The following is a 57671-nucleotide window of genomic DNA, read 5'->3' as shown; positions in this document are numbered from 1 at the left end:
TCGTCAGCCAGAGAGGTAAACTTCAGCACTTGTCTTGCTGCCGCTTTGGTTAATTCATCTCTAAGCGGTGTGTAAGGATTGATGAAAGAGCTGCCGGGTAAATGCAAACCCATAATCTCGACCATCATCTGGTTACTGTTGGCGGTACCATAAAATGTGCAGGTGCCTGGGCTATGATATGACTGGGATTCAGACTCCAGTAATTCTTTGCGGCCAACTTTGCCTTCGGCATAAAGCTGGCGAATCCGCACTTTTTCTTTATTGGCCAGGCCGGTAGGCATTGGGCCGGCAGGTACAAAAACGGCGGGCAGGTGTCCGAAACTGAGAGCCCCTATTAATAGTCCTGGTACAATTTTATCGCATACGCCTAAATATAATGCGCCATCAAACATATTGTGACTGAGGCCGATGGCCGTGGCCATGGCGATGACATCGCGGCTGAACAAGGACAATTCCATGCCGGGTTGACCTTGAGTGACCCCGTCACACATGGCCGGTACGCCTCCGGCGAATTGAGCGACTCCACCGGATTCATGAATGGCTTGTTTGATTAATGCCGGGTAGTCTTTGTAGGGTTCATGGGCCGATAACATGTCGTTATAAGCCGAAATGATGGCGATATTGGCTTTTTGAGCATGTGCCAAGTCGTCTTTTTCACTACTGGCACAGGCGGCAAAGCCGTGGGCCAGATTACCGCAAGCCAGTTTGGCGCGATAAGGACCGGATTCAATGCTGGCGGCTACTCTATCTAAATAGGCTGTGCGGCTTTCCCTGCTGCGTGCTATTACATCGGCGGTGATTGATTCTAAAATAGGATGCATAAGACTCCAGGGCAATGAAGAGATGTGATGGCTACTTGCAATGACTTGATACCCGAAGCTGCAAATAGTTAGTTAAATTTGCGCAATGATCTGTGCCGGTGACAGAATATAAGACTTAACATACAAATCTGGTAAGCTTATCGTTCCGGTTTGGAATCATCGCAGCAAATATCGACTTAAGGTGCCCAATACATTTCTACCGGGACTTTTTCCTGATTAAGCAGGGCGCGAATCGGCATGTCTTCCACTGCTCCCGGTTTCATGGCTTGATCGAAAACTTCCAGTTTGTCTTCACCGGTAATTAAAATAATCAAACGTTCACATTTCAGTAAGCCGGCCACTGTCAACGACATGCGTTCTGTATTAGGGCCTGTGACTGGACTGGCTTTGGCGTTAATGGCAGCGGTAAGTTGATCGCTTTCGGCATTTAAAGCATTACGCAAACCTGTGGCATGCGGGAACAACGATGCAGTATGTCCGTCATTGCCCATGCCGACAATAGCCACCGTAAACGGTTGAGGCAAGCTGCGATATCGGCCTTCTGTTTCACTTTGGCCCTTGCTTGCGCGTTGATCAGCAGTTTTCATGCCCACGAATGTTGCCGCCTTGGCATTATTAATCAGCAAGCTACGCTTAATTAAGGCTTCATTGCTGGCTATGTGTTGCGCGTCTACCCAGCGTTCGTCTACAAGGGCAACTTTTATTTTTTTCCAGGCCAGCTCTGTTTTCGATAGAGCTTCGTAAAGTGGAGCCGGGGTACTGCCGCCAGAAACGAGTAAGGTTGCGCTGCCGTGTTTGCTGATGGATTCCGATAGAATATCTTGACATTCAGCAGTCAAAGCGGTCAACAAATGACTACGATTCTCGAAGTGAAATTCTCTAAGCATGGTAGTTTTCTCAAATATCAAAACTGAATTTATTCTTCCCAACCACGGCCATCTCTGGCCAGCAAGGCTACTGAAGCGAGTGGTCCCCAGCTTCCAGCCGGGTAAGGTTTTGGTGCAGTGTGATTATTAGCCCAAGCCGACAGGATTGAATCAACCCAAATCCAGGCCTGTTCAATTTCTTCGCGGCTTAAAAATAAAGTTGGGTTACCGCGTAAGGCTTCCAAAATCAGTTTTTCATAGCCGCCAAAGATGCGGTTGTTTTTAAATGTCTCCGAAAAGCTTAAGTCCAATTTTGTATTTTGCAATTTAATATTGCCGTCTATGCCGGGGACTTTGTTAAGCATCATCACTTCTACGCCTTCATTCGGCTGTAAGTGAATCACCAGTTTGTTGGCTGGTAGATTGCGGAAGCTATCTTTAAAAATATTGTGCGGCAACTGTTTAAAGTTGACAACAATTTCAGTGCGTTTATTAGGTGTACGTTTGCCTGTGCGCATGTAAAAAGGTACGCCGGCCCAACGCCAGTTGTCGATGTCTACCCGGATGGCGACAAATGTTTCGGTGGTACTGGAAACATTGGCGCCGACCTCTTCCAGATAACCAGGAACTTCTTTACCGTTGACATAGCCGCTGGTGTATTGGCCTCTGACGGTTTTTTCTTCTACATTACGTGCAGTAATGGGTCTGAGCGCTTTCAATACCTTGATTTTTTCACTATGTATGCTTTCAGCAGATAAATCGGCAGGTGGTTCCATAGCAACGAAGGTTAAGATTTGCAGCAAGTGATTTTGCAGCATATCGCGTAATTGCCCGGTTTTATCAAAATATTCCCAGCGACCTTCTATGCCGATATCTTCACCAACAGTAATTTGGATATGATCTATGGTGTTGTGATTCCAGTTAGTGGTGAATATGGAATTCGCGAAGCGCAGTGCTAATAAGTTCAGCACGGTCTCTTTACCTAGATAGTGGTCTATTCGGTAAACCTGCTCCTCTTTAAAAACCTCGGTGACCACGTCATTGATTTCTTTTGACGATTTAAGGTCGTGGCCGATGGGTTTTTCCATGACCAGACGGGTTTCGGAATTAATCACGCCACTACTGTGCAGGCCTTGGCAAATACTTTTGAACAGAAAGGGCGCTACCGCCAGATAATTGACCATTACCCGGCTTTCAGGTTCAAGTACTGAATGCAGTTGCTGGTATTCTGCGGCCTGAGTAAGATCGATTTTCAAATAGGATAGGCGTTGGGAAAATTGTGCCCAAATCTTATCGTCAATTTCATTGTTTAAAAAAGATTGTAAGCTTTTATAAGCAATATCAATAAAACCCTGGCTGGTTTCCGCAAGTCTATCTACCCCGATAATACGGGTGTCGGCTTCGATAAGATTATGCTTTTCCAGGCGATATAGTGAAATCAATAGCTTGCGTTTGGATAAGTCGCCTAATGCGCCATATATGACAAAATCGCAGGGTTTATAGGTATTGTTACTCATTGTGTTCTTAAATGTGGCTACGCAGCATAGACCGGCAATGTTGAAACACGCCGTGGATTGAGGAAGCGCTCAGGCAGAAGCCGCCAGATTTCCCAGTGTATTATAATGTTTCAGAGCAGGTATGAACAAGCTCAGCATTGAAAATAAGCTGGATATTTGCAATATTTAACCCCGGATAGCCGGACTTAAGTGGCTTTCCGCTGTTTATTTTTCCAGATGCGGTGTTTGGTCATGATATTTACCACTTCATCAACATCATCGGTAATGGTAATCAGATCCATTTCAGCGGCCGAAATAGTGCCGTCCGCCACCATTCTGGTCTTCATCCACTCAATCAGGCCAGTCCAAAAAGCGCTACCAAACAAGACCAGCGGAATAGGGTAGACCTTATGGGTTTGCATTAGAGTTAATGCCTCAAAAAATTCATCCAGAGTGCCAAACCCGCCAGGCATGCAGACGTAGCCCATTGAATAACGCACGAACATGACTTTACGGACAAAAAAATAGCGAAAATTTAGGGAAATACTTTGGTAAGGATTGGCCTTTTGCTCTGTCGGTAATTCAATGTTCAAACCAACTGAAGTCTGATTTTGCAGATGTGCGCCTTTATTGGCTGCTTCCATAATGCCTGGACCGCCGCCGCTGATAATGGCGAAATCGTGTTTGCTGAGCGCCTCAGCCAATTCCACTGTTTGCAGATAGTAAGGATGCTCTCTGTTAAGTCGCGCTGAGCCAAAAATAGAAATAGCATCGGGTAAGCCGCTGAGTTCATCAAAGCCTTCGGTAAATTCGCTGATAATCCGAAAAATTCGCCAGGATTGATCGCCTTTTAAATCTTCAATAATGCTATGGTTTTTAGAACGTTCGCGCCGGCTTTTTAAATTTGACATACTTTACTCGTCTGCAATCTCACTATGTTCTAGCACGTAATCACTGATAAGTACTAGATTGTTCCCGGTAATATTGGGAAATGACGGCATGAATGCTGAGCCGTGTAGGACTTTTTCCGATATATAATTTGCATTGGTGTTTTTGGCGTGCAACTGAAAAATACTGGCATTTGCAGCGGTTCGATGACATTGGCTGCAGGCTTCCAGATAGATTTGTTCGCCGTTGGCGTGATCGGCGGGTTGGTAGTCACGGGAACATGCGCTGATAAAAAACGGCAAAACCAATAGCCTGACGGCTTTAATCATAAGTCGTTCAGGCAGTAAATCAACCGTCCAGCCTGCAGAGTATGAGTTACTCGGCCTGTTAGGTTTTGTCCCCAATAAGGGGTGTTTCGGCCAGCGCTACGCCAATTCTGTACATCAACCCGCCAGATTTGGTGCGGATCAAAGATACAAATATCAGCTGGGGCGCCGGGTGTCAATACTCCGGTGGGTAAGCCCAGGATGGCAGCAGGGTTTTGAGTTAACAAAGCAATTGCCTGAGTCAGGCTAAGCCGATTTTGTCTTTGCAGTTCCAGCATTAGCGGTAACAAGGTTTCCAATGCAGCCACGCCCGGTTCGGTTTCTGGAAATGCCCCAAGCTTGGCGTCTAAGTCATGAGGTTGATGATCGGAGCTCACAGCATCCAAAACACCATTGATTAAGCTACTTAGCAATGCGCTCCGATCATTTTTGCTGCGCAAGGGCGGTATCACATGATAAGCACTGTCAAAGGGAATCATATCGTCTTCGGTCAGATGTAATTGATGAATGGCGACATCTGCACTGATTTGCAAACCATATTTTTTAGCCTGCTGAATTTTAATAATGGATTGTCGGCAACTGATTTGGCTGAAATGAACCCGGCAGCCGGTCAATTCTGCCAACTCCAGGCACTGAGCAATGGCGATGGATTCCGCCGCTTCTGGAATACCCGGTAATCCGTAACGGCTGGCTACTTCCCCTTCGTGAGCGCAGCCTTTGCCGCTTAAAGAGGCTTCGTTAGCGTGGTATATCAATAAAAGATTATGACTGCTGGCATATTCCATAGCCCGGCGCAAGATCAGCAGATTTGCCAAGGGTTCGCGGGCATTACTGACGGCAATGCAACCTGATTGTTTCAGGGCGAACATGGTACTAAGTTCGGTGCCGGCCAAACGTTGGGTCAAAGCTGCAATCGGGTACAGATTAGCATAACCGGCAATTTCGGCTTTATCCTTGATGTATTCAACTACTGCCGGGGTGTCGATGCAGGGTTTGGTGTCAGGAGGTAGGCACAAGCTTGTGATGCCTGCACTGGCAGCGGCCCGGCTTTCACTGGCTATATTGCCTTTCTGAGTATGGCCGGGTTCGCGCAAACGAACGCTCAAGTCAATGAAGCCTGGGCAAACTATGCGGTCATGGGCATCAATATGCTGTTCAGCCTGGAAATCGTTCGGAATGCTTAAGACAGACAAGATTTCGCCGTTGGCAATGCAGACTGGTCCTATCGCATCCACCTGATTCGCCGGATCAATGATCCGGCCATTACTGATTAAAATCCTGTTCATGCCGTTGTGGTTCCGTGGGCCGGGAAGGTCATGGACATCACAGCCATCCGTACTGCTATGCCGTTGCTGACTTGTTGCAAAATGACCGAGTGAGGGCCGTCTGCCACGCTGGACGCAATTTCCACGCCACGGTTGATTGGGCCGGGATGCATGACTACCACATCTGGTTTAGCGTACTTGAGCTTAGCTTCAGTAAGTCCGAAGCAGCGGAAATATTCACTTTCACTAGGTAGAAAAGCTGAATTCATACGTTCCTTCTGTAGTCGCAGCATAATAATGACATCGACATCCTGTAAACCTTCCGCCATATCCTGTAGATCAATTACTCCCATGCTGCGTACTTGAGTGGGCAGCAAGGTTTTGGGCGCAATCACTCTGACTTCCGCAACGCCTAGTGTATTCAAGGCCAGAATCTGGGAGCGGGCTACTCTAGAATGCAGGATGTCTCCGACAATGGCTATTTTCAGTCCGGCAAACTGTTTTTTATGCTGGCGTATGGTAAACATATCCAGCATTGCTTGGGTGGGGTGGGAGTGCTGACCATCACCGGCATTGATCACGCTGATATGAGGAGCCACATGTTGGGCAATAAAATGAGCCGCGCCGCTTAGCGCGTGCCGCACCACAAACATGTCGACATGCATGGCTTCCAGATTGCGGATGGTATCCAGCAAGCTTTCACCCTTAGATGTTGATGAAGTGGCGATATTCATGGTCAGCACATCAGCAGATAAACGGGTGGCGGCCAGCTCAAAGGTGGTACGGGTGCGGGTGCTGTTTTCAAAAAACAGATTGATGATGGTCTTGCCTCTGAGTAAAGGCACTTTTTTCACCTGCTTGCCGGACATATCAGCAAAAGATTCGGCGGTATCCAGTATTTCTGTCAGTAATTCCCGACTTAAGCCGTCGATAGTTAAAAAATGCTTGAGTTTGCCTTGTTCAGTTAATTGTAGATGCCTATGCATATTCAGGCGGCGCAGGTCAGAGTTTCAATGTGTATGCCTAGCGGTGTTGGGCCAGTAAGCTTAATTCTTTGGTTTTCAGGTAAAGACATGCGAATGCCGTAGCAATCAGGTTGTAAAGGAATTTGTCTGCCGTTACGTTCTATTAAAACCGCCAACAACACCTGATTGGGTCTGCCATAATCAAAGATTTCGTTTAGTGCGGCGCGTATGGTGCGGCCGGTGTAAAACACATCGTCGATTAGAATAATATCCCTGCCTTCCAGATGGGGTGGCAATTGGCTGGGTTTGACTTTGGGGTGCATGCCTATTTGGGTGAAGTCGTCACGATAAAAAGTAATGTCCAGCAAGCCTAGCGGTTCAAGACTGCCAATACGTTGATGAATTTGTTCAGCTACCCAGGCTCCACCGCTATGAATACCAATAAAGATTGGGTTTTTCAATTGGCGGTCATTGATTTGCAGGCGAATGGCAGCTTCAAGTTCATCAAGTAAGCTGTTGATATTCAGGTTTTGTGTCGGCATAGTGTTTAAGAAGGCTTATTAAACCAGCTTTGCAGGATCAACTGGGCGGCTACTTGGTCTTGTTTAGCCCATAGTTTATCAGCTCTTACCTGTAGGTCATCAAATAACAATTGTTTGGCGGCAAAGGTGGTCAGGGATTCATCAATTTGAAATACTGGCAAATTATAGCGGCCATTTAATTGACGACAGAATTTTTCCATTCTGGGGGTGATTATGTTGTCGCTGCCGTCTTGCTGCCGGGAAATGCCGACGACCAGTCCGATAGGTTGCCATTCATTGATGACTTTACTGATGATCTGCCAGTCCGGAGTCAGGCCTATGGAACGTATGGTTTGCAAAGGACTGGCAATTGCCGTGGCGGCATAACCAACGGCAACGCCGATTTTTTTACTGCCAAAATCAAAACCAAGATAAGCATCATTGCTTAGTTTCGTGCGTAAGGGATCTATTTTAGCCATGACCAGCCGGCGCGGTTAAACGATTAATGTCTATGCCCAGTTGGCCGGCAGCTGCATTCCAGCGTTGGCTGATTGGGGTATCAAAAATAATGGCTTCGCCGCTAGGTGTGTTTAGCCAGGCATTTTCTACCATTTCCTTCTCAAGTTGGCCGCTGCCCCAGCCTGCATAGCCTAGTGCGATCAAATATTGGCTAGGGCCCTTGCCTTCTGCAATGGCTTCCAATACATCGCGAGAACTGGTCAAGGTAATATTGTCGGCGGTGGAAATACTAGAATCCCAGTGTTGTTCGCAGGGGCGATGTATTACAAAGCCGCGTTCCTGTTGCACAGGGCCACCGGCAAAAACGGGCGCATTTAGAACGGAGGCTAATTCGCTTTTAATGCCCATTTGCCGAAAAATATCGCTGAGTTTCATATTAGTCGGTCGATTGATGACAATGCCCAGGGCGCCGTCATCATTATGCTGGCAAACATAGGTAACGGTATGAAAAAAATGCGGATCGTTCAAGCCCGGCATCGCAATCAGGAATTGATTATTTAAATACGTGGTTTGGATCATAGTTGATACCAGTTGGTTTTAGCGGGCAGTCATGCCGGTTTCATCTGAAAACTTCCAGACTCGGGTCATTACCAAAACATCTACTTCGCGTTGTAATTCAGCAGGTAGTTCCGCAAATGGAGCGCTCATTCTAACAATACGTTTCGCCGCCTCATCAAGGGCAGTATTTCCGGATGACTTGACTATCCGTAAGCTGTAGATGCTGCCATCGGCATTGATGCCTACATCCATCGTCAGCATTTGTGTTTCCCCCTGATGGCGCGCAGCTTCAGGATAATTCAGATTGCCCGTACGCTCAACTTTATCCTCCCAGTCTTTGACATATTGTTCGGCCAGAAATTTGTGTTTGGTGACCGTGTGCACAAATTTAATTTTGCTGGTTTGCGAGTTTTGCTGGATAGTGCGATTGCGTTCCTGAACACCAATATCAGCAATTTGCTGCATCAAATTGTCAACAGACAGTTTGGGTTTTTCGGCAGTCACTGTTTCAGGCGGTGGCAAAGGTGGTGTAGATTGGATGTTTGTTGGAGGCGTACTAATGGATTTTACGGCATGAGGTTCCGGTTTAAGTGTATGGCTGGCTACCGCTGGCTTCGTCATATGCTGAACAGGGTGTGCCGGGGTTGGCGAATTGTCTTTAGGTCGCTCTGTTGGCATGCTGACGGGTTGTTCATTAATAAGTTTAGCTGGTTGCTGGGTTGGTTTTGCCTGGCTGCGCGGGGCAAAACTGATTTCAATCGTCCGTCTAGGGCTAATTTTGGGTAGTTGCGGAAAGTTCACGCCAACTAAGAGTAAAATATGTACTAATAAAGCAATGAACACCGCCGGCAACAGAGCGCTAGAACTGGAAAAGCTAAAATCATGCAAATGCCGGGGTGTGGAAATGCTCATGCTGATAAGTGGGCTTGAATATGATCCATTAATTGAGCGCTGATATTGAGATCGAAAAGTTTATCCAATTCCTGAACACAGGTAGGGCTGGTGACATTAATTTCGGTCAGATAATCGCCTATCACGTCTATGCCTACAAACACCAAGCCTTTTTCGCGTAATACCGGTCCTACCTGTTCAGCAATCCAGCGATCACGGGCACTTAATTCGCGGCCTTCACCACGGCCGCCGGCAGCTAGATTGCCGCGACTTTCACCGCCGGCCGGAATACGTGCCAGGCAATAGGGTATCGGTTTTCCATTTACCATTAATATCCGTTTGTCACCATCGCTGATTTTCGGTAGATATTTTTGCGCCATAATGAAGCGTTGCTTATGTTCCGTCATGGTTTCCAGAATCACACTCAGGTTTGGATCGTTTTCTCGCACATAAAATATCGAAGCGCCACCCATGCCGTCCAGGGGTTTTAGGATAATTTCCTTATGTATTTGCAAGAATCTGCGGATTTTTTGGGGATCGCGGGCCACCAGCGTATCGGTACAACATTGCGGAAACCATGCAGTAAACATTTTTTCGTTGGCATCGCGTAACGATTGCGGTTTATTGACAACGTAAGCGCCTTGACGTTCAGCTTGTTCAAGAATGTAAGTGGCGTAAATATATTCCTGATCAAAAGGGGGATCCTTGCGCATCAAAATTACATCGAGTTCAGCCAGTTTGAGGTCTTGCTCCTCTACAAAGCTATACCAGTCATGCTCGTTACGCTGTACTTTAAGGGTGCGAGTGAAGGCACGAGCTTCGCCATTGATCAGGGATAAATCAGCCAACTCCATATAATACAGGGTCCAGCCGCGTGCCTGTGCTTCCAGCAGCATAGCGAAGCTGGTATCTTTTTTGATGTTGATCCGGCTGATAGGATCCATGATCATGCCAAGTTTAACGGTCATTGCAATCCTGATAAATATTAAAGTTTGATATATCGGCAAGTGCCGGAGGATAAAAACATCTTGTAGTCAATAGTATGCTATAACTTGAACATAGGCGTTTCGGGCCGGTTCCTCACAAAAGCAGTTAATTGATATCAATAGGGATTGTTCAGGCTTGTTGCAAGGTACTGTCAAATTCTATCAAATTTATTTTTCATTAGGTCTGTTTACCTGAAAAAGTTTTTTTGGTATAAAGTCTGGCTAATTTAAAATAAAAGCTCTCACTGAGGTAGTCATGTCCAGAGTATGTCAAGTAACAGGTAAACGTCCCATTTCCGGGAACAATGTATCGCACGCGCAAAACAAAACCAAACGCCGTTTTACGCCTAATCTGCATCACCACAGATTTTGGGTGGAGAGCGAAAATCGGTGGGTTCGGTTAAGAGTATCATCCAAAGGCATGCGCATTATCGACAAAAAAGGCATTGATGCTGTATTGGTCGAAATCCGCACCCGTGGCGACCAAATTTAAGAGGACTAAACATGCGTGATAAAATCAAACTGGTTTCAAGTGAAGGCACTGGCCATTTTTACACCACCACCAAAAACAAAAAAACTATGCCTGAAAAAATGGAGATCAAAAAATTTGATCCCGTTGTTCGCAGACATGTGATTTATAAAGAAGCCAAAATTAAATAATTGGGCCTGTATGCTGGCCGGGTGTCACTCGGCTGGCGTTGTGGCTTGACCTTGTGTTGCCGCTTTAGTCGGGCATGTTGGGCCATCCTGTCATCAGGGTATATCTTTTCAAAAAACTCCTATCCCCCCTTGAATTGCTTTATAGCTGCCCATACCCAAAGTATGGCTGGCAGATTATGATCGGGCAATTTTCATAAAACCAGCCGACAGTAAATTTGATGTTGGAACAAATCAATCGATTTAACTAGTTTTGGCTTGTCATGAATTCAGGCAATCAAGAACTTTTCCGCTCAAATTGCGTCTAATCAAGTTGTCTGTGCATTAATATCTTAGGAATAATTTAACCCCGGTTGCGCCGGTATTTACATTGTAGGAAGATAACAATGGCTAAAAAAAACCAATTACTGCTGATTTTTTTGCTTTCTCTTAGCGCTGTTTCCGCTGAGGCTACCTTGCCATTACAAGCTGATGGGACTCCACTACCTTCATTAGCCCCCATGCTGGAAACCAGCACACCTGCTGTGGTAAACATCTCAACATCAACTAATGTGAGGATGCAGGAAAATCCATTGATGAATGACCCGGTTTTCCGGCGTTTTTTTAATGTACCCAATAACCAGCGCCAGCAACAAAAAAACAGTCTGGGCTCTGGGGTTATCATCAATAAGGATGAAGGATATGTTTTAACCAATAACCATGTAATTGACAAAGCGGACAAAATTACCGTAACCCTCAGCGATGGCCGCCAATTAAATGCCAAATTACTGGGCACCGACCCGGAAGCTGATGTGGCGGTGATACAGATACCCGCAGATAACTTGACTGCTTTAAAAGTGGCTGATTCCAGCCAGTTAAAAGTCGGTGATTTTGTGGTGGCCATCGGTAATCCCTTCGGGCTGGGTCAGACGGTTACTTCCGGCATTGTTAGTGCATTGGGACGCTCCGGTTTAGGTATAGAAGGTTATGAAGATTTTATTCAGACTGATGCTTCAATTAATCCAGGTAATTCCGGTGGTGCTTTAGTGAATTTACGCGGCGAATTTGTCGGGATGAATACTGCCATACTTGCACCCAGTGGTGGTAATGTCGGAATTGGTTTCGCGATTCCCTCGAATATGGCGCTACGCTTGATGGAGTCCCTAGTGCAACACGGCGAGGTTCGGCGCGGGTTGCTGGGTATCACCACTCAGGATTTAACACCAGAACTTATCAAGGCTTTCGCGTTGAAAAGCCAGCATGGTGCGGTAGTCAGTCGAGTGGAGTCCGGTTCACCTGCTGAAAAAGCCGGCCTGGAGCCTGGTGATATTATTCAGGCGATCAATGGCGAAGAAATTAAAAGTGGCAGCAGTCAAATCCGCACTGCGATCGGCATGTTACAAATTGGTGATACAGCAACCCTGGATATTTTGCGGGGTGAAGAACATAAAAGCCTGCAAGCTACCATAGGCAAACCCAAACGACCGGAAGTCGCCGGTGAAAAAATTCACCCTACTTTAAGTGGTGCAGTATTAGCGCCCACCACCAAAGATCAGGTTGAAGGCGTATTGATCGAAAAAATCGAGCCTAAATCAAATGCCTGGCAGACCGGTTTACGTCCAGGTGATATTGTGGTTTCGGCCAACCGCTATCGAGTCAGAAATCTGGATGAATTTAAACAGGTTGCCAACCCGCGCTCGCCTTTGCTGGTGAATTTGCAACGTGGTGGTGAAGGCTTTTTTGTGGTTTTAAAATAGTCGATATACTGCTGGGGTCGGACTACCGCACTCCAGCAGGCTGAGTTCTAGGTGCGCCGGATATTACCTAACCAGGCATAGAGCACCGGTAATACCACCAGAGTTAACAGCGTCGAACTGATTAAACCGCCGATCACTACAATAGCCAATGGCTTTTGCACTTCAGAGCCTGGCTCAGTTGAGAACAGAAACGGCACCAGACCCAGTAAAGCAACAGTTGCCGTCATCATTACTGGTCGGAAACGCTGTTCACAGCCCTGCCTGATGGCCTGCATCTGCGGCAAACCATTATCCTGGATGCTGCGAATGTAGGAAATTAGCACCACACCATTCAATACCGCTACCCCCCATAAGGCAATAAAGCCCACTGAGGCAGGCACCGAAAGATATTCACCGCTCAGAAATAGGGTAATCACCCCGCCAATCGAAGCAAACGGCAGGACCAGAATAATCAAGGCTGCAAAACTCAAGGATTTGAACAGCATGAATAACAGGAAAAAAATGGCAGTAATAGTGATCGGGATGATTAACTGTAAATGTTCCATGGCACGTTCCATATTTTGAAACTGGCCACCCCATTGCAAATAATAACCTTCCGGTAAACTAACCTTGGCAGCGATAGCTTGCTGTAATTCTTTGACAAAACTGCCCAAATCCCTGCCTCTGACATTTACACCGGTGACTATCCGGCGTTTGCCCATTTCCCGACTGATTTGTGCCGGGCCATCATTCAAGGTAATTTTGGTGACATCGCCTAAAGGTACCCTGGCACCATGCGGGGAAGTCAGCATTAAGCTCTCTATGGCCGCGATGTTGTCACGGAAACCCACCGGCAACCGCACTGCCGCAGAAAAACGCCGCTCACCCTGATAAATCTCAGTAGCCACTTTGCCGGCAATTGCGGTTTCAATCACATCATGAATGTCTGCGGCATTTAAACCGTGCCTGGCAATTGCCTGGCGGTCTATGTTGATATTCAGATATTGTTGACCAGTCAAGCGTTCAACACGGATATCACGAGCACCATTCACTTCGGCAGCCACTGCCGCAATCGTCTCGGCAATCTGTTTTAATTGCGCCAGATCGTCTCCAAATACTTTAACTGCCACATCCGAACGAACCCCGGTGACCATTTCATCTACTTTTGCTGAGATCGGTTGTGACATAACCACTTGTACGCCAGGCAAATTTTCCGTCAGTTTTGCCGAAATAGCATCGGCGATGTCATCCTGAGTCCAATCTTTCGGCCAGTCTTTATGTGGTTTAAGCGTGACGATAGGAGATGAGTCATTCTGGCCTTGCGGATCGGCAGGGCTTTCCCCACGGCCAACATTGCTAACCACCATTTGCACGCCAGGTGTCTGCATAATCAGTTGCATGGCCTGCATTTCAATTTTATTGGCTTCTTCCAGAGAAATATTGGGTGCTCGAGTAATACCGGGTACGATAGAACCTTCCTTCATCACCGGAATAAAAGATGTACCTAGAAACGGCAATAAGGCTAATGTCAAAGCAAAAATCGTCAGCGCTCCTATTACCACTTTGCCGCCATTCGCCAATGCCCAGTCCAATAAATACAGATAGCCATGTTTCATCTTGGCAATAATGAAAGTATCGTGCTCATCTTCATGGCCTTCCAGGAAGAAAGTGCAGAGTACTGGCGATAGACTTAAGGAAATCAATAACGAAATCAGTAATGCTATGGCGATGGTATTAGCTAGAGGGGCAAACATTTTGCCTTCCATGCCCTGTAACGTCATTAAGGGCACAAAGACCAGAATAATAATACCCACCCCAAACAATACTGGGGTGGCCACTTCCTGAGCGGCGGCCTGGACTACTCGTAACCTGCTGGAACTACGTCCTTTACACTCAGATAAAAGTCGAAATGAGTTTTCCACCACCACAACCGAGCCATCCACCATCAAACCAATGGCAATAGCCAAGCCGCCCAGAGACATCAAGTTAGCAGATAACCCAAGTCGATTCATGATAATAAAGGTTAACAAAGGCGTGACAATCAGTGTACATACTACTATTAGACTGGAACGCACATCGCCCAGAAACAGAAACAGCACAATCACTACCAGCGTAATGCCCTCCAGCAACACCTTGGTAACGGTATATAGTGCGGTGTCCACCAGATCACTACGGTCATAATATGAAACAATTTTTAGGCCGCCCGGCAGCATGCCTTTTTGATTGATTTCTTCAACTTTGGCTTTAATACGACTCACTACTTCCTTGGCATTACCGCCGCGCAGCATTAGCACAATCCCGCCTACCGATTCGGTATAACCGTTTTTAATCACCACACCGGTACGCACTTCATGGCCTATACTGATCTCAGCAATATCATGCATATGCACAGGTACACTGTTTTCTTCTTTCAAAACAATATTGCCTATATCATCGACGCCATTGATTAAACCAACCCCGCGAATCAAATATTGTTCGGCATAATGGGCCAAAGAACCGCCACCGCTATTGGCATTATTTCGGGCGACGGCATCAAAGACATCATTCAAACTTATTCTATAATGATGCAGTCGGTCGGGGTTAACCAGGACTTGATATTGCTTGACGTAACCGCCCTGGGAATTGATTTCAGCTACACCGGGAATACCGCGCAATAATGGCCGTACTACCCAGTCCTGAATTTCCCGGCGCAGTTGCAAGTCTTCCCGACTTAAAGCCTGCTCACCATCGTCTTCTCGATCCAGAGTGTATTGATAAACTTCGCCCAGTCCGGTAGACACCGGTCCTAGTAATGGCGATACACCCGCAGGCATTTGTCGACTAACTTCAATCAACCGCTCCATTACTAGTTGCCTGGCAAAATACACATCGGTGGCATCGGCAAACACAAGAGTAATCAGTGATAAGCCATTTTTGTTCAGAGAACGCATTTCTTCCAAACCGGGCAGACCAGCCATGGCGGTTTCCAGCGGTATTGTTACCAAACGTTCGACCTCATCTGGAGAACGGCTCAATACTTCAGTGGCAATCTGCACCTGAATATTGGTGACATCTGGAAAGGCATCAACGGATAAATGTTTTACTGCGCGGATTCCCATCACTATGGCCATGATCGCCAGTACCGATACCAGTATCCTTTGTTTTAACGCGGCTTCGATAAAGCTGTTAATCATTGCTTATCCTAGAATTAGTTCGCTGTATTACGCAGCCGTTCAATATTCAAATGAAAAGCGCCTTTTACCACTATTCGCTCTCCAGGTTTTAAACCAGCTAACAAGGGGCGATTTTCATCTTGTTCAGTGCCCAGTTTTACTGCACGTAATTGAAATATACCGGCTTTTAGCTCCACAAAAACATAATCGTTGTCATTTTCTCTAATCACCGCCTCACTTGGTACTGACAGAATTTGCGCGCCGGATTTATTGATTTTCAACGTCGCCAGCATCTGTGGTTTAAACAGACGTTGTGGATTGGCTAAAGCCATACGTACTAATACCGTACGCGTTTCTGGGTCGACCAAATCGGCAACGTAAATCAGTTTGCCGCTCAGTTCAGGGCCAGGTAAGGCCGGAATTTCGACATGAGCCTCGTCACCTTGTTTCGCCCACTGCGCCTGTTGCTCCGGCACCTCAGCCACTAGCCATAATTGTGATAGATCGGCTACCGTATACAATGCATCAGCCGGTTGTACCACCTGACCTAAGGCGATGTGGCTTTCAATCACAACCCCGTCGATGCTGGCGCTGACCGGTGAATAAGAAAAGATGGTCCGCTTCTGATCCAGCCGTTTTAAATCCGCTTCACTCATGCCCATCACCCGCAAGCGGTCAGCGGCAGCGCGTAAATCAACCTCGGCTTCCCGCAAAACCGCCTGACGTTCCTGTAATTCGGCTTCAGCCAAAATCCCGCCTTCCAGCAAACGCTCGGCACGTTGTACCGTAATTTGCCTGAGATTGACTTGTGAGGTGGCTTTCAGATAATCCGATTGAGCCTGACTTAGTTCGGTGCTGTTTAATAAAGCCAAACGTTCGCCTTTTTTCACAGCTTGCCCCAATACAGCATTAATCTCGGTAATACGTCCGGTAACTGAGGCTCCAATTCTTGCTACCCGCAATTGATCAAGCTCGACTCGGGCAGGTAAAGACAATGATTCGCTGATTTCACTGGGTTTTATTTCAGTAATACTCAGCAATTTGATTAGAGCGGGAGAAGCTTTAACATTGACAACAGGTTCGGCATGCGTATTAACAACAGCAGCTAACACACAAATCACGGCTACAGGCCATACCAGATAGCCGGTTGGCTTAACACCAGACTGCTTAAAATGCATGAATTTTCCTTATTTAATTTGACTTGGTTTCGCGTTAATCTTGCAGAGAAGTGCGCTGTAACAATATTTTCAATGTCGCAGCCAAAGTTTCTCAGTCTCTTGTCAAAGCGAGAGCCTATTGCAAGCAGACCCATTTCTGTCATGGGTTTATTTTAACGAAATTTGCTAATTAAGCAGCCGACTCTCAAGCCAGCATGGATTTTAATTGGGCCAGACTCTGCTTACCGCGCAACTTGATTTCTTCTGCAGGCAGCTGCTTTTTATTTAACCATTCCAAATCATCGCTTGGTAGTTCGTTCAAAAACCGGCTAGGCTCGCATTCGGTTAATTCCCCATAACGCTTGCGGTGGGTGCAATAACTAAAAGTCAGGGTTTTTTGCGCACGGGTGATACCTACATAAGCCAGCCGCCGTTCTTCTTCAATATTATCAGTTTCGATACTGTTTTGGTGCGGTAACAGATTTTCTTCCATACCTATCATGAATACATGTGGAAACTCCAGGCCCTTGGCCGCATGTAAAGTCATCAGGCTAACCTGATCACCAGCCTCCTGTTCCTGATTGCGATCCAGAATATCCAACAGCATTACTTTGGCAATAACATCAGCCAAAGATTTTTCTTCACCCTGTTCATTGCCAGCGATACGCTGTAGCCATTCCAGTAATTCAAAAACATTTTTCAGCTTACGTTCAGCAGCTGCAGCTGTCTTGCTGTTTTCGTGCAGCCAATCTGCATAATTGATGTCTTCAATCAGCTGGCTAGTGATATTAAACACATCACCCTCCGTCAATTTTGCTGAAGTTTGCAGTAACCAGTCACAAAATTTACCCAGGCGCTGTACTGGTTTTTCGGCCAGCCTTTGTTGCAAGCCCAGCTCGGAGCAGGCGTCAAACAGGCTGATATGGCGTTCATTAGCATAAGCCCCCAATGTTTCCAAAGTACTTGGCCCTATTTCTCGGCGCGGTGTGTTGATAATCCGCAAAAATGCAGCATCGTCCGCAGGATTAACCAACAAGCGCAAATAGCCCAGTACATCCTTGATTTCTGAATAGGCAAAAAACGAAGTGCTGCCGCTAATGAAATAAGGCACGTTATTTTCGCGTAACTCCCGCTCAAATAATCTGGATTGATGGTTGCCACGATACAAAATGGCATAGTCACCATAACTGCCCCCAGTTCTAAAACGGTGATGAATAATTTCCGCCGTAATCTGTTTGGCTTCCGTCAAATCATTTTTATGACTCAAAACCCGTAAAGGGTCACCGTAACCCAGCTCACTCCAGAGTTTTTTCTCAAACACATGGGGATTATTGGCTATCAAATGATTAGCCACTTTTAGAATTCGACCGGCTGACCGGTAATTCTGCTCCAATTTGATAACTTGCAGGCGGCTATAATCCTTTTGCAGTTGACTGAGATTTTCCGGCTGAGCTCCACGCCAGGCATAAATGGATTGGTCATCATCACCCACCACGGTAAAACGTCCCAGACTGCCGGCCAGCTCTTTCACCAATTGATACTGGGTAATATTAGTATCCTGATATTCATCAACCAATAAATAGCGAATTTTATTTCGCCATTTCTCGACTATATCAGGAAACTGTTGAAACAACACCACGGGTAGCCAGATCAGATCATCAAAGTCCACCGCGTTATACGCTTTTAAGCTGCGGTTATAGTGCTCATACAGTGCTGCCGCCAGTACTGCTTCCGGGGTATCCGCATGCTGCATTGCCTGTTCCGGGCTGACAAAAGCATTCTTCCACTGGCCGATACGATTGCAGTATACATCCAGCGCATCGCTGTCGCCCTTGACGACACCATGGGCCAGTAACTGGCGCAACAGATTGAGTTTATCCTGCTCATCAAATAAGGTAAGTGCCGCTTTATAGCCCAAAGCCTTATGCTCCAGTCTTAAAATATCCAGGCCTAGAGAGTGAAAAGTAGAAACGCGCAGACCACGACTTTGCTTGTCGTCCAGTAAGCGGCTGACCCGGTTTTTCATTTCACGGGCCGCTTTATTGGTGAAAGTGACGGCAGCAATATGTCTTGCCGGCGTGCCTTGCTGAACCAGATAGGCAATTTTTTCAGTAATCACCCTGGTTTTGCCGCTGCCGGCACCGGCCAATACCAGTAGTGGTTTGTCAATAATTTTAACGGCGGCTTGCTGCTGGCTATTAAGCTTGGGCATGATTGTTAGGCAAATTCCATAAAGTTAAAAACTGTAATAAACGGTGTAAAATTGTTTAACCCGCACGGATTGACTGATTACAACAATTGCTTCAATACCAGGTGGACTAACTTGCTAAAATAAAGCCCTGCATCCTGTCAGCAGCCGTGATAAAGGCTGCACTGAAAATTACTGGAGAACTATGTGTCGTTGACACTAAAAATAACATCTAGCATTTTTGGATTACTGTTAAGCCTAAGTATCGCTTCGGCCCAGACTCTAGCCATTTCTCCCTTGTTTAAACCGGCATCGGCTTTGAGCGCAGAGGAACTGGCCATAATCGTCAACGATGAAGACAAACTCAGTCAGCAGATCGGCGCTTATTATCAAGAAAAACGTCATATTCCGATTGAACAAGTAATTCACATCCGCTTCTCGCCGTATCAAGCTATTTTATCAAAACACGAATTCGATAAACTCAAACAACAAGTTGATGCTCAATTGCCTGAGCGGGTTCAAGCTCTGGTTCTTACCTGGCTGCAGCCGTTTCGGGTGGAATGCATGTCAATTACCACAGCCTTTGCTGTTGGTTTTGATCCTGCCTTTTGCGCCGACGGCTGTAAACAAACCCGCCGCGACCCCTATTATTTATCAGAAACCGACAAGCCATTTAAAACCCACGGCTGGCGACCAACCATCGCTTTAGCCGGCAAAGATTTCAGTGAAGCCCAAAAAATCATCGATACCGGCATTGCCGCCGATTATACTCATCCGCAAGGTTCCGCGTATCTGTTAAAAACCTCAGATGTGGCCCGAAGTTCTCGGGCAGAGTTTTTTGCACTTATTGCGGAAAAATTCAGCAATTTTTGGCCAGTACACTATCTTGAACAAGACTACATTGCCGGCAGGAATGATGTCATGTTTTATTTTACCGGCTTAACTCACGTACCCCATCTCAATGAAAACCATTACCTGCCCGGCGCAGTGGCGGATCATCTTACGTCAAGCGGCGGAGTGATGTCTGGTAATGATCAAATGAATATCATGGAATGGTTACGCGCTGGCGCTACTGGCAGCTATGGCGCGGTTATAGAACCCTGTAACTTCCCTGCCAAATTTCCTGATCCTGGTGTGCTTATGTATTTTTACCTTAGAGGCAGTACCTTAATAGAAGCCTACTGGAAAAGTGTAGCTGAACCAGGTCAGGGTATTTTTGTCGGCGAACCATTGGCCAAGCCGTTTGCATACCGTTTACATAATACTGCCAATTAGGCTGAGAACATGGGGGCTGTTGAGTCAATCAACCTTACGGTATATTTCACAGGCGCGGTGGTATAGCTTAAGGCGTAAACATTTAGGCTTTAGTCCTATCCAGCTTTCGGTAGCCTATCGCCTCGCTGAGGTGATTGATCTGGATGTGTTCCGAGTCGGCCAGATCGGCTATGGTGCGGGCCAGTTTGAGGATGCGGTGATAGGCCCGGTTGGACAAGCCGAATTTTTCCATAGCCTGTTCCAGTAATTGATGACTGGGTTCAGTTAGTGGACAAAATTTTTTAACTTCGTTAGCCGACATCGCGGCATTGGTTTTGCCGTGGCGATGCTGAGCAATTTGCCGGGCAGCTATCACCCGCTTGCGGATGCAGGCGCTGGATTCCTCCCCCTGGCTGGAACCTCTACGTAACACATCCAGTGGTACTCGCGGCACCTCCAGATGCATGTCTATCCGATCCAGCAGCGGGCCGGAAATTCTGGCCCGGTAGCGACTGATTTGTTCGGATGTGCAATGGCAACGCCCGGAAGTATCGCCCAGATAGCCACACGGACAAGGATTCATGGCGGCTATCAACTGAAAACTGGCCGGAAAATCAGCCTGCCGGTTGGCGCGGGAGATGGTAATATGCCCCGTTTCCAGAGGTTCGCGCAACACTTCCAGCACCTTGCGATCAAATTCCGGTAATTCATCCAGAAACAGAGCGCCGTTATGCGATAAAGAGATTTCGCCTGGTTTGGGATTGCTGCCACCGCCAACCAGTGCCGCCGCCGAAGCAGTGTGATGCGGTGCTCGGAATGGCGGTAGCCGCCAGCGGCTGGGATCCAGGCTTTGCTCGGAAATGGAGACGATAGCGGCTGTTTCCTGAGCCTGTTGCTCGCTTAATACCGGTAAAATGGTCGGTAAGCGAGCCGCCAACATGGATTTGCCGGTACCGGGTGGACCGAGCATCAATAGATTATGTCCACCGGCAGCAGCAATTTCCAACGCACGTTTAACATGAAACTGACCATGCACATCGGCAAAGTCGATTTCAAAATCGGCGGGTGGCAGCAGCGGCTCGGCGGCGGCAGAAATAGCTTGTCGACCAGTCAGATGGGCACAGACTTCCAGTAAATTTCTGGCCGGCAATAATTGCACATCGCCTATCAGTGCTGCCTCAGTAGCACTGTCTACCGGTAAAATCAATTGGCGCCGTGCATCGCGGGTATGGATGGCTACCGGCAGTGCACCGGGAATTCGGCGTAACTCACCGCCCAGCGCCAGCTCACCGATACATTCGTATTCATGCAATTGATTTTTGGGGATTTGCCCGGAAGCTGCCAGAATACCCAGCGCGATAGCCAGATCGAAGCGTCCGCCTTCTTTGGGTAAATCGGCGGGAGCCAGATTAACGGTAATGCGGCCCACCGGAAATTCAAAACGGGAGTTAAGAATAGCCCCGCGTACTCTGTCCTTACTTTCTTTCACAGCAGTTTCCGGCAAGCCGACGATATTAAGCGCCGGCAAACCGCTGCTGACATGTACTTCCACCGTTACCAGCGGCGCGGCTATGCCCGATCGCCCCCGGCTGTAAACAACGGCCAGCGCCATGACTTATTGATCTTTAAGTACCCGCTGCTCTAATTCTGCTACGCGTTTTTCCAGATCTTCCAGTTTACTGCGGGTTTTGGCCAACACTGCTTTTTGCACTTCAAATTCCTCACGGCTGACCAGATCCAGTTTGGCTAAAGCGCTTTGCAACAGGGCATGAACGTTTTTTTCCAAATCGTCTTTAAAATGCGTAAAGCCGGGGGGGATGGCTTTAGTGATACGTTCGGCTAAGTTGTCTATTGCTGTTTGATCGAACATAGTATTTACTCTTGATCTATAAAAGAATTAGGTGCCGGGGTATGCTCCCGGCATATTTTTTCAGTATCATCTCTATCCAAAGCTTGCTGAGTCAAACCACATAAATAATGATTTTCCTCAACGGAAAAAAAGCTACAGGAACGGCACAAGCCAAAGCTTTTAGACTGATTGACTTTTTGCAACACCATCAGCGTGGTTTGCAAGGCCTGGCCTATACTGTCAAACTCATGCGCACTAACTTTGGCTTCGGCATTTTTAAACACATCCAGCGGCTTAAGCTCATCAATCAGTTTCTGTCCCGATTCCGTCAGGCTTAAATGCACCACCCGGCCATCAAGACTGGAAGTGTTTTTTTCCAGATAATGCTTACGCTCCAGAATTTGGATGGTTTGCGATACCGTACCCTTAGTCAAACCCAGGTATTCGGCAACCGCAGCATGTGTGTCACTGTATTTATTGCATTTGCCCAGATACTCCAAAACCTGGCCATGCACCGGCTGCAAACCGATAGCGGCGTATTTTTTGCGTTCTTCAGAACGTAATAATGAACTGATGCGCTCGATCAGCTTAAAAGTTTCTAACTCCTGCATGAGTCAAATTCTAACACAAGCCTGCAGCAAGCGCCCAAAACTCTAGAATTATCAAGGTGCTTAATTTGTTTGGATAGAGTTTTTTAGCCGGTAGCTGGCTTATCTGCGGCTAAAGCATCAGCTTGAATACAGCCAAAAATAGCTAGTGTTTCACAATCGGTATTATAATCAGTTCAACACCCAATCCTTTGAATCCGGGCTAGAAGCAGACCTGCAAATTAGCTCAAAAATGCATCTCCCAGCAATAAGCTGTATTAACGGCATTCACCAATCCCGTCACCAGCGGCGGCCTTAGCAGAATACAGCAGAAGTTTAGCCGTCAGCACTTCCAAATCAGGATAGCTGCTGTCGTTTGTTTAAATTTAGCCAAAAATATTGCCATGCAAGTTTTACTACAACGGTTTTTACTCATATATCTGCCTATTGTTGGGGTCATTACTTTAGTTGTACTATTCCTGGCGCATCTGGATAAACAAGCAGAGTTGCAACGTATAGATGGTGTTGAGAAAAGTCATATCGAAATAGCAAAATCCCATATTATTCAGGATGTTGAAGGGCTAGATTCAGATCTGCGTGTGATTGCCAACCTGCAATTGTTACGCCGTTTTCTGAATACTGGTGGGCCAGAATTGCGTGAGGAGCTGGAGCAATTTTTCCTGGTATTCTGCAAAGTCAAACACCGTTATGACAAGATTCGGTATCTTGATGCCAGCGGTCAAGAGATCATCCGCATTAACTTTAATAATGGCAAGCCCAGTATTGTTCCGCAAGATAAATTACAAAACAAAGCCTCGCGTTATTTCTTTCAAGATGCTTTTGGTCTTAATCGCGGTGAAATCTATGTTTCACCATTGGATCTTAATATAGAAGCCGGCCAAGTAGAGACACCGTATAAACCAACCATCCGTTTAGGTACGCCGGTGTTTGACAGTGCCGGACATAAGCGAGGCATCATTTTGTTGAATTTTCTGGGCGATTACCTGCTGACAGACTTTCGTAATGAAATCCAGGCTGGTAACCACGGTGGAATGTTGCTGAATAGAGATGGTTTTTGGTTAAGTAACGATCATCAAGCTGAGGAATGGGGTTTTATGCTGGATAAGTCAGAACGTCGTTTTGGTTCAGATTATCCTGATGAATGGCATAGCATATCCAACAGCGAAGCAGGCAGCCTGCATACCGAAAAAGGTTTGTTTGTCTATAGTACGGTTCGGCCTTTATTGTTGAATCAACATTCTTCGACCGGCTCTGATGCAGTAAACGGCCCCAGTCTGGAGCAGCTCTCACCAGAAGACTATTATTGGAAAATTGTTACATTTATCCCGCAGGCAACGCTGACTCAGGCAGCCTTCTATAACCAGCCGGGTAAGCAGGTATTGCTGGCCGTGCTCTATTTATCATTTGCCCTGGCGGCTTTTATAGTAGCCAACGTCACATTAAATCGCAAACGAGCTGAACAAGTATTGATCCAGCTCAGGCAGGACACTGAAGCGGCAATGCTGGCCAAAAATGAGGTGTTGATAAAAAGTTGCCGAGAGTTGGAAATTCAAAGACTCAAAGCCGAGACCGCCAGTCGGGTGAAAAGCGAGTTTCTCTCCAACATGAGTCATGAAATTCGCACCCCTATGAATGGGGTATTAGGTATGCTGGATATTCTGCGTGATACTCAGATGTCGCGTGAACAAGCCGATTTGGTTGATACTGCGGCTAATTCAGCTGAGGCATTATTGGTGATCATCAACAACATTCTGGATTTTTCCAAGCTGGAAGCCGGCAAGATAGACCTGGAATATATCAAGTTCAATTTGCCATCCTTAGTGGAGGAAGTCTGCTCATTGCAAGCCGGCTTGGCGCATGCTAAAGGCCTGGAACTTACCTGTTTTCTACCAGTGGAACTGGATGTGTATTGGAAAGGCGATCCCACCCGGATTCGCCAGATACTGATCAATTTGATTGGTAATGCCGTCAAGTTTACTGAACAGGGTGAAATTTCTGTCACAGTGCAAGCTTACCAAATCCAAAATGTGGGTACCAGTCTGCGTTTTGAAGTGCGGGATACCGGCATAGGCATTAGCCCGGAAACCCAGGCCCGGCTATTCCAGGCATTTACCCAGGCCGACAGTTCTACCGCACGCCGGTTTGGCGGCACCGGGCTGGGTTTGTCCATCAGCAAAACACTGGTCGAACTAATGGGGGGGGCGATAGGTGTGGAAAGTCAGCCCGGTACTGGTTCATGCTTCTGGTTTAATTTGCCCTTGCAACCAGTGGAGCAAGATCAGATTGCGCCGCCAATAATCAATCTCGCTGGCAAGCGTGCCTTGTTAGTGGATGATAATGCCAACAACCGCGCTATTCTGGAACATTATCTTAACAACTGGGGTATACGCGTATCTTCTACAGACCAGGCCTCAACCGCATTGTCTCTTTTACAAACGGCAGCACAGCATCAGGAGGCTTTCGACATTCTGCTGCTGGATTTGCACATGCTGGATATGGATGGATTGGAACTGGCTCGGCAGATATCCCAAATACCCGCCATTGCAGATACTCCCCGTTTGTTGTTGTCATCAGGCGGTTTGGGGTCTGAAGCCGAGCGCAAAGCCTTAGGTATTTATCAGTGTCTGCTGAAACCGGTGCGGCAATCACAGTTGTTTGATGCCATTGCCAATGCCTTGAGCGTTGCTGAGCAAGTCCCGGCAGCAGCGCCGCAAACTAATACGGATGTCCAGAACGTTCACGAAGATGGGCAGGATTACAGTGGTAAACGGATTTTAGTGGTAGAAGACAATCGGATTAACCAGAAAGTGGTGCTGGCCATGCTGGCTAGATTTCAACTAAAACCCGATTTGGCCGAGAACGGCCAACAAGCCTTGGAATTATTGCTCAACAACAAATACGATCTGGTTTTAATGGATTGTCAGATGCCGGTGATGGGAGGATACGAGGCCACCACCATACTGCGGGAGCGGGAACAGGCGGCGAACAATATCCGCACGCCAGTAATAGCGCTTACTGCTCATGCCACCGCAGAAGCCCGCGAAACCTGTCTGGCGGCCGGTATGGATGACTATTTGAGTAAACCTATCAGCAGAAATGAGCTGAGTGAGATATTGGAGCAGTGGTTGAAGCCGCCGGCTGATGTGCCGAGTGTTTAAATCACCACCTGGGCAGCAAAACTGCATAGGTGGTGATTGGGATTAATTTATCCGCGATTATTTTTAATTCGTCAGAAACAAAACTCAGATCTCGTGATAAATCGCCGCGCCTTCCTCAATAAATTGCTTGGATTTCTCATCCATACCAATTTTCAGGGCTTCCTGCTCATCCGCCAGACCTTTTTCCGCTGCGTAATCGCGCACATCCTGACTGATTTTCATCGAACAGAAATGCGGGCCGCACATTGAACAGAAATGAGCCACCTTGGCGGACTGCTTGGGCAGGGTTTCGTCGTGGAAAGAACGGGCTTTTTCCGGATCCAGGGCAATATTGAACTGATCTTCCCAGCGGAATTCAAACCGGGCTTTGGACATGGCGTTATCGCGCATTTGCGCACCAGGATGGCCTTTGGCCAAGTCGGCGGCGTGAGCGGCAATTTTATAAGTCACAATCCCTTCACGCACATCCTGCTTATTGGGCAGACCCAAATGCTCTTTCTGCGTCACATAACACAGCATCGCACAACCATACCAGCCAATATTGGCCGCGCCAATTGCAGAAGTAATATGGTCATAACCAGGGGCAATATCGGTGGTCAGTGGCCCTAAAGTATAGAACGGCGCTTCAAAACAGTCTTCCAACTGCTTTTCCATATTAATCTTGATCATTTGCAAAGGCACATGGCCTGGGCCTTCGATCATGGTTTGCACATCATGCTGCCAGGCAATTTTAGTCAGTTCACCCAGGGTTTCCAGTTCGCCAAACTGAGCAGCGTCATTGGCATCATAAATAGAGCCGGGGCGTAAGCCGTCACCCAGTGAAAACGAGACATCATAGGCTTTCATGATTTCGCAGATTTCTTCAAAATGCGTATACAAAAAGCTTTCGGTATGATGAGCCAGACACCACTTGGCCATGATGGAGCCACCGCGCGACACAATCCCGGTCAAACGTTTGGCAGTCAAAGGCACATGGTGCAGACGCACACCGGCGTGAATGGTGAAATAATCCACACCTTGTTCAGCCTGCTCGATCAGCGTGTCGCGATAAATTTCCCAGGTCAGTTCTTCGGCTTTGCCGTCCACTTTTTCCAGGGCCTGATAAATAGGCACCGTGCCGATCGGCACCGGCGAATTGCGTAAAATCCATTCGCGGGTTTCGTGAATGTTTTTGCCGGTGGACAAATCCATAATAGTATCGCCGCCCCAGCGAATGCCCCACAGCATTTTTTCCACTTCTTCTTCAATAGAAGAAGTCACCGCAGAGTTACCCAAGTTACCGTTGATTTTCACCAGGAAATTACGGCCTATAATCATAGGCTCCAGTTCCGGGTGATTGATATTGGCCGGGATAATCGCCCGGCCACGCGCCACTTCGGAACGCACAAATTCCGGGGTAATCACCGGCTGGATAGCTGCGCCAAACGAAAAGCCGGGATGCTGGCCTTTGTAAGTGCCGCGCATGGCTTCAATATTCTGATTCTCGCGAATGGCGATATATTCCATTTCCGGGGTGATGATGCCTTGGCGAGCATAATGCATTTGCGACACATTGTGACCAGACTTGGCGCGGCGCGGCTGGCAAATATGCTCAAAACGCAAATGCGCGGTAGCCGGATCGGCCAGCCGTTCCTGACCATAAATAGAACTAGGGCCGTTTAACAACTCGGTATCGCCGCGTTCTTCTATCCAGGCATGGCGCACCGGGCCCAAACCTTTATGCAGATTAACCGCCACATTAGGGTCGGTATAAACTCCAGAGGTATCGTAAACGTACAGGGGGGGATTTTTTTCCGCGCCAAAGTTGGCCGGCGTATCGGATAAAGTGATTTTACGCATCGGCACCTGAATGTCGGGCCGGCTGCCTTGAATGTAAACTTTTTCGGATGCGGGGTAAGAATCGATTCTTATGCTACTGCCGCTATCGGCAGTAATTTCTTGACGGACAGCGCTCATGCTTATCTCCAACAATTTAAAAACAGCGAGCGCAGGTAAGAATTGGCTTTCCTACGCCGGCATTAACCGGATCAGGTTCAAAGGGTTTTTCTCAGCTTTTGTCTGCTTTGCCACAAAAGCACCCCTAGCCTTGGAACAGACGGAAAGGTTAATGGAAAATGGTTTTAATTGCAAGTTTATCCGCCAAGTTTGCCGCCGCAAAAGACTTATAAAACAATGGGTTTTATGGTGTTAACCAAAACAAAAACCGATTTGTTCAAAGATTACAAGCCTTTGATATGATACAACTCAAATTTATCAAGACAGGAAGCCGAGTTTGTATATCAGCCGTAGCCGCGATGAAACGCAGTGAAATCGAGGAACATCGAAGCAGATGGGCCTAAAAACGCGATATGTTGATTCAAGGCTAAGCTAAATAATTACCCAAGCCTTTGGCATAATACACATCAAAATTACCAAGACAGGACGCCGGGTGTGAATACCAGTTATCAACAGCAATACAGTCGGCTTGATTATAGTTTTGCCGAGTTTTTAGTAGAACGCTGCCACCTGCAAGGTGAAGCCAAAACTCAGTTCAGAGGTTTAATACTGGAATTATCCGCCCAACAAAGTGCCGGACACAGCTGTATGCAAATCAGCGCGGAGGCTGTAGCGCTGATTCAAGCGTCCGGCCTGGCTGAGCCCGATCAGCCGGCCCCACTGGTGGTGGAAGCCGGTCGCCTGTATTTACATCGCTATTGGCAATACGAAACCCGTCTGGCCGGGCAACTAGCCGCGCTGAGCCGGCAAGGTTTTCCCGCTGTTGATTGCCAACCAGCGCTGGATCATTACTTTCCAGGGCAGGATGCTGAACCAGATTGGCAAAAACTGGCCGCACAACGGGCGTTGACCCAGGGCTTAACCATCATCAGCGGCGGCCCCGGTACCGGCAAAACCACCACCGTGGTCAAAATTTTGGCGCTGTTGCAACAATTTAACCAGCCGTCCCTGCATATTGCCCTGGCAGCACCCACCGGCAAAGCCGCCATGCGTTTGCAGGAATCCATAGATAACAGCAAACAGCACTTGCCCGAGCAGATTCGCGCCCTGATTCCCAGTCAGGTCAGCACCCTGCATCGCTTGTTAGGTGCCAAACCGCCCACGCCGTATTTCCGCCATCACGCCGACAACCCTTTGCCTTATGATTTGCTGGTGGTGGATGAAAGCTCTATGGTGGATTTGGCGCTGATGAGCAAACTGGTGGATGCGTTAAAACCCGGCAGCCGCCTGATATTGCTGGGCGATAAAGATCAGCTGGCCTCGGTGGAATCCGGCGCGGTATTAGCGGACTTAACCCAAAGCCTGCCCGGCAATACCATCGAACTGCTTAAATCCCACCGCTTTCATGCCGGTATCAAACAACTGGCCGATGCCGTTAACCAGCAGCATGCCGCTACGGCCTGGGATTTATTGACCCAGCCCGGTAGTGAATCCGGTGTAGCCTTGCTGGCAGAAGAGGCTGTGGATTATGCCGTGGGGCAATATCGGCGCTATCTGGCTTTAATGGCCAGTGGGGCTGAGTTTAAGGCTGTTTTTACCGAGTTTAGCCGCTTCCAGGTGTTATGCGCCAACCAGCAAGGGCCAAACTCGGTGGCAGATATTAATTTTCGTGTGGAACAGCAACTCAGCCGCTTGCATAACATCCACAGGCAAGGGGCATGGTATGCCGGCAGACCGGTGATGATCACCGCCAACACCCCCAGTTTGCAACTGTTTAACGGCGACATTGGCATTTGCCTGCCCGATGCCGAGTCCGGTCAATTAAAAGTGTTTTTTCCGCGTGGTGACGGCAGCAGCAAAAAAATATCCCCGGCCCGCCTGCAAACCTGCCAAACCGTATTTGCCATGACTGTGCATAAAAGCCAGGGTTCGGAATTTGAACAAGTATTAATCATGCTGCCGGAGCAGCTTAATCCGGTATTAAGCAAAGAGTTGCTATACACCGCCATCACTCGCGCCAAACAACAGGTAAAAATAGTCGCAGACCGGGAAGTGTTTATTGACTGTGTAAATAAAAGTGTGCAGCGGTTGAGTGGTTTGGCGGAGAAGTTAGCGCTGGCCCAATAGAAGCGTGTTAACCTTATAATATCAATGGGGTTAAAGCTAAGCGGAATGCCAACACAACAAAATTATTGACGATTTCAGGAGCGTATTTAACATGCAGACAAATACCCTAAAACAGGAAGCCATAGCAGCTATTCAGACTTTACCAGAAAATGCAGATATGGAAGACATTATGTATCGGCTTTATGTACTGGAAAATATCAGACGCGGCCAGCAGGATAATCAAGAGAATAATACTCTTGGTGCTGAAGCGTTGTTAAACGAAATTCAGTCATGGTGAAATGGACAAACCACGCCAGGAATCAACTACGGCAAATTCATGATTTTATAGCACAGGATTCGGCGCACTATGCAAAGCGGGTAGTAGATGATTTGGTTAAAAAATCAATGAATTTGGATAAACTACCCAACAGAGGCCGCGTGGTATCAGAATTTAATCAAGAATCGGTACGGGAAATATCAGTATACACTTATCGAATTTTGTATGAAATAAAACCTGATCATATCAGTGTGTTAGCTGTTATTCATAAACGTCGTCATTTGCAGGCTGATGATATTTATGAATAAATTATAAGGCGTAGCAAGCGGCCGCTGAAAATCTTGGAAGCGGAACGTAAGTGGAGCGAAGATTTTTAGTCCCCGATAGGCGTAGCGCCGGGCGGGTTTTCGAAGCGAAGCGGAGAAAACCTGCAAGGCATCGCGAAACGCCGTCAAGTCACTTGGAGCCGAAGTTCCGATCCCCTTGTTGGGTCGGAACGAGGTGAGGAGGACGAATCGGGGCCGCCGGAGGCATTAGCGGTCGCGTAATTTTTGCCGCTTGTTGGGGCTGGGATGCCCCTAAACAAGCTTTCGCAAAAATAGCGACTCACTGAGCAAGATTCACCGGACTATGCCAGTATCAAACACCTAACCATAGCCGGTAAAAACATTGCTTTATTAGGGCTGAATTCCGCTTGGATGTCTGGCCGCAATAAAACAAGTAATGGCGAGGTGGACGACAGGCATCATTTGGTAGTTGGCGAACCCCAGATCCACGATGCGCTAAATGAAATTGCCCAGGCTGATATTCGCATTACGGTATTACATCATCCGTTCGAATGGTTGGCTGATTTTGAGCGTCATGGCATAGAAGATCGGTTGGAAGACGCCAGCCATTTTATTTTGCACGGCCACGAGCATAGGTCTAAAGTTGTTCCTAATCCTTTAACCCAGTGCGTTACTATTCCTGCTGGTGCTGGTTATGACCTTAGGATAGCCGAACATCCTCGTTATGCTAATGCATATAACTGGGTTAGTTTTGATGTTGCTGCGGGACAAGGCTTGGTGTTTTTGCGGCATTGGGATGGGACGAATTCTAGCTGGACTAAGGACACTCAAACTCATAAGAAAGAAGAGGGGGTGGTGCCGATTAATTTCCCGAAATCCGAACCCCCAAAAACACCTTCCACTGAAGCGGCTAAAGAGGATAAGTTCAATATAGTAGATAAAAAATTAGACAAGGGTGCTAAAACCAGGCTACAAAAACTGATAAAAACTTTGGATGAACAGCTGAAGCTACCGGAATTAAACCCTATAGTAAAAGAATTCAGCAAATTTTTACACGAAGACGAAGATTTTCCAGCTTTTGATGAAGCTGATTTGCCAACCATTTTGGTAACCGGTTCGGGCAACCGCAATACGCAAATTGGGCATTTCTTGTCAGCTATAGAAGCCGTTGTTGATGCCGGTAAGTTTGATAAATCCAGCGAAGAAGCTGTAAAAATACTTTTTGCCTATTTAATACAAACACTGGTGGTTAAATGTAAAGATGAAGATGATTTAGGCTTGACCCGAATTGCTGTTGAGCTTAAACACACTGTTGAATTAATCAGCTTAGCAAGAAATACTTCGCCGCAAATTCCTGGGCAAGATAGCATGGAACACAAAAACGGTAAGCGAAATCCTCATTTTGAATTGGAGGGCAGATATTTTCCCCAAGATGGTGAATTTAATCCAGATGCCGCCTGCGAGAATATTGCCAAAGACCTTTTGAAAGAGCTTATGCTTGATCCTGATGACAATGAGCCAGAAAACATAAATGCTCTGAACATGATGGGCTATAAGCCCGATGAGCCAAATTATATAAAAACCTTAGCTGTTTATTTAAAAAGTCATGGTAACCAGCCAAGAAGTACCCGTGTTTTTAAAGGTTTAATAATAAAAGAAAATAGCGGGCATAATAAATTGCAGATAGATCAAGTTGCCGATAAGTTTTATCGGGAATTAGCAGGCTGTCGATTTTATCTACCCCTGCAAGCCGCATAAATTCATTGAGCCAAAGAGTTTATAATATCGCAAGCAATTGTTATATATGATAAAATAGTTCCATTATTATATATTCCAACGGAATGATTTTATGCGCGGCGCTGACATCACCCAAGATGTACTCTTTAGCTATCGGACATTGGAAGAACGGATTCCCAAAGACCATCCCTTACGGAAATTCCGTGCCATCGTCGATATCCTTTTGAAAACCATGGATACTGAATTTAACGCGCTTTATGCCCGCCGGGGCCGGGATTCAATCCCACCAGAGCGCCTATTGCGCGCCAGCTTGCTGCAAGTGATTTTCACCATTCGTTCCGAAAGACAGTTGGTGGAGCAGATTGATTTCAATCTGCTGTATCGCTGGTTTGTGGGGCTGACGCTGGATGATGAGGTCTGGCATCACTCCACCTTCAGCGCCAATCGTGACCGCTTGCTGAATGAACGTATTTGCCGCTTGTTTTTTGATCGCATCTTGTTGCTTGCCGAATGGCAAGAATTGGTCTCCAGCGAGCATTTTTCCGTGGATGGCACCCTGATTAAAGGCTGGGCTTCCATGAAAAGCTTTGTCAAGAAAGACGGTTCAAGCTCACCTCCGGAAGATGATACGCGTAACCCGACTGTCAACTTCAAAGGCGAAAAGCGCAGCAATGATACACACGCCTCGACCACCGACCCGGATGTCCGGCTATACAAAAAAAGTGAAGGCGACAAATCACAGCTCTGTTACCTGGGCCATGCCCTGATGGAGAACCGGAACGGTCTGGTGGTTGATGTTGAAGTCACTCACGCCACCGGCACAGCAGAGCGGGAAGCGGCGAAGACCATGATCAAACGGACTGTGAAGAAACCGGGTACAACAGTGGGCGCAGACAAAGGCTACGATGTTGAAAGCTTCGTGACCGACATTCGCGTTCTCAAAGTCACCCCGCATGTGGCACAGAAGAACAAAGGCTCTGCCATTGACCACCGCACCACCCGCCATCCCGGATACAAGACCAGCCTCAAAATCCGTAAACGGGTTGAAGAAGTGTTTGGCTGGAGCAAGACCATAGGTGGTCTGCATCAAACCAAATTCCGTCGCTTAAAAAAAGTAGCGGCACAAACTGTCTTCACCTTCGCCGCCTATAATCTGACCCGAATGGGCAATATTTTTGGCTGGCGGTGTTCGACCGCCTAGGCAGACGTGCGCCTAACCACCGCCAAAAGGCGGAAATGAAGCCCCGAAAAGGGCCATTTAGAACAGCCAGACCTGAAGTTTTGGGCTAGAAACGGAAATTCAGGTCTGATAAGGCTTCCAGCCGAAAAATTAACCCTATATTAAGGGTTTAAGCCGAAGGCATGGGAGTAAATTTCAACATCCTGTTAGGTGATTTGTTATGGATTTATGTTTATGGTGGGAATAACCCAAGCGAGTGGGTGCATACCAGCGAGCCATTAATTGGGGCATTACTGGTACGGTTTGGCAAAGCATTTAAGTCTGTTGATGGGATGCCGTCGAATTAATGCCTTGGGTTATTTTGCCATGCCAATTGATAGGCTTATCTTTCTGATATAACAGTATATTTTTAATTTACCCCATGAATAACCAAACTCAGCCATCCCCTTCAGCTAATACTAAAACCCTACACCTGCCCGCCACTGGCACTTGGCCGGAAGCGGCGTATTTGCTTGACGAAAACGCCCAAAACGCCATAGCCCTGGCTGTGGCTTGCGGGCGGCCTTTGCTGGTGCGGGGCTTGCCCGGCACCGGTAAGAGTGATCTGGCGCGGGCGGCGGCCGAGTATCTGGGGCGGGCTTTTATTTATGAGGTGGTTACAGCGCGTACCGAGCCGCAGGATTTGCTGTGGCGGTTTGATGCGATAGCCCGTTTGGCGGATGCTCAAGCCCTGGGGGCTGGTATCAAGCCCAGTCAGGCGACAGGAACGGATTTGGATGTTTCCGACCCGCGTAATTATGTCAGTCCGGGGGTGCTGTGGTGGGCGATCGACTGGTCTAAAGCAGAAAACCATTTACAAGACATTAAGCGTCATTCGCGCAGTTTTGCCCAACGCCCCGATAAAACCCTGCAATTGGCGAATAATAGCTCTGTTAATCAACAGCATCGCGCCGAAGCTCAAGGCTGCGTATTATTACTGGATGAAATCGATAAAGCCGATGCAGAATTGCCGAATAGCTTGCTGGAGGTGCTAGCTAATACCGGGTTCCGTTTGCCCTGGGATGGCGAACAGGAAATCAAGGCCGACCCGGCTAAAAAACCCTTGATCATCATCACCACCAACGAAGATCGTGAATTACCAGCGGCTTTTGTGCGGCGCTGTCTGGTGTTGACCATAGAGCCGGAGGGTGAATTTAAAGAATGGATTAAACAGCGGGCCAAGGTGCATTTTCGTAACAATCCCATAGACGATGCCATTCTGGAAAGCGCCGCAGAATTGCTGACCAATACCCGGAATAATCCGGGGCTGGATAGTTACCGGCCAGGGCTGGCCGAATATCTGGATTTGTTGCGCGGCTTGCAGGCCTTGGCTACTGACAAGGAGGGTCAAGAAATCTGGCTTAACAAGGTTTCAAAGTTTGCCTATCAGAAAAACCCCGCTGCCACGCGCTAAACCAAGATAGCCATGTGCAAAACTTATATCGCTACAAGGCAGACACCACTGGGCGTTCAGGGCTGGGCGGATTTATTGAAGGCACTGCATTTAGCGAATAACGATACCCGGTTGGAAGCATCATTTGCCGAACAATTAGGGTTTGAAAAACTGCCGGAGCAGGAAGACAGGCCGGACGATGACTTTATTCCCATAGGCGCAAAGCTGGAACCAAAGCCGCAGCAGCCAGAGCCGGCCACAGATCAATCCAGCATTTTTCACCCCTATTATTTACATTCCTTGCAAACCGTAGTGTCCAGCGCGGAATGGCTGGCAGCAGCACCGGATAACAGTGCAGAATTGGGCGGTTTAACCCAGCAAGATCAAGGGCCCTGGCGAGCCAAGCATACCCCCCCCCCGCATACGCCCATAGTGCCATGGACCCGGTTATGGCCAAAACTTCGGCAACTGGTGGCTGTTACTCATGCCGCCGGACTGGATATGCCTTTGTTGATCAAACACATTGCTCAGGGGGAGGCGCTGCGGGTATTGCCGCGCCGCAGGCGTAGCGCCTGGCCTGCGCCCTTAATCGTGGTGCTGGATTTTTCAGATCGGTTAACGCCCTATTGGCAAGACTGGCAGCAATTACGCAGACACTTGCAGCAGGTATTACACGGCAATGTGCGGTTTTTCCGATTAAACGGGCTGCCAACCCAGTCATTACAAGTCATACAGCATGGTATCCCGCAGCCCGGCTTCAGCCCCTGGCCGAAGTTGTCGGCAGGGGACAGCCTGTTGCTGGTGTCTGATTTAGGCATGGTGGATGCCGCACACCCTTGGCCCCGCCAATGCTGGCAGAACAGATTAAGTGACTGGCAGCGGCAGGGTGTAGTGGTCAGCGTTCTGGCTCCGGTGGCAGCGCGGCATTTACAGGCTGAATTGTTGGGTTTGGCTAAAACCGTGCGTTTAAGCCCGGACAGTAGTTTAAGAGCGCTACCACGCCTGTTGCCATCAACCCAGCCGCAAGTGACGGCGGTACCGAAAGATCGCGATAGTTTGTTAAGCATGATGGCTGTGGCCAGCCGGGTGGAGCCGGGCTTGTTACGCGAATTGCGCCGCTGTTTACCACAATATGGCCAGGATGCCGGGCTGGAAGGCGAAGTCTGGTGTTTTCCGCAATTGGATACTGCCGCCAGCGCCTGCGCGCTCAGCCCCTGGGCGGTGCAGGAATGGCGGGAAAAATTTGCAAAATTGCCGGAGGCTTTGCAAGCCAGAACCTTGACGTGTTTGCGCGCTTATCATGCCGGTCTGCCCCAGGCTATTTGCCACGAAGAAACCTTGGTTTGGCATTATTTAGCCAACAAGTCTTTGACTTCAAACAAAGATATTGAAAGTGAAACCCAGCAGGCACGGGAGTTCTTCTTACGCTTGAAAAACACTTTGCAGGTGGCTGAACCGACTGATTCAGCTGGAACGTGGGCTTTGCAGGTTCAACTGGCTGGTCACCATCTGGAGTGGGTGGGGCCGACCTTAAAAAACGACCAACAATATAAGCCATATCTGGCAACTATAGCGGCGGCCATCATGCAGGCAAAGGCGGTGGATGTGCCGCAAAAATTGCCGGGACAGATTGATCCGGTTACATGGTTGCAGGGTTTGCCGGTACAACCAGCCCAAACATTTTGTTTACGCCAAAACAGCGCTTTGCATCTAGAACTCATTCAAGCTCAAAACTTATTATCCGTGTCTAAGTATACCAGCCGACTAGCGGATATTGACTTAGACCGGCAGGCGGTATTATTAGCTTGGCGGCAATCAGACCAAACTCAGGATTACTTTAGCTGGTTTAATGAGGATTTTGCCGGTAGTGACAACATTAAACTAAACCAGTTGTTATCCAAAGTACCGGCCATCACTGATGGGTTTGAACTGCATACAGGTCGGCACAGGCTTTCTTTTCAGCGGTTTCAGCCGCCGAAATGGGCCAGCGGCTGGGGGCAGGATCAATTTGGCCTCTACGCCGATCTGAAATTAAACCAGGTTAGCCAACGCCTGCGCTGGATAGCGCCGGGTACGTTTATGATGGGTTCGCCGGAGTCGGAAGTGGAGCGAGAAATTCATGAAATCCAGCACGAAGTGACCCTTACTAAAGGCTATTGGCTGGCGGATACCGCCTGTACTCAAGCAATGTGGCGGGAGGTGATGGGGGATAATCCCAGTGTTTTCAAGGAATTTGCCAGCCTGCCCGTGGAAAGCGTGAGTTGGGATGATGTAGAAGCATTTCTGCAAAAACTTGACGGCGTGTTTGCCGAACAAAACCTGCAAGCTCGGCTACCCACAGATGCGGAATGGGAATACGCCTGCCGGGCCGGAACCAGCACACCGTTTGCCTTTGGTGAAAATATTAACTCCAATCAGGTCAATTATGACGGAAATTATCCTTATGTAAATGGTGAAAAAAGTTTATACCGAGGACATACTGTACCGGTTAAAACTTTCCCGGCCAATGCCTGGGGCTTATATGAAATGCACGGTAATGTCTGGGAATGGTGCGACGACTGGTATGGCGAATACGATCTTACAGTCACGACAGACCCGCCCGGTGCATCGGAAGGCGTTGTCCGCGTTATGCGCGGCGGCTCGTGGCGTGACGACGGCAGGCTCTGCCGTTCGGCTTGCCGTCTCAGCTGGCAGCCCGATTACCGTTACCTCAGCACTGGTTTCCGCCTAGCTCTAAACGAATAAAGCGCATCCGGTCAAGTACAGGTCAGGGGCGCTGCGCGGCTGGTGGTCTGTTTGATAGCTGTGTAGCGCTGGTTGGTGGTAATGTAGCCTCGATGCAGCAACGCGGAATCGAGGTGACGGCTTTAAAATAACGCGACTAAACTTGTTTAATGCAGCAAATCCCGTGTTAAGGGGGTAAATCAGCTGCGATGATCCTCGATTCCGCGTTGCTGCATCGAGGCTACGGTTGCGGTGATAACTGGTTTTGGTAATTGTATAGGCTTTGGGTATTAATGATGACTCTGCAAAAACAGCTCAGCTATTTTCCCCCTGCCTGGGCGGTAGAATGGGGTGAGGATAGAGCTTATGGTTTGTATGCGGTGCTGGAGGTGCGGGGTGTGAGGCAGTTAATGCGCTGGATTCAACCGGGTGAGTTTTTAATGGGTTCGCCGGAGTCGGAAAAACAACGTGGAAGTGATGAAACCCAACACCAGGTGACCCTGACTAAAGGCTATTGGCTGGCGGATAGCGTCTGTACCCAGGCGCTCTGGCAGGCGGTGACGGGTGAAAATCCAAGTGAATTTAAAGACGATCTGAATAATCCGGTGGAACAGGTGAGTTGGGATGATGTGCAGGAATTCCTTAAAAAATTGAACGGCCTACTTGCCGAACAAAACCTGCAAGCCCGGCTGCCCACAGAAGCGGAATGGGAATATGCCTGCCGGGCCGGAACGCTTGGCCCGTTTTCATTTGGCGATAATATCAGCCCGGAACAGGTAAATTATGATGGCGATAACCCCTATGCGGGTGGTGCAAAAGGATTGTGGCGGCAAAAAACCGTGGCGGTCAAATCCCTGCCAGCCAATGCCTGGGGCTTATATGAAATGCACGGCAATGTCTGGGAATGGTGCGCCGACTGGTATGGCGAATACGATTTGACGGTCACGACAGACCCGCCGGGTGCGGCGGAAGGCGTTACCCGCGTGGTGCGCGGCGGCTCGTGGCTCAACAGCGGCAGCTACTGCCGTTCAGCTTACCGTCTCAGCTGGCAGCCCGATTACCGCAACCTCAACTCTGGTTTCCGTCTTGCCCTAAATGAATAAAGCGCATCTGATCAAGTACAGGGCAGCCGCGTAGCCTAGGGTGGTTGTCATGTAGTCTTGCTTCCGCCTTGCTGAATCACGGTCATTATTTTAACTGCTCGGGGCTTGTTGGTGAATATCAAGGTGACGATAGTTTGGCTATTCAGCCTTTATCTGGATAGATAAAGTCGAACTGTCGAATTTGCTGATTGGTACGCACAGCATGTTTAAACTGTCCATTAAATAGAACTTATATTCAAGCCCGGCAAATTGGGCTTTGATGTCTGCAATGTCGACCTTCCAGTATTCGATCCAGCACCAGGGCAAATGTTGCTGAATGGTGTTGCGGCTGCCTTTTAGCACATCAATTTCCATGCCCTCAACATCAATTTTCAAAAAATCCAAGCGCGGCAAACCAAGGGAATCAATCGTCACTACCTCAATCTGCTCTGCCTGATTTTCCGCTTGGTTAACCAGACTAAACAGGCCAAAATCCTGCGCCTGGCTGTAATCGGGTTTGCCGGCATGCAATAGGCCTGCTGTCGATCCCAGCGCCAGATTTTTCACAATCAGGTTGTCAAGGTCGTTAAGCGCGGCACTGCCGCACAAGGCGTAGAACAGCATACGCTGTACTTCAAATGCATAGACCAAGCCATTGCGGGGCAATACCGCCTGGGCAATGGGAATGGAAACCAGGCCGATATTGGCACCGGCATCGACGATGACACAGTTATCCGGCAATTGCTTGATCACGGCCAGTATGTTGTCGAGTTCGCTCTGGATATGCGGTCTGCCGGTTTTTACCAGACTTTCCGCTTGGAATGAACAGTGCCGGTTGACGATAAATCGGCCGTATTCGGAATCCAAGCTTATAAAATTATTAACTTTCACTTGATCGCCCTTATCATGGTTTTAACTTTTGACTTAATTCTAGTCGGCTAATGGGCAGAAATATAGCTACACCTTGGGCAAATAGCCATCGCTATTATGTTCTACCCAGCGCTCACTGCCCGATGCCAAGGTTTCTTTTTTCCAGAACGGGGCGCGGCTTTTCAGGGCTTCCATGATAAAGCGGCAGGCGTCGAAAGCATCGCCGCGATGGGCGGCCCAGGCGGCGGTTAATACGATGGTTTCGTCGGGCAGTACTTTACCAATGCGATGGATGATCAGGCTGTCCAGCAGCGGCCATTGCTGTGCGGCGGCGTTGAGGATGGCCTGCAACTGCTGTTCGGTCATGCCGGGGTAATGTTCCAGATACATGGCCTGCACGCTATCGCCCTGGTTGAAATCGCGCATGGTGCCGACAAACACATTCACTGCCCCATGTTTGCCACTGATGGCGCGGTTTCTGGCCTGATGCTCGGCAATGGCCTGCCAGGGGTCAAATACCTGTTCAGTAAGGACTATACTCATCTCAGCCGCCGGTAACCGGGGGGAAGAAGGCTAGTTCGTCGCCATCCTGCACTAGGCTGTCCAGTTCCACATACTGCATATTCACAGCGCTGAGCACTGTTTCCGGAATAGGCAGTTGCGGATTTAATTGTTGCCAGATTTGCCGGGCGCTCAGTGGGGCAAGCAGCTCCAGTGTGGTGTCTGTCTGACCCACGGTTTCTTTCAGGCTGGCGAAATAACGTACATGTATCGACATAATGATTAACCCGGTACTACAATAAACGGCTTGTTGCCACCCTTGGATGAATATGCAAAACTCTACACTCAGTCATTTTAATGCCGCCGGTGAGGCGCACATGGTGGATGTCGGTGCCAAGGCCGTTACCCAGCGCAGCGCAGTCTGCGAAGGCTATATCACCATGCTGCCGGCTACTCTGGCGCTGATTATCGCCGGAAATCACAAAAAAGGCGATGTGCTGGGTGTGGCGCGGCTGGCCGGTATTATGGCCAGCAAAAAAGCCGCCGATTTGGTGCCATTATGCCATCCTTTGCCGTTGACCCATGTGGATATTCAACTGCTGCCTCAGTCGGAACTGCAGCGGGTCTATTGTCAGACCACCGTCAAAACCACCGGCCAGACCGGGGTGGAAATCGAGGCCTTGCTGGCTACCCAGATCAGTCTGTTGACCATCTACGATATGTGCAAGGCGGTGGACCGGGGTATGGTGATTGCGGCGGTCAGATTGCTGGAAAAGAGCGGCGGCCAGTCCGGTCATTGGCAGTTAACGCAGTCAACGTAGCCTCGATGCAGCGTAGCGGAATCGAGGATTTAGGCCGTCAATACTGCGATGGCATCGGCTTTAGCATATCCAACTTCTAATCGCCATCACAGCAAACAAGGCTATCGCGTTTTTTGGTCAGTCTGCTTCGATGATCCTCGATTCCACTGTGTTTCATCGAGGCTACAATTGCGCTGCATCCAGGCTACGTAGGGGAGGAGGCTGCGCCTGGTTTAGGCTTATTTTTCCAAATCGGCAATAATGGTTTTATGTAGCAGTTTGATCAGGCTGGCTGAGTCGTCGTTATTAAAAGCATCCGGGTTTTCGGCGTCCGGGTTGACTTTAGCTGCGTGTACCCCGGTGATTTTTTGGTCTTTATCCACGGTCAGCGTGTATTCAGTATCGGAAAATTTATCGGTAAAGAATGAAGTCATGGAACTCAATACCCCCCGGCTTTTACCTTCACCGTTAGCCACGTAATTGACCTTGAACACCCCGCTGCTGCGGTTGCTTTCTATCACCTCTATTTCGGCCAGTCGTAAACCGTGGGCCACCAGATCCCAGGCTCGTTCAAAGCGGGTTTTTAATTGCAGAACCGGTTTTTGCTCACTACCGCCTAACAGAATCAGCTTGCTCAATTCGCTATTGCTGGGCTTGTCTGATTGGCGAGCCGCAGTGGCTGTGAGTGCATCGTCGGCTTTGGTTGCCGCCGCTGATGTGGCTGATGATGCATAGGTGGTGCTGTTAGCCCTGTCTATGGCTAATACCGGCGGCATTTCCAGATGCTTGATGTCGCGATATTTATCCTTGGTTTCCGCGCAGGCAACCAGTCCCAGGCAGATCAGGCAGTAGTGCAGCTTTTTGACCATAATTATTGACTCACAAAAAAGCGGCGGTGGTTTAAAACCGGAAATGAAGCGCGGGTTTTTTCCAGGCGGTTTTTATCAATATCGGCCAAGACAAAACCGGTACCGGTTTTATAACAATCCAGCACCACGCCCCAGGGGTCAGCGATCATGCTGTGACCATAAGTCTGCCGGCCGTTTTTGTGAAAGCCGCCCTGATTTGGCGCAATCACATAACACAGGTTTTCTATGGCTCTGGCGCGAATTAATACTTCCCAGTGTGCGGCACCGGTTTTGGCGGTAAAAGCGGAGGGAATTACGATCATGTCCAGATTTTGGTCGCTCATGGTACGGAAAAATTCCGGAAAGCGCAGATCGTAGCAGACTGCCAGGCCCAGTTTTCCAAACGGCGTGTCTATGACGCGGATATGCTGGCCGGCTTCTATCGAGTCGGATTCGCGGTATTCTTCGTTACTGTCGGGTACACTGACATCGAATAAATGAATTTTGTCATAACGGGCAACCCTTTGGCCTTGGTCATCATAAACCAGGCAGGCTGCTCTAACCTTGTGCTCGGCATCGCCCGCCAACGGTATGGTACCGCCAACTACCCAGACGCCATATTTTTTAGCAATACCAGCCAGAAAATCCTGGATAGGGCCGCTGCCGTCAGGTTCGCTGACTTTAACTTTATCAAGTTCATGCATGCCCATAATGGCGAAATTTTCGGGTAAGGCCACCAGTTTTGCTCCGGCCTTAACCGCTTCAGCAATCAGTTTTTCGGCTTCGAGGAGGTTGGCGCTTACTTGGGGGCCGGAAGCCATTTGGATGGCGGCACATATAGTCATGATAAATCTCTTACTCTACGCTAAAGTTACAAAGTACAGGCAGTAAACCATTCATGTCGTCCCTATCTGTCAAAACAAGGTGGTTCCACTACTAGTTTAATCAAAATAGTCATCGGAAACGGCCAATCTCTCAGCCTGACGGTCCCGGAAACTATAGGCTTAATTCAGCCAGCCAAAATCGGTTAGTCCGCGCCAGGTTTTCTTTAATAAACCGTCACGTTCGTTGATGGGGATGACGCTAATCTCGCCCCAGCGCCCGGTGATTTGATATTCCGAACCGAAAAAATAACCTTCTTTGTAATCATCCATGACCACATTGGTAATAATTTCCGCAACACTATCCACAATTGTACCAGCAATGGGTAAGGCACCGGAACTCTTGGGGATCACGGCAACCTGATGATTCACGGTTTTTTCGACCAGATTAGTGGTGCCGACTACCTTCATTTTAGCGGAGACGGCATCAATCAGCATATTATCGGTATAGGCAACGCCGTTGGTGATTTTAAAATCACCGCTAATCTGATCAAATGCCAGGCCCTGCCGGTAAATATCACTAAAATCCAGGCTTAGCCGTTTGGCCCATTGTTCCATTGCAATTAAACCCAGCAAACGTCCCACGCCCGGCTCTATGCTGGCGATGCGGCCATTATTCAGTTTAATGTGTAATTGGCCGTTCAATTTTTCCATGCCAAACTGTTGGGGCGCAGCATTCCAGCCCCCGGTAAAATCCAGTTCAGCGTGGGTTTCCTTGATATCCTGGCTGAAACCCAGTTCCGACAGAAACTGACCAAACCCGTTCATACTCAGGCTGCCGCTGATCAGTGTGGTACTGCCATGCAGTTGTTTGACCCAGTCGGCACTAAATTCAATGTCTTTTTCGGCACCGCTGAATTTGATTTTTTTGAAATGCAGACCATTGTTGATGCGTTCGGTTTGCAGTTTTAATTTACCCAGGTTAACGGTGCGCCACAGCACTTGTTTACTGTCTATATCAATTAACGGCAGGCTGGTGATGACATCTTCGGCGGCATTGAAATTCAAGGCACTCATAGCGGTCAAGTTGATAGTGTCCATTGTTAACTTTAATGGCTCACTACTGCTGTTCTGCTCAGGTATCTGCAATTTACCTTTGGCGATTGGGCTGTCAACTTCGCCTAGCCAGCTTTGATTGATATGTTGAAAATGGCCGTGCATAAAGCCCAGATTCTGGCCTTGCCAGAATAATTGATCGGTATCCAAATTAAGTTCGCGCAGCGCCGGCCAGCGAGAGTCGTGCCCGGTTAAACTGCTAAAGGCCTGAGACAGTTTGAATTCGGCCTGATTAATTTCCACATGCAAGCCGGCTTGTGTTTCAGTATGGGCTTCGGCTCGGCCAAGGATTACATGGCCGGAATGCAGCAGGTTTTGCCCGGTGTCTATCAATAGGGCGGCGTTGAGGTTATCGCCGTAATGCACTTGCAAAGGCAGTAAATTACTATTGTCAAATTGAAAGTTTAGCTTTAGCAGACGCGCGGTGTCGGCGGATTTACTTAAAAAGTCTTCACCTTCCAGGCTTACTCCTTGCAAATTACTGCTAATCTCCAGGGTGCTGGCCTGATTCAGGGCATGGGGTACGCTGACATCGGCCTGATAATTGAACATACCTTTACCGATACTGTCCTGTAAAAAGCTGAATTGCTTTTCCAGATTGGCCGTGCTGGTGCTGCCGCTGATTTTTAAGTAGGTAGCGATTCTGTCATTGCTGAGCTGGGCCTGAATGGGGTAACCCAGGGTTTTTCCGGTCAAATTGATGCTGCTGACCTGATCTTCGGTAAAATTAAGCACCCCATTGATATTGCTTACTTTTAATTGTGGGGCTTTCAGGGTCAAGCTGGCATTGTCGAGATGACTGGCAACCTGTACCCGCAGCGGGTCTTTTTCATAATATGGTAGGTGTAAATCCAGATCAATTTGGGTTTGGCTGTCAAAGTCCAAAATTTTTAATAGCGGGTCGGCTTTTTTGCGAAGTGGGCTGTGGTGTAAATAAACCAGGGCATCCTGGATTTTGCTCTGCAACTGACCATAGACCTGGACATATTCGCTATTGGCGACATCGGTGATTTTGGCAATAGCCTGTTTAATTTCGACATTTTCACTATTACCCTGATTAATACTAACCAGTAAATCGGCACCGCTGAAATGGATGTCGGTATTCACTTGATATAAATGCGGCCAATCCGGATTAAATTGCATTTCCGCATTTTCCATATTCAGTAAAGCATCAAACTCACCTTGTTCAGGTGTGAACGGAAAATCAGCCAGTCTGCCGCGCATTACAATGTCACCCTGCTGGATTTGGCCGGCGATAAAGGCTTGATCCAGCCAGATGACGGCATCCTTGCTCATTATTTTGGCCGGCAGGTAGTTGGAGATTTTACTGATGTCTGAAAAATTCTGGATCTGGCAGTGCAAATCCAGATAGGGCGAAGTCTGATTTTTGGGAATTTCCAGGTCAAAGTCAGTTTTAGTCTGAAAGTCCGGGCTGTTGATCACCAGGTTTTTACTGTTGATTTGCCAGGATTCGGTCTGTTGCCACCAGCTTATGCTGCCGAGTAAGAGTTTAACGGTTAACGGTGTCCGAAACAGTTCGATTGTGTTGATTATGACATCGGCACTGGTAAGATTGATGCGTCCGGCATTTTCGGTCCCGCTGATCTGACCGCTCAAACCCTGCAGACTGGATGAAGATTTAATGTCCTGATAGCCTAATTGGCTGAAGTTACCCTGCAGGGCGTATTTCTGACTGTCGGCCTGCACGAAGGCGGCAAAGTCGGTCAACATGCCGCTAGGGTGGGCAGATAACCAGTCGGTTTGAGCTGTTGGGTTGTTGATGAAAATGGGGGCGATATGGGCAAGTACCTGCAAATCCAGTTTTTTGATCACCAAGGCCCAGTTAAGCTGTTGATCCTGGCCCAGATAGAATTCACCATCAACCCAGCGCTGGCTATTGGCGACGATGTCGATTTCTTTGGCAGCCAAGCGCCAGCCGCCTTGAGATTGCTGCCAAGTAACATTGCCTTGCAGAGTGTCCAGATGCATGACGGCATCCTGGCTATTCTGTACCCTGATTTGTTGCGCCTGCAGGTAGCCGCTTACTCTGACAGGCCGGGCATCCTGCCAGTCACTCCACAGGCGCAAATCGCCGGAGCCGGTTATTTGGGTTAAGCCTGCCGGTAAGTCTGCGGTATTCAGAGCGTCCGCTTGCAAATTCTGCCCTTCGATATAAACCTGGCCTTGCAGATGACTGGTTTCAAACAGATCACCGTTGAGCTGGGCGGAAATTCTCAGTGATTCACCGTATTGCTCAGGCAAATCGGTCAGCACGTGGATTTCGTGCTGTTGCTGGTGGTTTTTTAACACCAGATCAATATGAGTAAAATCGACCGGCTCACTCTGGCTTTTTAAATCGGTAAACCGAATGTGGCTATCGAGTAATTGGTAGCGATGTCCTTGCTGCAGCCAGAGCGGTTGGGTATCGCTGCTGGGTATGCCTTTGATGGTGAAACTGCCGTCCAGCTGGCGTATGGCATCGATGTTGGCACCGATCAAGGTTACCCAGGTAGCAGATAGCGGATCAGCACTCAACATTAATTGCAGTAAGTCGATACCGATTTCAACTTCTTTAAGTTGTATGGCTGGAGTGATGGTGTCGGGCAGCGTTTCGATGCCGATATTTTCCAGCACCAGCACCGACGTGAAATTATGTATACGACTGCTGATTTTGCCGATATGCACTGGTATATTGGTGGTGGCACGAATTTTTTGTTCCAGCATAAGCCGGTAATCGCTGCAATCCACTAAAAAAAACCGTACCGTGTTCAATAGCACGGCAATGCAAATTAATGCCCAGAACAGAACATGCTGCGTGGTACGGGTCAGGTGATAAATAAACAAAACTGTCGCCTATAGCAGCACTACATCGTAATGTTCTTGGTTATAGCCCGACTCAGCGCGGATTTTGATACCGACGTTGAGAAAAATTTCCAGTTCGGCCAGCATATTGGCTTCCTCATCCAACAGCATTTCCGCCACTTGTTCGGAGGCCAGTACCATAATCTGTTTAACATTGTATTGGCGTACCACCCGGATAATTTCCCGAAAAATTTCCAGACATATCGATTCCGGTGTTTTTAACACGCCGCGGCCACCACAGGTGGAGCAGGGTTCACAGAGAATGTGTTCCAGGCTTTCTCTGGTGCGTTTTCGGGTCATTTCCACCAGACCCAGTGCCGACACTTCGGTAATTTTTGTTTTGGCGTGATCCTTGTCCAGATTGCGTTGCAGTGCAGTCAAGACCTGTTTTTTGTGGTCATTGCTCTGCATGTCGATAAAATCAATAATAATAATGCCGCCCAAATTACGTAATCTGAGTTGCCGGGAAATGGTTTGCGCTGCTTCCAGATTGGTTTTAAAGATGGTTTCTTCCAAATTGCGGCCACCCACATAGCCGCCGGTATTGACATCTACCGTGGTCATGGATTCGGTTTGGTCGAACACCAGATGGCCGCCGGATTTGAGTTTGACTTTGCGGTCCAGGGCTTTGCTGATTTCATCTTCGACATTGTAGATGTCAAACAGAGGCCGTTCCCCGGAATAATGTTCAATAACGGAGACCATTTCCGGGACAAAGGTTTCGGCAAATTCTACCAATCTTAAAAAAGTTTCCCGTGAATCGATACGGACTTTTTCTATACCTTCTTTATACAGGTCGCGCAGAGTACGGATGCTGAGCGGTAAATCTTCATGGATCAGGGTTTTGACTTTGGCATGCTGGCTTTTTTCCAGAATGGACTCCCAAAGTTTGTGTAAAAAAGTCATATCAGAGGCGAGTATGCCCTCTGTTACACATTCGGCTGCGGTTCGGGCAATAAAGCCGCCGGGCACGGTGTGCTTTTGCAGATAATTTTCAATGCAATTACGCAGGCGCAAACGTTCTTCGTCGCATTCTATGCGTTGCGATACCCCGGAGTTGGCGGCATAAGGCATATAAACCTGATACCGGGAAGGGATGGATATATCGGTGGTTAGTCTGGCGCCCTTGTTACCCAGGGGGTCTTTAGTGACCTGTACCACCAGTTTCTGGCCTTCTTTTAAATAGTGCTCGATATTTTCCGAGCCTATCGCCAATTCCAAACTGTTGAAATCGGATAAATGCAGAAAAGCCGCTTTTTCCAGGCCGATATCCACAAATGCAGCCTGCATCCCCGGCAATACCCGGCACACTTCGCCTTTATAGACATTGCCGACCAAACCTTTCTGGCGCACCCGTTCGATAATCAGCTCTTGTAAGACGCCGTTTTCTATCACGGCGACCCGGGTTTCCGGCGGGGTGACATTAATTAGAATTTCTTCACTCATGCGATGACTTTAATCCCTTGTTGGGCTAATAATTCAGCGGTTTCAAACAGCGGTAAGCCCATTACGCCGGAAAAACTGCCGGTAAGTGACTCAATAAATACACTGGCCAAGCCTTGAATGGCGTAGGCACCGGCTTTGCCTTCCGGTTCGCCACTTAAGCTATAGGCCAAAATTTCCGCCTGGCTCAATGCCCGGAATTGCACCTGACTAATACTCAGGGCCAAACCGTGACCCTTATCACCTCGTACCGATACGGCACTGTAAACCTGATGGCTGCGTCCGGACAGCCGGCTTAATAGCGCCTGGGCATGTGCCTGATTTTCGGGTTTACCGAGAATTTCGCCATCACAAATTACACTGGTATCTGCGCCTAAAACCGGCAGCTTTTGCGGTGAGGCATGCCAGCAAGCCGCTGATTTTTCCGCTGCGACCCGCTGCACATAATCCAGTGCGGCTTCGCCTGGCCAGGGGCTTTCGTCAAGGTCGACGGCCTGAATCAGGTGGCGTATACCAATCTGCCTGAGCAGTTCGCTACGTCGGGGTGAGGCAGAAGCCAGGATAATTTGTGGCGGCATTGATAAATGGGTATCGCTCATTTTGGTTAATAATCCAACGCTTTAAGCTGGGTTAAGTCTGGTTATGATGACCAACTCCAGTCCTAGGTGGTTCAATAATCAGTCAGTATTTTGGTGCTTAACGGTGGTAAGGATGATTGTGCATCAGGCTCCAGGCCCGATAAATTTGTTCGGCAACAATCACTCTGACCAAAGGGTGCGGGAAGGTCAGTGCCGATAGGCTCCAGCACTCCTGGGCCATGGCTTTGACTTGTGCCGACAAGCCTTCCGGCCCTCCCACCATCAGTGCTACCGGTTGCCCATTACCTAACCAGCGTTGCATGGCCTGCGATAAATCCGGAGTAGTCCAGGGTTTACCGGGTATGTCCAGAGTCACTACGTGAGCTCTGTTCGGCAAGGCAGCTATCATGCGTTCGCCCTCAGTTTTGGTAATACGCTCAATATCGCCGTTACGGCGTTTATCGGCCGGGATTTCCTTTAATATCAGTTCACATTCGCGGGGCAGGCGTTTGGCATATTCATTATAGCCTTGCTGCACCCAGTCGGGCATCCGGTTTCCGACAGAGATTAGATGTATTTGCATAATAAGTGGAGGATACACATTTGCCGGCAGACTGACAATCCAAGCTTGGCAAAACGGCTGGCTATTCTCGGACAGGCTTCTAGTGCTGAAAGCTGAGAATAATGGCGTTAAGTTCGCTGAGCTGGGCGTTTATGCTTTGGCATAATTCAAATAGTGCTATTGCTTTGTATAAATTGCTTCTGGGTTCGGTAATTTTAAAGTACTGATTGCCGGCCAGATAATCGCTAAAAAAGCGTAAGCCCAATTCAAAAGGTATCAGGACGATGGCGGCAGACAAATAAAGATAGTCAGCAGGGGTGAAGAAGCTACCGGCTTCCTGGAGATAATGTTCCAGGATGATCCGGCAACGCTGTATATCAAAATGATTGTCAGGCTTGATATGACAGCAGGAACGAATGCAATCGCCGATATCGTAATGTACCAAGCCGGGTTTAACGGTATCTAGGTCAATCAGGCTGATGATTTGGTCGGCACCAGGGCGAAACAGAAAGTTATTGAGTTTAGGGTCGCCGTGGGTGACGCGCATGCTTAGTATGCCGGCCGCTTTGGCATCTTCTAGAACGTTGATATTGGTCTGAAATTGGCGAATAAAATTTCGGCAGAACTCAAATTCGCTATCAATTTCAATAGTTGGGTTCCGCTCGGCCAGTTGTTGATAGTCTTGATAGTAGCCGGGGGTAATATGGAAGCCCGGTAAGGTATCGTGTAAAGCACTGACCGGTAAATCGCTGCATAAACGGTGGAAATGGGCTAAGGCGTAGCCGATTTGTGCCGATTCTGTGGCGCGGTTTAGCACTTGCCGGCTTTCGGCAGGTTGTATCAATTCCAGAGCGCGCCAGAATTGCTGCTCAGCATCCTGAAAATAAGTTTGCCCACTGAGTGTGTAAATAATACCTGGAAATTGTAAGCCCACGGTCTCTGGTGGTTTCTGCCGAATGTGCCGACCCAGATATTCCAGATTGGCCATAATCAGTTGCGGTGCCGGGAACACATGCTGGTTTAGGCGTTGCAGCACAAAGGCGCTGTCGGCACCGGCGACTCGATAGGTATCGTTGATCAGGCCGCAGCCTAGCGGCGTGATGCCTGTGATGGCCTGCCGGGTAAATTGCCCGGCAATCTGGGTGGGATTAACGCTTAACAATGGGTAAGTTGGCGGGTTAAGGCCTGTAAAGCCTGGGCGCGATGGCTGATGGTGTTTTTAAGTTCTGGCGGTAGCTGTGCTGATGAGCATTGGTAGGCTTCCACCCAGAATATCGGGTCATAGCCAAAGCCGTTGCTGCCTATGTTGTGTGGCAGGATATGCCCTTCCCAGACACCTTGGGTAACGATAGGCGTGGGATCCAGACTGTGGCGCATGTAAACCATCACACAGATAAAGCGGGCATTGCGCTGGGTGGCAGGTACGTCTTGTATGGCCTGCAACAGTTTGTCGATATTGGCCTGATCGCTGGCGCCCATCCCGGCATAGCGGGCAGAAATCACGCCGGGCGCGCCATTCAACGCATCCACCACCAGGCCAGAGTCGTCGGCTATAGCGGGCAAGCCGCTATGAGTAGCGGCGTGCCGGGCTTTAATAATGGCGTTTTCAATAAAAGTTGAGCCGATTTCTTCGGCATCGCTGATATTGAATTGCCCTTGTGGCAAAATCTGCTGGTTTTGCAGAATGGCCTGGATTTCCCGAATTTTGCCTTGATTGGAGCTGGCTAAAACGATTTGGCTCATGCGGCTGAATCGAGTTTGCCATACAGCGCTTCATGCTGTTTTTCCAGTAACTGGTTAATCCCGCGTTCTGCCAGTTCCAGCATGGCATTAAGTTCGTCTTTGCGGAAAGCATGACCTTCGGCAGTGCCTTGTACTTCGATAAAATGTCCGGCTTCGTTCATCACCACATTCATATCGGTTTCTGCCTGGCTGTCTTCGGCATAATCCAAATCCAGCACTGGAATGCCGTTGTAGATGCCTACCGAAACCGAGGCGACTTGGCCATGTATGGGGTTTTTCTTGATGACATGTTTTTTCAACATGTGCTGGATAGCAATGGATAAAGCCACAAAACCGCCGGTAATGGCAGCGGTGCGGGTGCCGCCATCGGCCTGAATCACGTCGCAGTCTATGGTTATGGTATTTTCACCGAGAGCTTTCAGATCAATGGCGGCGCGCAGTGAGCGGCCGATCAGGCGTTGAATTTCCAGGGTGCGACCACCTTGTTTGCCGCGTCCGGCTTCACGGTCCATACGACTATGGGTGGAGCGGGGCAGCATGCCGTATTCAGCAGTGACCCAACCTTCGCCTTTGCCTTTCAGAAAACGCGGTACGCCACTATCCACACTGGCGGTACAGATAACCTTAGTATCTCCGAATTCGACTAAAACTGAGCCTTCGGCATGTTTAGTATAGTGGCAGGTGATGCGTATTTCGCGCAGTTGATCGGGATTACGCCCACTTGGTCTTCTCATGGTACTCTCGCCAGAATAAAAATGACGGCATTATACTTGCTTTGTACCCGGAATCGGAAACAGCCTATATTTCTATCAGATTGAGTTTGATTTCCTGGGCAGTTTTGGCGTTGATCCGGTAGGCACGGATCTCTAAAACACCTTTTGTATTCAAGGAGATAATCAGTTGAACGGCTTCAGGATAACTGGCCAGTTCCAGATCGGTAGCAGAAGGTATGGCCGGGGCATGCGGATGAGAGTGATAAATGCCGAACAAGGTTTCGGATTTTTCACGGATGGCGCGTAAGGCATTAATCTGCTGGCCGGCATCCATTAAAAATCGGTTGTCCGGGTTGGTGGCGCTATTGTCGACCGGATAGCAACTGCTGGGTATGCCGGCCTGATTGGCCCCGATCAGGCCACAAATTTCGGCTTCCGGCGATAATTGCGCCAGATGCAATAATTGGTTGGTCAGTTTGCGCGGTAAATTGATTTCGGTGCTAATCATATTGGGTTCCATAATCCTGAGGTGACGCGAGCTTGACCGGATAAGTCGGTATGTGTACAAATATTCCGGTAATTTAAGGCCTGAAAAATGCTGCTTACCGCCTGGGCCTGATTGTAACCATGTTCGATCAATAATTGGCCGTCGAGTTTTAAACGCTGGGTGGCTTGTGCGGCAATCAGGCGAATATCCGCTAAGCCTTGTTCGGGGCTGATCAAGGCTGAGCTGGGTTCAAAGCGTACGTCACCCATTTGTAAATGTGGGTCTTCAGCGTCAATATACGGCGGATTACTGATAATCAGATCAAAGTCCTGATCGGTGATGGCCGAAAACCAGTTGGAGCGGAGTAGGGCTAGATTGTCAATCTTGTGCCGTGCGGCATTCTGTCGGGCAATGTCTAGCGCTGCTGGGCTGAAATCGCAACCGATAACTTGAGCCAAGGGGCGTTCCGTTGCCAAGGTAATAGCCAGAATACCGGAACCGGTGCCCAGATCAATGATTTTGGCGCTCTGCTGAGGTGATATTCGCGCTAGGCTGAGCTCAATCAATAATTCGCTGTCTGGCCGGGGAATCAGTACGGCAGGGCTGACTAGGAAACTGCGCGACCAGAATTCACGTTCGCCGGTCAGATAGGCAACCGGCACGCCTTGCTGGCGTTGGGCGAGCAAAGTTTGAAACGCAGATATTTGCTCCGCTGATAAGGTACTATCCGGCCAGGCGCGTAGATAGGAACGATTTTTGGTCAGGCAATGGCATAGCAATACTTCAGCGTCCAGCGCAGCGCTGGGCGAAGCGGCTGCCAATTCGGTAGTGGCCGCATTTAATAAAGACTGGATGGAATCAGGCATTCCCTAACTGCGTTAGCAATTCGGCTTGATGCTCATGGATCAGCGGCTGGATGACATGTTCCAGGCCGCCTTCCATAATTTCATCCAGCTTATACAGAGTCAGATTGATGCGATGATCGGTTAAACGACCCTGGGGGAAGTTGTAAGTGCGGATACGTTCGGAACGGTCACCGCTGCCCACTTGCAGTTTACGGTTTTCAGATTGTTCAGCATGCTGTTTTTCCTGTGCGGCTGCCAGCAGTCGCGATTGGAGCAGAGACATGGCTCTGGCCCGGTTTTTATGCTGGGAACGTTCATCCTGACATTCCACCACCACACCAGAGGGAATATGGGTAATACGAATGGCTGAATCGGTACGGTTGACGTGCTGGCCGCCGGCACCGGAAGCCCGGTAAGTATCGACGCGCAAGTCAGCGGGGTTGATGTCTATCTCATCTATGCTGTCCACTTCCGGCATGATGGCTACGGTGCAGGCTGAAGTGTGAACCCGGCCCTGGGATTCGGTTTCCGGTACGCGTTGAACGCGATGGGTACCGGATTCGAATTTAAGCTGGGAATACACGTTTTGACCGCTGACTCGGAGGACAACTTCTTTATATCCGCCGTGTTCGCCACGATTTTCGTTAATAATTTCAGTGCTCCAGCCCTGTTTTTCGGCATAACGCTGATACATGCGTGATAAATCACCAGAAAAGATGGCGGCTTCGTCTCCGCCGGTACCGGCGCGCACTTCCAGAAAGATATTGCGATTGTCATTAGGATCCTTGGGCAGCAGCAGGATTTGTAATTCCTGTTCCAGGGCTTCGCGTTGCGCCTCTCCAGCCTGAACTTCTTCCTTGGCCATTTCCCGGAGCTCAGGATCGCTGTCTTTGGCCATTTCTTTGGCAGAGGCCAGATTGCTTTCGTTGCTCAGGTAGGCTTTGTAGCAGTTTACCAATGGTTCCAATTGAGCGTATTCCTGACCCAGGCTACGGAATTGGTTTTGATTGCTTTGCACTTCCGGCTGGCTGAGCAGTACGGTGATTTCGGCGAAGCGCTCGTCGAGATTTTCTAGTTTTAATTGTATTGAAGGTTTCATCTAGCGTTATTTTAACTTAAAAATTTCCCGCGAAGCGGCGATTAAATCATGGCGCTCGTTGGCGCTGGCATCGCGTAATTGCACGCAGGGGGTATGGATTAATTTATTGGTCAGGGTATGCGCCAGGCGCTGTAACACTTGTTCGGCATCAGTGCCGTTGTTGAGTTGAGCAATGGCTTTTTGCAGCGATTCATCACGAGCCCGTTCGGCCTGGCTGCGATAATCACGGATGGTTTGCTGGGCGCCCTGGGATCGCAGCCAGATTAAAAAATGCTCCACTTGGGCGTCGATGATTTCCTCGGCTTGTTCGGCGGCGCGGCGGCGCGAATCCATATTACGATTTACGGTATTCTGTAAGTCATCGACAGTATACAGATACACATCGCTAAGCTGTTCAACCTCGGCTTCTATGTCGCGCGGCACGGCCAGATCCACCATGAACATGGGTTTGTGTTTGCGTTTTTTAATAGCGCTTTCCACTCGGCCTTTACCTAATATCGGCAACTGGCTGGCAGTGGAGGACACCACAATATCGGCTTCTGCCAAATGATTCGGCAGCTCGGAAAGTGCTATGGCAAACCCGTTAAACTGAGTTGCAAGAGCATGGGCTTTATCGTAAGTCCGGTTGGCAATGATAATTCGGCCTATGCCGTGCTGATATAAATGCCGGGCGGTCAGTTCTATGGTTTCGCCGGCACCGATCAGTAAGGCGGTTTGTTCGCTGAGTTTGTCGAAAATCTGTTGCGCCAGTTGCACTGCGGCAAATGCCACTGATACCGGGCTGGAGCCGATGGCGGTATCGGTACGAACTTTTTTGGCTGCCGAGAAGGTGTGTTGAAACAGTTTGCTGAGATTGCGGCCCAATGTGCCGGCCTGATAGGCGGCGTGATAAGCGGTTTTCATCTGCCCTAGAATTTGCGGTTCACCCAGAATCATGGAGTCCAGGCCGCAGGCTACCCGAAACATGTGGCGGATGGACTGGCTGTCTTTAAAGCTGTATAGATAAGGCGTAAATTCGGCGGGGCGGATGTGTTTGGTGTCGGCCAACCAGTCGATCAGGGCTGCATGGTCTTCGTTATCGGACTGGTAATAGAATTCGGTGCGATTACAGGTGGAAAGAATGGCCGCTTCACTAATTTCGTTAACTTTCCATAAGTTTTTTAAGGTGTTGTCAAGAATTTCTGCAGGAAAAGCCAGGCGTTCGCGTATTGCGACTGGCGCAGTGGTGTAATTGATACCTACGGCAAGCAGAGTCATTAGTTTAAAACAAGAGCGCAATAAAAGTAGGTCATTTTAAGGAATCGGCGGTTTTTATCCAAATACATTCAAAGGCAGTCTTAAATACAGTCTTAAATAACTGGTGTTTTCTGATAATCTATGCAGACAATTTTTAAATCGGGTCGTTGGCTTGCATGAATAAATGGATAAACATCTTAATACTTTTTTGTCTGACTGGGTGTGCAACATCACCGGAAAAGTCACCAGAAGGTGAAAATGAGCTGGTACAGGAAGAATTACTTGACCAGAATTTGCAGCGTAATCCGGTAATTGATGAAGAGGTACTGTATTTGCTGATGGCTGCCGAGCTAGCCGGACAGCGCAATCAATATGCAGTGGCTTTTGATGCCTATCTGCAAGCGGCGAAGCGGGTTGATGACCCGCGCATAGCGGAACGTGCAGTTAAAATAGGTTTATACCTGAAAGATGAAAAGCGTACCCAGGAAGCTTTGAAGGTTTGGTTGAGTAAAGATGCGAAAAATCTTAGCGCCAGAAAATTTGCTTTATTGTTGGCTATAAAAAATCTAGACCATAAAGGTGCCGTGGAAGACTTGAGTGTCATGCTACGCGAAGATCCAGCCGGTTTTGAAGCCAGTTTGCTGGAAATGGTTAAGTTGTTTGAAAAAGAAGGCCGGCTCCAATTTACTTACGATGCCCTAGAGGAGTTGGCTCAGCAGCAGCCTTTACAGGGAGAAGTGTTTTTTGTGCAAGCGGTATTGGCAGGAACCTTGCCGAATCAGGAATTAGCGCAGCAAAAAATTGATTATGTGCTTAAACTGCAGCCTGATTGGAATAAAGCCATTATTTTTCAGGCCCAACTGGCCGGTAGAAACGGTGATTTGGTCAAAGCCCGTCAGTATCTGGAAAAAGCCGTCAAACAAGCCCCAGGCGATGTTCAGCTTAGAAAAATGTTGATCGAAGTGATGATTAGTACAGGTGCTTATGATGATGCTGTGCGCTTATGTCAGAATGTTCTCGATGAAAAACCGGATGATGGTGATAGTTTATTTTCTTTGGCGATGATCTATATCCAGCAAAATCAGTTGGATAAAGCCGAGAACCAGCTGGAAAAATTGCTGAATAATCCAGATTGGGAAGGGCAGGCGAGTTTCTTTTTGGGTAAAATCGAGGCTCAGAGGCGTCATGTTGAGAAGGCCTTGAGTTGGTATGATCGAGTAAGTGATGGTAATTATGCTTATGATGCCGATATTGCCGCAATTTCATTATTAATTAATCAGAAACGCTTTGCTGAGGCAGAACGCAGGGTGGGTAAGGCAGAGCATAGATTTCCCGAGCAGAAACTTAAAACTTTAATGATTAAATCTGAGCTGCTAAACCAGCAGGGCAAATTTCAGGAAGCGTTTGATACCTTAAATGTGGTGATTAAAGATGTGCCGGACAATAGGGATGTGCTGTATGCCCGGGCGCTGATTGCCGAGCGCTTGGACAGATTGGATATTCTGGAAGCAGATTTACATCGGATTTTGCATAAAAATCCTGAAGATATTGCTGCTTTGAATGCTCTGGGTTATACCCTGACGGATAAAACTCAGCGATATGCCGAAGCGCAGGGTTATCTTGAACAAGCTTTGAAATTGCAGCCTGATGAAGCAGTGATTATCGATAGTTATGGTTGGTTGCAGTTCAAATTGGGTAATCAGCAACTGGCGCTGGAATATTTGAAAAAAGCTTATGCGAAATCCCCCGAGAATGAAATTGCCGCGCATGTCGCCGAAGTGCTGTGGGTGATGGGTAATACCAAGGAAGCGAAAGATGTCTTCGACAGTGCTTATAAAAAATCTCCTGATGACGAATATCTGCAATCATTTAAAAAGCGCTATTTAACAGCCGAGCCAAAATGAAGCGTTGGGTTTGGATTTTGGCAGCTTGTTTGCTGCTGCATGGTTGCGCTCTGACACCTGATAAATCGACCGATATCAGTCAAATAGTGCAAATGCGCAACCAGCAATCCCCTGCAAACTGGTCTTTTCAGGGGCGATTGGCTGTGGTTGCTGATAAAGATGCTTTTTCAGCCAGCATCAATTGGAAGCACCAATCTAGTGAGGATGAGATTGAACTGAGTGGGCCTTTGGCTCAGGGTAAGGTTTTGATCAGTGTCACGCCAGGCAGCGTGGCGATAGATAATGGCGATCAGGTACGCCACTATCAGGGTGATGCGGATAGTGTCATCAATGCACAGCTGGATATCAAAATTCCGGTGACGGCCTTGAAATATTGGGTGCTGGGGCTCACAGACCCACAGCAGTCTTATCTTGCTCTTGATAATGGTTTTGTGCAATCCGGTTGGCAGATCAGGTTTATCGAGTTGCAGTCGGTAGGCGACTTGGTGTTGCCCAAAAAAATCACTGTGCAGGATGAGCATAATCGAGTGAAATTAATTGTGGATCAATGGAGTCTAACGTGACCGAAAACCCGGCAGCGATAGCGGGATGGCGCGAAAAATGGCCGGCGCCAGCCAAATTGAATTTGATGTTGAAAATAACCGGTCGGCGTGCTGACGGTTACCATTTGTTGCAGACTGTATTTCAAATCATTGACTTGTGC

52 protein-coding genes and 1 riboswitch (2 of these 53 only partly in view) are annotated in these 57671 nt (G+C 48.4%); of the genes, 17 read left to right on the top strand and 35 right to left on the bottom strand.

The features are described 5' to 3' along the window. The 12 genes from edd to gshB form a co-directional block, all read right to left on the bottom strand. On the bottom strand, nucleotides 1-821 hold the 5' end (the start) of the coding sequence (gene edd, locus KEF85_RS13525) for a phosphogluconate dehydratase (protein WP_215581419.1). Its footprint begins 1000 nt before the window's first position; only the first 821 of its 1821 coding nucleotides appear in the window; the start codon lies at nucleotides 819-821; its stop codon lies beyond the left edge, outside the window. Between the two features lie 176 nt (nucleotides 822-997). Further along, complete coding sequence (gene pgl / locus KEF85_RS13520) at nucleotides 998-1708, bottom strand: 6-phosphogluconolactonase (protein WP_215581416.1); 711 nt, start codon at nucleotides 1706-1708, stop codon at nucleotides 998-1000. Between the two features lie 29 nt (nucleotides 1709-1737). Next, on the bottom strand, nucleotides 1738-3204 hold the full coding sequence (zwf, locus tag KEF85_RS13515; RefSeq protein WP_215581414.1) for a glucose-6-phosphate dehydrogenase: 1467 nt from the start codon (nucleotides 3202-3204) through the stop codon (nucleotides 1738-1740). Between the two features lie 185 nt (nucleotides 3205-3389). Beyond that, complete coding sequence (locus tag KEF85_RS13510) at nucleotides 3390-4094, bottom strand: LOG family protein (protein ID WP_215581412.1); 705 nt, start codon at nucleotides 4092-4094, stop codon at nucleotides 3390-3392. 3 nt (nucleotides 4095-4097) lie between these two features. Beyond that, nucleotides 4098-4400, bottom strand: coding sequence for a c-type cytochrome (locus KEF85_RS13505; RefSeq protein ID WP_215581409.1), 303 nt, complete (start codon nucleotides 4398-4400; stop codon nucleotides 4098-4100). Then, complete coding sequence (locus KEF85_RS13500; protein ID WP_215581407.1) at nucleotides 4397-5683, bottom strand: dihydroorotase; 1287 nt, start codon at nucleotides 5681-5683, stop codon at nucleotides 4397-4399. The genes KEF85_RS13505 and KEF85_RS13500 overlap by 4 nt, the downstream gene beginning before the upstream one ends. Further along, the gene (locus tag KEF85_RS13495) at nucleotides 5680-6648 is read right to left on the bottom strand and encodes an aspartate carbamoyltransferase catalytic subunit (protein ID WP_215581405.1); all 969 of its coding nucleotides are present in this window, start codon (nucleotides 6646-6648) and stop codon (nucleotides 5680-5682) included. Before KEF85_RS13495 ends, KEF85_RS13500 begins: the two co-directional genes overlap by 4 nt. Nucleotides 6649-6650: 2 nt before the next feature. After that, the gene (gene pyrR / locus KEF85_RS13490) at nucleotides 6651-7169 is read right to left on the bottom strand and encodes a bifunctional pyr operon transcriptional regulator/uracil phosphoribosyltransferase PyrR (protein WP_215581403.1); all 519 of its coding nucleotides are present in this window, start codon (nucleotides 7167-7169) and stop codon (nucleotides 6651-6653) included. Nucleotides 7170-7174: 5 nt separating this feature from the next. Beyond that, a complete protein-coding gene (gene ruvX / locus KEF85_RS13485) occupies nucleotides 7175-7627 on the bottom strand; it encodes a Holliday junction resolvase RuvX (RefSeq protein ID WP_215581401.1) in 453 nt (150 codons plus the stop codon). Then, nucleotides 7620-8186: a YqgE/AlgH family protein gene (locus KEF85_RS13480; RefSeq protein WP_215581399.1), complete on the bottom strand. Its 567-nt coding sequence runs from the start codon at nucleotides 8184-8186 to the stop codon at nucleotides 7620-7622. The genes ruvX and KEF85_RS13480 overlap by 8 nt, the downstream gene beginning before the upstream one ends. 18 nt (nucleotides 8187-8204) lie before the next feature. Beyond that, nucleotides 8205-9008, bottom strand: a complete 804-nt coding sequence (locus KEF85_RS13475) for an energy transducer TonB (protein ID WP_246534953.1) — start codon at nucleotides 9006-9008, stop codon at nucleotides 8205-8207. Between the two features lie 65 nt (nucleotides 9009-9073). Further along, nucleotides 9074-10024 (bottom strand): glutathione synthase, encoded by a 951-nt coding sequence (gene gshB, locus KEF85_RS13470; RefSeq protein ID WP_215581395.1) that lies wholly within the window; start codon nucleotides 10022-10024, stop codon nucleotides 9074-9076. 274 nt (nucleotides 10025-10298) lie between these two features. Between gshB and rpmB the strand changes: the two genes are divergently transcribed. From rpmB to KEF85_RS13455, 3 genes are all read left to right on the top strand, one after another. Further along, nucleotides 10299-10535 (top strand): 50S ribosomal protein L28, encoded by a 237-nt coding sequence (rpmB, locus tag KEF85_RS13465; RefSeq protein WP_215581394.1) that lies wholly within the window; start codon nucleotides 10299-10301, stop codon nucleotides 10533-10535. Between the two features lie 11 nt (nucleotides 10536-10546). Beyond that, complete coding sequence (gene rpmG, locus KEF85_RS13460) at nucleotides 10547-10702, top strand: 50S ribosomal protein L33 (protein ID WP_196434738.1); 156 nt, start codon at nucleotides 10547-10549, stop codon at nucleotides 10700-10702. A 383-nt stretch (nucleotides 10703-11085) separates the two neighbouring features. Beyond that, entirely contained in the window at nucleotides 11086-12435 is a 1350-nt protein-coding gene (locus KEF85_RS13455) for a DegQ family serine endoprotease (RefSeq protein WP_215581392.1), read from the top strand. Nucleotides 12436-12482: 47 nt separating this feature from the next. Here KEF85_RS13455 and KEF85_RS13450 read toward each other — a convergent pair whose 3' ends face one another. The 3 genes from KEF85_RS13450 to rep all read right to left on the bottom strand — a co-directional run bounded on the left by KEF85_RS13450 (nucleotide 12483) and on the right by rep (nucleotide 18935). After that, nucleotides 12483-15587 (bottom strand): efflux RND transporter permease subunit, encoded by a 3105-nt coding sequence (locus tag KEF85_RS13450; protein WP_215581390.1) that lies wholly within the window; start codon nucleotides 15585-15587, stop codon nucleotides 12483-12485. Nucleotides 15588-15601: 14 nt separating this feature from the next. Further along, nucleotides 15602-16744 carry an efflux RND transporter periplasmic adaptor subunit gene (locus tag KEF85_RS13445; protein ID WP_215581388.1) on the bottom strand — a complete coding sequence of 381 codons (1143 nt, stop codon included), beginning with the start codon at nucleotides 16742-16744 and terminating at the stop codon, nucleotides 15602-15604. 184 nt (nucleotides 16745-16928) lie between these two features. Beyond that, a complete protein-coding gene (rep, locus tag KEF85_RS13440; protein ID WP_215581386.1) occupies nucleotides 16929-18935 on the bottom strand; it encodes a DNA helicase Rep in 2007 nt (668 codons plus the stop codon). Between the two features lie 183 nt (nucleotides 18936-19118). Here rep and KEF85_RS13435 point away from each other — a divergent pair, with 183 nt between their 5' ends. Continuing rightward, the gene (locus KEF85_RS13435; protein WP_246534952.1) at nucleotides 19119-20186 is read left to right on the top strand and encodes a TIGR03790 family protein; all 1068 of its coding nucleotides are present in this window, start codon (nucleotides 19119-19121) and stop codon (nucleotides 20184-20186) included. Nucleotides 20187-20268: 82 nt separating this feature from the next. Here KEF85_RS13435 and KEF85_RS13430 read toward each other — a convergent pair whose 3' ends face one another. From KEF85_RS13430 to KEF85_RS13420, 3 genes are read right to left on the bottom strand one after another with little or no spacing between them, the layout of a single operon-like run. Continuing rightward, complete coding sequence (locus KEF85_RS13430) at nucleotides 20269-21777, bottom strand: YifB family Mg chelatase-like AAA ATPase (RefSeq protein ID WP_215581384.1); 1509 nt, start codon at nucleotides 21775-21777, stop codon at nucleotides 20269-20271. A gap of 3 nt (nucleotides 21778-21780) precedes the next feature. Beyond that, nucleotides 21781-22035: a ubiquinone biosynthesis accessory factor UbiK gene (ubiK, locus tag KEF85_RS13425; protein ID WP_215581382.1), complete on the bottom strand. Its 255-nt coding sequence runs from the start codon at nucleotides 22033-22035 to the stop codon at nucleotides 21781-21783. Nucleotides 22036-22040: 5 nt separating this feature from the next. Continuing rightward, a complete protein-coding gene (locus KEF85_RS13420) occupies nucleotides 22041-22625 on the bottom strand; it encodes a MarR family winged helix-turn-helix transcriptional regulator (protein WP_215581380.1) in 585 nt (194 codons plus the stop codon). A gap of 380 nt (nucleotides 22626-23005) precedes the next feature. Between KEF85_RS13420 and KEF85_RS13415 the strand changes: the two genes are divergently transcribed. After that, nucleotides 23006-25780 (top strand): hybrid sensor histidine kinase/response regulator, encoded by a 2775-nt coding sequence (locus KEF85_RS13415; protein WP_246534951.1) that lies wholly within the window; start codon nucleotides 23006-23008, stop codon nucleotides 25778-25780. 84 nt (nucleotides 25781-25864) lie between these two features. Here the strand turns inward: KEF85_RS13415 and thiC are convergent, their stop codons facing one another. Beyond that, entirely contained in the window at nucleotides 25865-27736 is a 1872-nt protein-coding gene (gene thiC, locus KEF85_RS13410) for a phosphomethylpyrimidine synthase ThiC (protein WP_215581378.1), read from the bottom strand. Nucleotides 27737-27767: 31 nt separating this feature from the next. Next, nucleotides 27768-27872, bottom strand: a riboswitch (TPP riboswitch). Between the two features lie 338 nt (nucleotides 27873-28210). On the opposite strand from thiC, the gene recD reads away from it, so the two are divergent. From recD to KEF85_RS13370, 8 genes are all read left to right on the top strand, one after another. After that, complete coding sequence (gene recD, locus KEF85_RS13405) at nucleotides 28211-29842, top strand: exodeoxyribonuclease V subunit alpha (protein WP_215581376.1); 1632 nt, start codon at nucleotides 28211-28213, stop codon at nucleotides 29840-29842. A gap of 91 nt (nucleotides 29843-29933) precedes the next feature. Next, on the top strand, nucleotides 29934-30119 hold the full coding sequence (locus tag KEF85_RS13400; protein ID WP_215581374.1) for a hypothetical protein: 186 nt from the start codon (nucleotides 29934-29936) through the stop codon (nucleotides 30117-30119). Then, the gene (locus KEF85_RS13395; RefSeq protein ID WP_215581371.1) at nucleotides 30113-30406 is read left to right on the top strand and encodes a type II toxin-antitoxin system RelE/ParE family toxin; all 294 of its coding nucleotides are present in this window, start codon (nucleotides 30113-30115) and stop codon (nucleotides 30404-30406) included. The genes KEF85_RS13400 and KEF85_RS13395 overlap by 7 nt, the downstream gene beginning before the upstream one ends. Before the next feature lie 390 nt (nucleotides 30407-30796). Further along, complete coding sequence (locus tag KEF85_RS13390) at nucleotides 30797-32143, top strand: metallophosphoesterase family protein (RefSeq protein WP_215581369.1); 1347 nt, start codon at nucleotides 30797-30799, stop codon at nucleotides 32141-32143. 91 nt (nucleotides 32144-32234) lie between these two features. Continuing rightward, nucleotides 32235-33323, top strand: a complete 1089-nt coding sequence (locus KEF85_RS13385; RefSeq protein WP_215581187.1) for an IS5 family transposase — start codon at nucleotides 32235-32237, stop codon at nucleotides 33321-33323. Between the two features lie 400 nt (nucleotides 33324-33723). Continuing rightward, nucleotides 33724-34755: an AAA family ATPase gene (locus tag KEF85_RS13380; protein WP_215581367.1), complete on the top strand. Its 1032-nt coding sequence runs from the start codon at nucleotides 33724-33726 to the stop codon at nucleotides 34753-34755. Between the two features lie 12 nt (nucleotides 34756-34767). Next, complete coding sequence (locus tag KEF85_RS13375; RefSeq protein WP_215581365.1) at nucleotides 34768-37479, top strand: formylglycine-generating enzyme family protein; 2712 nt, start codon at nucleotides 34768-34770, stop codon at nucleotides 37477-37479. Between the two features lie 272 nt (nucleotides 37480-37751). Next, nucleotides 37752-38561, top strand: a complete 810-nt coding sequence (locus KEF85_RS13370; protein WP_215581363.1) for a formylglycine-generating enzyme family protein — start codon at nucleotides 37752-37754, stop codon at nucleotides 38559-38561. Between the two features lie 138 nt (nucleotides 38562-38699). Here KEF85_RS13370 and KEF85_RS13365 read toward each other — a convergent pair whose 3' ends face one another. From KEF85_RS13365 to KEF85_RS13355, 3 genes are all read right to left on the bottom strand, one after another. After that, nucleotides 38700-39407, bottom strand: coding sequence for an FkbM family methyltransferase (locus KEF85_RS13365; protein ID WP_215581359.1), 708 nt, complete (start codon nucleotides 39405-39407; stop codon nucleotides 38700-38702). Nucleotides 39408-39497: 90 nt separating this feature from the next. Continuing rightward, a complete protein-coding gene (locus tag KEF85_RS13360; RefSeq protein ID WP_215581357.1) occupies nucleotides 39498-39953 on the bottom strand; it encodes a molybdenum cofactor biosynthesis protein MoaE in 456 nt (151 codons plus the stop codon). 1 nt (nucleotide 39954) lies between these two features. After that, nucleotides 39955-40188, bottom strand: a complete 234-nt coding sequence (locus KEF85_RS13355; protein ID WP_215581355.1) for a MoaD/ThiS family protein — start codon at nucleotides 40186-40188, stop codon at nucleotides 39955-39957. A 52-nt stretch (nucleotides 40189-40240) separates the two neighbouring features. Here KEF85_RS13355 and moaC point away from each other — a divergent pair, with 52 nt between their 5' ends. Continuing rightward, entirely contained in the window at nucleotides 40241-40732 is a 492-nt protein-coding gene (gene moaC, locus KEF85_RS13350; RefSeq protein WP_215581353.1) for a cyclic pyranopterin monophosphate synthase MoaC, read from the top strand. A 218-nt stretch (nucleotides 40733-40950) separates the two neighbouring features. Here moaC and bamC read toward each other — a convergent pair whose 3' ends face one another. The 13 genes from bamC to hemA form a co-directional block, all read right to left on the bottom strand. Beyond that, complete coding sequence (gene bamC, locus KEF85_RS13345; protein ID WP_215581351.1) at nucleotides 40951-41580, bottom strand: NlpB/DapX family lipoprotein; 630 nt, start codon at nucleotides 41578-41580, stop codon at nucleotides 40951-40953. A 2-nt stretch (nucleotides 41581-41582) separates the two neighbouring features. Next, nucleotides 41583-42404 (bottom strand): carbon-nitrogen hydrolase family protein, encoded by an 822-nt coding sequence (locus tag KEF85_RS13340; protein ID WP_215581349.1) that lies wholly within the window; start codon nucleotides 42402-42404, stop codon nucleotides 41583-41585. A 159-nt stretch (nucleotides 42405-42563) separates the two neighbouring features. Continuing rightward, the gene (locus KEF85_RS13335) at nucleotides 42564-46340 is read right to left on the bottom strand and encodes a YhdP family protein (RefSeq protein ID WP_215581346.1); all 3777 of its coding nucleotides are present in this window, start codon (nucleotides 46338-46340) and stop codon (nucleotides 42564-42566) included. Between the two features lie 9 nt (nucleotides 46341-46349). After that, nucleotides 46350-47804: a ribonuclease G gene (gene rng, locus KEF85_RS13330; RefSeq protein ID WP_215581344.1), complete on the bottom strand. Its 1455-nt coding sequence runs from the start codon at nucleotides 47802-47804 to the stop codon at nucleotides 46350-46352. Next, nucleotides 47801-48379: a Maf family protein gene (locus tag KEF85_RS13325; protein ID WP_215585172.1), complete on the bottom strand. Its 579-nt coding sequence runs from the start codon at nucleotides 48377-48379 to the stop codon at nucleotides 47801-47803. The genes rng and KEF85_RS13325 overlap by 4 nt, the downstream gene beginning before the upstream one ends. Before the next feature lie 118 nt (nucleotides 48380-48497). Then, entirely contained in the window at nucleotides 48498-48962 is a 465-nt protein-coding gene (gene rlmH / locus KEF85_RS13320; protein WP_215581342.1) for a 23S rRNA (pseudouridine(1915)-N(3))-methyltransferase RlmH, read from the bottom strand. Between the two features lie 79 nt (nucleotides 48963-49041). Next, on the bottom strand, nucleotides 49042-50103 hold the full coding sequence (locus tag KEF85_RS13315) for a phosphotransferase enzyme family protein (RefSeq protein ID WP_215581340.1): 1062 nt from the start codon (nucleotides 50101-50103) through the stop codon (nucleotides 49042-49044). Further along, nucleotides 50097-50684, bottom strand: coding sequence for an RdgB/HAM1 family non-canonical purine NTP pyrophosphatase (rdgB, locus tag KEF85_RS13310; RefSeq protein WP_215581337.1), 588 nt, complete (start codon nucleotides 50682-50684; stop codon nucleotides 50097-50099). The genes KEF85_RS13315 and rdgB overlap by 7 nt, the downstream gene beginning before the upstream one ends. Then, on the bottom strand, nucleotides 50681-51418 hold the full coding sequence (gene rph / locus KEF85_RS13305; protein ID WP_215581335.1) for a ribonuclease PH: 738 nt from the start codon (nucleotides 51416-51418) through the stop codon (nucleotides 50681-50683). The genes rdgB and rph overlap by 4 nt, the downstream gene beginning before the upstream one ends. Nucleotides 51419-51482: 64 nt before the next feature. Further along, complete coding sequence (locus KEF85_RS13300) at nucleotides 51483-51905, bottom strand: M67 family metallopeptidase (RefSeq protein ID WP_215581333.1); 423 nt, start codon at nucleotides 51903-51905, stop codon at nucleotides 51483-51485. Next, the gene (prmC, locus tag KEF85_RS13295) at nucleotides 51902-52750 is read right to left on the bottom strand and encodes a peptide chain release factor N(5)-glutamine methyltransferase (RefSeq protein WP_215581331.1); all 849 of its coding nucleotides are present in this window, start codon (nucleotides 52748-52750) and stop codon (nucleotides 51902-51904) included. The genes KEF85_RS13300 and prmC overlap by 4 nt, the downstream gene beginning before the upstream one ends. Further along, entirely contained in the window at nucleotides 52743-53828 is a 1086-nt protein-coding gene (gene prfA, locus KEF85_RS13290) for a peptide chain release factor 1 (protein ID WP_215581329.1), read from the bottom strand. Before prfA ends, prmC begins: the two co-directional genes overlap by 8 nt. A 6-nt stretch (nucleotides 53829-53834) precedes the next feature. Next, nucleotides 53835-55085, bottom strand: coding sequence for a glutamyl-tRNA reductase (hemA, locus tag KEF85_RS13285; protein ID WP_215581327.1), 1251 nt, complete (start codon nucleotides 55083-55085; stop codon nucleotides 53835-53837). A gap of 155 nt (nucleotides 55086-55240) precedes the next feature. On the opposite strand from hemA, the gene KEF85_RS13280 reads away from it, so the two are divergent. The 3 genes in view from KEF85_RS13280 to ispE are tightly spaced (each overlapping or abutting the next) and all read left to right on the top strand, a layout consistent with a single transcriptional unit that may run on beyond the window. Further along, complete coding sequence (locus KEF85_RS13280) at nucleotides 55241-56968, top strand: tetratricopeptide repeat protein (RefSeq protein ID WP_215581325.1); 1728 nt, start codon at nucleotides 55241-55243, stop codon at nucleotides 56966-56968. Further along, nucleotides 56965-57531, top strand: a complete 567-nt coding sequence (lolB, locus tag KEF85_RS13275) for a lipoprotein insertase outer membrane protein LolB (protein WP_215581323.1) — start codon at nucleotides 56965-56967, stop codon at nucleotides 57529-57531. The genes KEF85_RS13280 and lolB overlap by 4 nt, the downstream gene beginning before the upstream one ends. Then, nucleotides 57528-57671, top strand: partial view of a 4-(cytidine 5'-diphospho)-2-C-methyl-D-erythritol kinase gene (gene ispE / locus KEF85_RS13270; protein WP_246534950.1) — the 5' portion only. Its footprint extends 726 nt past the window's final position; 144 of the gene's 870 nt are visible here — the first part of the coding sequence; its start codon is at nucleotides 57528-57530; the stop codon falls past the right edge of the window. The genes lolB and ispE overlap by 4 nt, the downstream gene beginning before the upstream one ends.

The organism is Methylomonas paludis, from assembly GCF_018734325.1.
GTDB lineage: Bacteria > Pseudomonadota > Gammaproteobacteria > Methylococcales > Methylomonadaceae > Methylomonas > Methylomonas paludis.
This window is presented reverse-complemented; position numbering and strand designations above follow the sequence as displayed.

What these genes read in the sequence shown, in the direction of transcription:
- pgl (WP_215581416.1), bottom strand. Translation starts at nt 1,708, where the DNA reads ATGCTTAGAGAATTTCACTTCGAGAATCGTAGTCATTTGTTGACCGCT.
- zwf (WP_215581414.1), bottom strand. Translation starts at nt 3,204, where the DNA reads ATGAGTAACAATACCTATAAACCCTGCGATTTTGTCATATATGGCGCA.
- KEF85_RS13510 (WP_215581412.1), bottom strand. Translation starts at nt 4,094, where the DNA reads ATGTCAAATTTAAAAAGCCGGCGCGAACGTTCTAAAAACCATAGCATT.
- KEF85_RS13505 (WP_215581409.1), bottom strand. Translation starts at nt 4,400, where the DNA reads ATGATTAAAGCCGTCAGGCTATTGGTTTTGCCGTTTTTTATCAGCGCA.
- KEF85_RS13500 (WP_215581407.1), bottom strand. Translation starts at nt 5,683, where the DNA reads ATGAACAGGATTTTAATCAGTAATGGCCGGATCATTGATCCGGCGAAT.
- KEF85_RS13495 (WP_215581405.1), bottom strand. Translation starts at nt 6,648, where the DNA reads ATGCATAGGCATCTACAATTAACTGAACAAGGCAAACTCAAGCATTTT.
- pyrR (WP_215581403.1), bottom strand. Translation starts at nt 7,169, where the DNA reads ATGCCGACACAAAACCTGAATATCAACAGCTTACTTGATGAACTTGAA.
- ruvX (WP_215581401.1), bottom strand. Translation starts at nt 7,627, where the DNA reads ATGGCTAAAATAGATCCCTTACGCACGAAACTAAGCAATGATGCTTAT.
- KEF85_RS13480 (WP_215581399.1), bottom strand. Translation starts at nt 8,186, where the DNA reads ATGATCCAAACCACGTATTTAAATAATCAATTCCTGATTGCGATGCCG.
- gshB (WP_215581395.1), bottom strand. Translation starts at nt 10,024, where the DNA reads ATGACCGTTAAACTTGGCATGATCATGGATCCTATCAGCCGGATCAAC.
- rpmB (WP_215581394.1), top strand. Translation starts at nt 10,299, where the DNA reads ATGTCCAGAGTATGTCAAGTAACAGGTAAACGTCCCATTTCCGGGAAC.
- rpmG (WP_196434738.1), top strand. Translation starts at nt 10,547, where the DNA reads ATGCGTGATAAAATCAAACTGGTTTCAAGTGAAGGCACTGGCCATTTT.
- KEF85_RS13455 (WP_215581392.1), top strand. Translation starts at nt 11,086, where the DNA reads ATGGCTAAAAAAAACCAATTACTGCTGATTTTTTTGCTTTCTCTTAGC.
- KEF85_RS13450 (WP_215581390.1), bottom strand. Translation starts at nt 15,587, where the DNA reads ATGATTAACAGCTTTATCGAAGCCGCGTTAAAACAAAGGATACTGGTA.
- KEF85_RS13445 (WP_215581388.1), bottom strand. Translation starts at nt 16,744, where the DNA reads ATGCATTTTAAGCAGTCTGGTGTTAAGCCAACCGGCTATCTGGTATGG.
- rep (WP_215581386.1), bottom strand. Translation starts at nt 18,935, where the DNA reads ATGCCCAAGCTTAATAGCCAGCAGCAAGCCGCCGTTAAAATTATTGAC.
- KEF85_RS13430 (WP_215581384.1), bottom strand. Translation starts at nt 21,777, where the DNA reads ATGGCGCTGGCCGTTGTTTACAGCCGGGGGCGATCGGGCATAGCCGCG.
- ubiK (WP_215581382.1), bottom strand. Translation starts at nt 22,035, where the DNA reads ATGTTCGATCAAACAGCAATAGACAACTTAGCCGAACGTATCACTAAA.
- KEF85_RS13420 (WP_215581380.1), bottom strand. Translation starts at nt 22,625, where the DNA reads ATGCAGGAGTTAGAAACTTTTAAGCTGATCGAGCGCATCAGTTCATTA.
- KEF85_RS13415 (WP_246534951.1), top strand. Translation starts at nt 23,006, where the DNA reads ATGCAAGTTTTACTACAACGGTTTTTACTCATATATCTGCCTATTGTT.
- thiC (WP_215581378.1), bottom strand. Translation starts at nt 27,736, where the DNA reads ATGAGCGCTGTCCGTCAAGAAATTACTGCCGATAGCGGCAGTAGCATA.
- KEF85_RS13400 (WP_215581374.1), top strand. Translation starts at nt 29,934, where the DNA reads ATGCAGACAAATACCCTAAAACAGGAAGCCATAGCAGCTATTCAGACT.
- KEF85_RS13395 (WP_215581371.1), top strand. Translation starts at nt 30,113, where the DNA reads ATGGTGAAATGGACAAACCACGCCAGGAATCAACTACGGCAAATTCAT.
- KEF85_RS13390 (WP_215581369.1), top strand. Translation starts at nt 30,797, where the DNA reads ATGTCTGGCCGCAATAAAACAAGTAATGGCGAGGTGGACGACAGGCAT.
- KEF85_RS13385 (WP_215581187.1), top strand. Translation starts at nt 32,235, where the DNA reads ATGCGCGGCGCTGACATCACCCAAGATGTACTCTTTAGCTATCGGACA.
- KEF85_RS13380 (WP_215581367.1), top strand. Translation starts at nt 33,724, where the DNA reads ATGAATAACCAAACTCAGCCATCCCCTTCAGCTAATACTAAAACCCTA.
- KEF85_RS13375 (WP_215581365.1), top strand. Translation starts at nt 34,768, where the DNA reads ATGTGCAAAACTTATATCGCTACAAGGCAGACACCACTGGGCGTTCAG.
- KEF85_RS13370 (WP_215581363.1), top strand. Translation starts at nt 37,752, where the DNA reads ATGATGACTCTGCAAAAACAGCTCAGCTATTTTCCCCCTGCCTGGGCG.
- KEF85_RS13360 (WP_215581357.1), bottom strand. Translation starts at nt 39,953, where the DNA reads ATGAGTATAGTCCTTACTGAACAGGTATTTGACCCCTGGCAGGCCATT.
- KEF85_RS13355 (WP_215581355.1), bottom strand. Translation starts at nt 40,188, where the DNA reads ATGTCGATACATGTACGTTATTTCGCCAGCCTGAAAGAAACCGTGGGT.
- moaC (WP_215581353.1), top strand. Translation starts at nt 40,241, where the DNA reads ATGCAAAACTCTACACTCAGTCATTTTAATGCCGCCGGTGAGGCGCAC.
- bamC (WP_215581351.1), bottom strand. Translation starts at nt 41,580, where the DNA reads ATGGTCAAAAAGCTGCACTACTGCCTGATCTGCCTGGGACTGGTTGCC.
- KEF85_RS13340 (WP_215581349.1), bottom strand. Translation starts at nt 42,404, where the DNA reads ATGACTATATGTGCCGCCATCCAAATGGCTTCCGGCCCCCAAGTAAGC.
- rng (WP_215581344.1), bottom strand. Translation starts at nt 47,804, where the DNA reads ATGAGTGAAGAAATTCTAATTAATGTCACCCCGCCGGAAACCCGGGTC.
- KEF85_RS13325 (WP_215585172.1), bottom strand. Translation starts at nt 48,379, where the DNA reads ATGCCGCCACAAATTATCCTGGCTTCTGCCTCACCCCGACGTAGCGAA.
- rlmH (WP_215581342.1), bottom strand. Translation starts at nt 48,962, where the DNA reads ATGCAAATACATCTAATCTCTGTCGGAAACCGGATGCCCGACTGGGTG.
- rdgB (WP_215581337.1), bottom strand. Translation starts at nt 50,684, where the DNA reads ATGAGCCAAATCGTTTTAGCCAGCTCCAATCAAGGCAAAATTCGGGAA.
- rph (WP_215581335.1), bottom strand. Translation starts at nt 51,418, where the DNA reads ATGAGAAGACCAAGTGGGCGTAATCCCGATCAACTGCGCGAAATACGC.
- KEF85_RS13300 (WP_215581333.1), bottom strand. Translation starts at nt 51,905, where the DNA reads ATGATTAGCACCGAAATCAATTTACCGCGCAAACTGACCAACCAATTA.
- prmC (WP_215581331.1), bottom strand. Translation starts at nt 52,750, where the DNA reads ATGCCTGATTCCATCCAGTCTTTATTAAATGCGGCCACTACCGAATTG.
- prfA (WP_215581329.1), bottom strand. Translation starts at nt 53,828, where the DNA reads ATGAAACCTTCAATACAATTAAAACTAGAAAATCTCGACGAGCGCTTC.
- hemA (WP_215581327.1), bottom strand. Translation starts at nt 55,085, where the DNA reads ATGACTCTGCTTGCCGTAGGTATCAATTACACCACTGCGCCAGTCGCA.
- KEF85_RS13280 (WP_215581325.1), top strand. Translation starts at nt 55,241, where the DNA reads ATGAATAAATGGATAAACATCTTAATACTTTTTTGTCTGACTGGGTGT.
- lolB (WP_215581323.1), top strand. Translation starts at nt 56,965, where the DNA reads ATGAAGCGTTGGGTTTGGATTTTGGCAGCTTGTTTGCTGCTGCATGGT.